At 68.0% G+C, this 52,075-nt stretch carries 77 protein-coding genes and 2 tRNA genes (2 of these 79 running past the window's edge); 4 read left to right on the forward strand and 75 right to left on the reverse strand.

Annotation, left to right across the window (positions count from 1 at the left end; genetic code table 11):
- From GV792_RS04630 to GV792_RS04750, 26 genes are all read right to left on the reverse strand, one after another.
- Positions 1–760, reverse strand: the 5' portion of a protein-coding gene (locus tag GV792_RS04630) for a hypothetical protein (RefSeq protein WP_163822371.1). 299 nt of this gene lie to the left of the window's left edge; only the first 760 of its 1,059 coding nucleotides appear in the window; its start codon is at positions 758–760; its stop codon lies beyond the left edge, outside the window.
- A gap of 9 nt (positions 761–769) precedes the next feature.
- Positions 770–2,407, reverse strand: a complete 1,638-nt coding sequence (locus GV792_RS04635) for a Gp37-like protein (protein WP_256673758.1) — start codon at positions 2,405–2,407, stop codon at positions 770–772.
- Complete coding sequence (locus GV792_RS04640; protein WP_218581185.1) at positions 2,407–3,279, reverse strand: phage tail protein; 873 nt, start codon at positions 3,277–3,279, stop codon at positions 2,407–2,409. Before GV792_RS04640 ends, GV792_RS04635 begins: the two co-directional genes overlap by 1 nt.
- Complete coding sequence (locus GV792_RS04645; protein ID WP_163822372.1) at positions 3,276–7,442, reverse strand: hypothetical protein; 4,167 nt, start codon at positions 7,440–7,442, stop codon at positions 3,276–3,278. Before GV792_RS04645 ends, GV792_RS04640 begins: the two co-directional genes overlap by 4 nt.
- Before the next feature lie 4 nt (positions 7,443–7,446).
- Positions 7,447–7,863 carry a DUF5361 domain-containing protein gene (locus GV792_RS29500; protein WP_163822373.1) on the reverse strand — a complete coding sequence of 139 codons (417 nt, stop codon included), beginning with the start codon at positions 7,861–7,863 and terminating at the stop codon, positions 7,447–7,449.
- Positions 7,809–8,114, reverse strand: coding sequence for a hypothetical protein (locus tag GV792_RS04655; RefSeq protein WP_163822374.1), 306 nt, complete (start codon positions 8,112–8,114; stop codon positions 7,809–7,811). Before GV792_RS04655 ends, GV792_RS29500 begins: the two co-directional genes overlap by 55 nt.
- Positions 8,115–8,236: 122 nt before the next feature.
- Positions 8,237–8,821: a phage tail tube protein gene (locus GV792_RS04660; RefSeq protein ID WP_163822375.1), complete on the reverse strand. Its 585-nt coding sequence runs from the start codon at positions 8,819–8,821 to the stop codon at positions 8,237–8,239.
- A 58-nt stretch (positions 8,822–8,879) separates the two neighbouring features.
- Positions 8,880–9,293, reverse strand: coding sequence for a hypothetical protein (locus tag GV792_RS04665; protein ID WP_163822376.1), 414 nt, complete (start codon positions 9,291–9,293; stop codon positions 8,880–8,882).
- Positions 9,290–9,547, reverse strand: a complete 258-nt coding sequence (locus GV792_RS04670; RefSeq protein WP_163822377.1) for a hypothetical protein — start codon at positions 9,545–9,547, stop codon at positions 9,290–9,292. Before GV792_RS04670 ends, GV792_RS04665 begins: the two co-directional genes overlap by 4 nt.
- Entirely contained in the window at positions 9,547–9,918 is a 372-nt protein-coding gene (locus tag GV792_RS04675) for a hypothetical protein (protein ID WP_163822378.1), read from the reverse strand. The genes GV792_RS04670 and GV792_RS04675 overlap by 1 nt, the downstream gene beginning before the upstream one ends.
- A gap of 1 nt (position 9,919) precedes the next feature.
- A complete protein-coding gene (locus GV792_RS04680) occupies positions 9,920–10,306 on the reverse strand; it encodes a hypothetical protein (RefSeq protein ID WP_163822379.1) in 387 nt (128 codons plus the stop codon).
- Positions 10,307–10,309: 3 nt separating this feature from the next.
- The gene (locus tag GV792_RS04685) at positions 10,310–10,543 is read right to left on the reverse strand and encodes a hypothetical protein (RefSeq protein ID WP_163822380.1); all 234 of its coding nucleotides are present in this window, start codon (positions 10,541–10,543) and stop codon (positions 10,310–10,312) included.
- Positions 10,543–11,580: a major capsid protein gene (locus GV792_RS04690; RefSeq protein WP_163822381.1), complete on the reverse strand. Its 1,038-nt coding sequence runs from the start codon at positions 11,578–11,580 to the stop codon at positions 10,543–10,545. Before GV792_RS04690 ends, GV792_RS04685 begins: the two co-directional genes overlap by 1 nt.
- Before the next feature lie 13 nt (positions 11,581–11,593).
- The gene (locus GV792_RS04695) at positions 11,594–11,962 is read right to left on the reverse strand and encodes a potassium transporter (RefSeq protein WP_163822382.1); all 369 of its coding nucleotides are present in this window, start codon (positions 11,960–11,962) and stop codon (positions 11,594–11,596) included.
- Positions 11,963–12,004: 42 nt separating this feature from the next.
- Entirely contained in the window at positions 12,005–12,622 is a 618-nt protein-coding gene (locus GV792_RS04700) for a capsid assembly scaffolding protein Gp46 family protein (RefSeq protein WP_163822383.1), read from the reverse strand.
- 144 nt (positions 12,623–12,766) lie between these two features.
- Positions 12,767–12,934, reverse strand: a complete 168-nt coding sequence (locus tag GV792_RS04705) for a hypothetical protein (RefSeq protein WP_163822384.1) — start codon at positions 12,932–12,934, stop codon at positions 12,767–12,769.
- Complete coding sequence (locus GV792_RS04710; RefSeq protein ID WP_163822385.1) at positions 12,918–14,507, reverse strand: VG15 protein; 1,590 nt, start codon at positions 14,505–14,507, stop codon at positions 12,918–12,920. The genes GV792_RS04705 and GV792_RS04710 overlap by 17 nt, the downstream gene beginning before the upstream one ends.
- On the reverse strand, positions 14,497–15,936 hold the full coding sequence (locus GV792_RS04715) for a phage portal protein (RefSeq protein WP_163822386.1): 1,440 nt from the start codon (positions 15,934–15,936) through the stop codon (positions 14,497–14,499). The genes GV792_RS04710 and GV792_RS04715 overlap by 11 nt, the downstream gene beginning before the upstream one ends.
- Positions 15,933–17,585, reverse strand: coding sequence for a hypothetical protein (locus GV792_RS04720; protein WP_163822387.1), 1,653 nt, complete (start codon positions 17,583–17,585; stop codon positions 15,933–15,935). Before GV792_RS04720 ends, GV792_RS04715 begins: the two co-directional genes overlap by 4 nt.
- Positions 17,586–18,062 (reverse strand): phage terminase small subunit, encoded by a 477-nt coding sequence (locus GV792_RS04725; protein WP_445738776.1) that lies wholly within the window; start codon positions 18,060–18,062, stop codon positions 17,586–17,588.
- Between the two features lie 31 nt (positions 18,063–18,093).
- Entirely contained in the window at positions 18,094–18,675 is a 582-nt protein-coding gene (locus GV792_RS04730; protein WP_163822389.1) for a bifunctional DNA primase/polymerase, read from the reverse strand.
- A 195-nt stretch (positions 18,676–18,870) separates the two neighbouring features.
- Positions 18,871–19,167 (reverse strand): HNH endonuclease, encoded by a 297-nt coding sequence (locus GV792_RS30305; protein ID WP_163822390.1) that lies wholly within the window; start codon positions 19,165–19,167, stop codon positions 18,871–18,873.
- Positions 19,168–19,259: 92 nt separating this feature from the next.
- Positions 19,260–19,463, reverse strand: coding sequence for a hypothetical protein (locus tag GV792_RS04740; protein ID WP_163822391.1), 204 nt, complete (start codon positions 19,461–19,463; stop codon positions 19,260–19,262).
- Between the two features lie 97 nt (positions 19,464–19,560).
- Entirely contained in the window at positions 19,561–19,713 is a 153-nt protein-coding gene (locus GV792_RS04745) for a hypothetical protein (protein ID WP_163822392.1), read from the reverse strand.
- The gene (locus tag GV792_RS29505; RefSeq protein ID WP_256673759.1) at positions 19,713–19,838 is read right to left on the reverse strand and encodes a hypothetical protein; all 126 of its coding nucleotides are present in this window, start codon (positions 19,836–19,838) and stop codon (positions 19,713–19,715) included. The genes GV792_RS04745 and GV792_RS29505 overlap by 1 nt, the downstream gene beginning before the upstream one ends.
- 1,085 nt (positions 19,839–20,923) lie before the next feature.
- On the reverse strand, positions 20,924–21,334 hold the full coding sequence (locus GV792_RS04750) for a DUF6221 family protein (RefSeq protein ID WP_163822393.1): 411 nt from the start codon (positions 21,332–21,334) through the stop codon (positions 20,924–20,926).
- 209 nt (positions 21,335–21,543) lie between these two features.
- On the opposite strand from GV792_RS04750, the gene GV792_RS04755 reads away from it, so the two are divergent.
- A complete protein-coding gene (locus GV792_RS04755; RefSeq protein WP_163822394.1) occupies positions 21,544–21,858 on the forward strand; it encodes a hypothetical protein in 315 nt (104 codons plus the stop codon).
- Between the two features lie 125 nt (positions 21,859–21,983).
- Here the strand turns inward: GV792_RS04755 and GV792_RS04760 are convergent, their stop codons facing one another.
- The 37 genes from GV792_RS04760 to GV792_RS04940 form a co-directional block, all read right to left on the reverse strand.
- Positions 21,984–22,937: a hypothetical protein gene (locus GV792_RS04760; protein WP_163822395.1), complete on the reverse strand. Its 954-nt coding sequence runs from the start codon at positions 22,935–22,937 to the stop codon at positions 21,984–21,986.
- Positions 22,938–23,381 (reverse strand): hypothetical protein, encoded by a 444-nt coding sequence (locus GV792_RS04765; protein WP_163822396.1) that lies wholly within the window; start codon positions 23,379–23,381, stop codon positions 22,938–22,940.
- Entirely contained in the window at positions 23,378–23,596 is a 219-nt protein-coding gene (locus GV792_RS04770; protein WP_163822397.1) for a hypothetical protein, read from the reverse strand. The genes GV792_RS04765 and GV792_RS04770 overlap by 4 nt, the downstream gene beginning before the upstream one ends.
- Positions 23,593–23,964, reverse strand: a complete 372-nt coding sequence (locus tag GV792_RS04775) for a flagellar FlbD family protein (RefSeq protein ID WP_163822398.1) — start codon at positions 23,962–23,964, stop codon at positions 23,593–23,595. Before GV792_RS04775 ends, GV792_RS04770 begins: the two co-directional genes overlap by 4 nt.
- Positions 23,961–24,383 (reverse strand): SLOG family protein, encoded by a 423-nt coding sequence (locus GV792_RS04780; RefSeq protein ID WP_163822399.1) that lies wholly within the window; start codon positions 24,381–24,383, stop codon positions 23,961–23,963. Before GV792_RS04780 ends, GV792_RS04775 begins: the two co-directional genes overlap by 4 nt.
- A 202-nt stretch (positions 24,384–24,585) precedes the next feature.
- Entirely contained in the window at positions 24,586–24,810 is a 225-nt protein-coding gene (locus GV792_RS04785; RefSeq protein ID WP_163822400.1) for a hypothetical protein, read from the reverse strand.
- Entirely contained in the window at positions 24,807–25,088 is a 282-nt protein-coding gene (locus GV792_RS04790; protein ID WP_163822401.1) for a hypothetical protein, read from the reverse strand. The genes GV792_RS04785 and GV792_RS04790 overlap by 4 nt, the downstream gene beginning before the upstream one ends.
- A complete protein-coding gene (locus GV792_RS04795; protein ID WP_163822402.1) occupies positions 25,085–25,603 on the reverse strand; it encodes a hypothetical protein in 519 nt (172 codons plus the stop codon). The genes GV792_RS04790 and GV792_RS04795 overlap by 4 nt, the downstream gene beginning before the upstream one ends.
- Complete coding sequence (locus GV792_RS04800; protein WP_163822403.1) at positions 25,596–26,306, reverse strand: hypothetical protein; 711 nt, start codon at positions 26,304–26,306, stop codon at positions 25,596–25,598. The genes GV792_RS04795 and GV792_RS04800 overlap by 8 nt, the downstream gene beginning before the upstream one ends.
- Positions 26,299–26,598, reverse strand: coding sequence for a hypothetical protein (locus GV792_RS04805; protein ID WP_163822404.1), 300 nt, complete (start codon positions 26,596–26,598; stop codon positions 26,299–26,301). The genes GV792_RS04800 and GV792_RS04805 overlap by 8 nt, the downstream gene beginning before the upstream one ends.
- A complete protein-coding gene (locus tag GV792_RS04810) occupies positions 26,591–27,181 on the reverse strand; it encodes a hypothetical protein (RefSeq protein ID WP_163822405.1) in 591 nt (196 codons plus the stop codon). The genes GV792_RS04805 and GV792_RS04810 overlap by 8 nt, the downstream gene beginning before the upstream one ends.
- Positions 27,178–27,450, reverse strand: coding sequence for a hypothetical protein (locus tag GV792_RS04815; RefSeq protein WP_163822406.1), 273 nt, complete (start codon positions 27,448–27,450; stop codon positions 27,178–27,180). Before GV792_RS04815 ends, GV792_RS04810 begins: the two co-directional genes overlap by 4 nt.
- Positions 27,447–27,671: a hypothetical protein gene (locus GV792_RS04820; protein ID WP_163822407.1), complete on the reverse strand. Its 225-nt coding sequence runs from the start codon at positions 27,669–27,671 to the stop codon at positions 27,447–27,449. The genes GV792_RS04815 and GV792_RS04820 overlap by 4 nt, the downstream gene beginning before the upstream one ends.
- The gene (locus GV792_RS04825; protein ID WP_163822408.1) at positions 27,664–27,996 is read right to left on the reverse strand and encodes a hypothetical protein; all 333 of its coding nucleotides are present in this window, start codon (positions 27,994–27,996) and stop codon (positions 27,664–27,666) included. Before GV792_RS04825 ends, GV792_RS04820 begins: the two co-directional genes overlap by 8 nt.
- Complete coding sequence (locus GV792_RS04830) at positions 27,986–28,579, reverse strand: hypothetical protein (RefSeq protein ID WP_163822409.1); 594 nt, start codon at positions 28,577–28,579, stop codon at positions 27,986–27,988. The genes GV792_RS04825 and GV792_RS04830 overlap by 11 nt, the downstream gene beginning before the upstream one ends.
- A complete protein-coding gene (locus GV792_RS04835; RefSeq protein ID WP_163822410.1) occupies positions 28,576–28,797 on the reverse strand; it encodes a hypothetical protein in 222 nt (73 codons plus the stop codon). The genes GV792_RS04830 and GV792_RS04835 overlap by 4 nt, the downstream gene beginning before the upstream one ends.
- Positions 28,794–29,042, reverse strand: a complete 249-nt coding sequence (locus GV792_RS04840; RefSeq protein ID WP_163822411.1) for a hypothetical protein — start codon at positions 29,040–29,042, stop codon at positions 28,794–28,796. The genes GV792_RS04835 and GV792_RS04840 overlap by 4 nt, the downstream gene beginning before the upstream one ends.
- Before the next feature lie 100 nt (positions 29,043–29,142).
- A complete protein-coding gene (locus GV792_RS04845) occupies positions 29,143–29,559 on the reverse strand; it encodes a hypothetical protein (protein WP_163822412.1) in 417 nt (138 codons plus the stop codon).
- Positions 29,556–29,819: a hypothetical protein gene (locus GV792_RS04850; RefSeq protein WP_163822413.1), complete on the reverse strand. Its 264-nt coding sequence runs from the start codon at positions 29,817–29,819 to the stop codon at positions 29,556–29,558. Before GV792_RS04850 ends, GV792_RS04845 begins: the two co-directional genes overlap by 4 nt.
- Positions 29,819–30,043, reverse strand: a complete 225-nt coding sequence (locus GV792_RS04855) for a zinc finger domain-containing protein (RefSeq protein WP_163822414.1) — start codon at positions 30,041–30,043, stop codon at positions 29,819–29,821. Before GV792_RS04855 ends, GV792_RS04850 begins: the two co-directional genes overlap by 1 nt.
- Positions 30,043–30,384, reverse strand: a complete 342-nt coding sequence (locus GV792_RS04860; protein ID WP_163822415.1) for a hypothetical protein — start codon at positions 30,382–30,384, stop codon at positions 30,043–30,045. Before GV792_RS04860 ends, GV792_RS04855 begins: the two co-directional genes overlap by 1 nt.
- Positions 30,381–31,196, reverse strand: a complete 816-nt coding sequence (locus GV792_RS04865) for a hypothetical protein (RefSeq protein ID WP_163822416.1) — start codon at positions 31,194–31,196, stop codon at positions 30,381–30,383. The genes GV792_RS04860 and GV792_RS04865 overlap by 4 nt, the downstream gene beginning before the upstream one ends.
- Before the next feature lie 65 nt (positions 31,197–31,261).
- Positions 31,262–31,597, reverse strand: coding sequence for a hypothetical protein (locus tag GV792_RS04870; protein WP_163822417.1), 336 nt, complete (start codon positions 31,595–31,597; stop codon positions 31,262–31,264).
- Complete coding sequence (locus GV792_RS04875) at positions 31,594–32,220, reverse strand: hypothetical protein (RefSeq protein ID WP_163822418.1); 627 nt, start codon at positions 32,218–32,220, stop codon at positions 31,594–31,596. The genes GV792_RS04870 and GV792_RS04875 overlap by 4 nt, the downstream gene beginning before the upstream one ends.
- Positions 32,217–33,176: a hypothetical protein gene (locus tag GV792_RS04880; protein ID WP_163822419.1), complete on the reverse strand. Its 960-nt coding sequence runs from the start codon at positions 33,174–33,176 to the stop codon at positions 32,217–32,219. The genes GV792_RS04875 and GV792_RS04880 overlap by 4 nt, the downstream gene beginning before the upstream one ends.
- Positions 33,173–34,003: a PD-(D/E)XK nuclease-like domain-containing protein gene (locus GV792_RS04885; RefSeq protein ID WP_163822420.1), complete on the reverse strand. Its 831-nt coding sequence runs from the start codon at positions 34,001–34,003 to the stop codon at positions 33,173–33,175. Before GV792_RS04885 ends, GV792_RS04880 begins: the two co-directional genes overlap by 4 nt.
- Positions 34,003–34,290, reverse strand: a complete 288-nt coding sequence (locus GV792_RS04890; RefSeq protein ID WP_163822421.1) for a hypothetical protein — start codon at positions 34,288–34,290, stop codon at positions 34,003–34,005. Before GV792_RS04890 ends, GV792_RS04885 begins: the two co-directional genes overlap by 1 nt.
- On the reverse strand, positions 34,287–34,475 hold the full coding sequence (locus GV792_RS04895) for a hypothetical protein (protein WP_163822422.1): 189 nt from the start codon (positions 34,473–34,475) through the stop codon (positions 34,287–34,289). Before GV792_RS04895 ends, GV792_RS04890 begins: the two co-directional genes overlap by 4 nt.
- Positions 34,468–34,845: a hypothetical protein gene (locus GV792_RS04900; protein WP_163822423.1), complete on the reverse strand. Its 378-nt coding sequence runs from the start codon at positions 34,843–34,845 to the stop codon at positions 34,468–34,470. Before GV792_RS04900 ends, GV792_RS04895 begins: the two co-directional genes overlap by 8 nt.
- On the reverse strand, positions 34,845–35,051 hold the full coding sequence (locus GV792_RS04905) for a hypothetical protein (RefSeq protein WP_163822424.1): 207 nt from the start codon (positions 35,049–35,051) through the stop codon (positions 34,845–34,847). The genes GV792_RS04900 and GV792_RS04905 overlap by 1 nt, the downstream gene beginning before the upstream one ends.
- Complete coding sequence (locus GV792_RS04910; RefSeq protein WP_163822425.1) at positions 35,048–35,443, reverse strand: hypothetical protein; 396 nt, start codon at positions 35,441–35,443, stop codon at positions 35,048–35,050. The genes GV792_RS04905 and GV792_RS04910 overlap by 4 nt, the downstream gene beginning before the upstream one ends.
- A complete protein-coding gene (locus GV792_RS04915) occupies positions 35,440–35,700 on the reverse strand; it encodes a hypothetical protein (RefSeq protein ID WP_163822426.1) in 261 nt (86 codons plus the stop codon). The genes GV792_RS04910 and GV792_RS04915 overlap by 4 nt, the downstream gene beginning before the upstream one ends.
- Complete coding sequence (locus GV792_RS04920) at positions 35,697–35,879, reverse strand: hypothetical protein (protein WP_163822427.1); 183 nt, start codon at positions 35,877–35,879, stop codon at positions 35,697–35,699. Before GV792_RS04920 ends, GV792_RS04915 begins: the two co-directional genes overlap by 4 nt.
- Positions 35,880–35,986: 107 nt before the next feature.
- On the reverse strand, positions 35,987–36,172 hold the full coding sequence (locus GV792_RS04925) for a hypothetical protein (protein ID WP_163822428.1): 186 nt from the start codon (positions 36,170–36,172) through the stop codon (positions 35,987–35,989).
- Positions 36,169–36,351, reverse strand: a complete 183-nt coding sequence (locus tag GV792_RS04930) for a hypothetical protein (RefSeq protein WP_163822429.1) — start codon at positions 36,349–36,351, stop codon at positions 36,169–36,171. The genes GV792_RS04925 and GV792_RS04930 overlap by 4 nt, the downstream gene beginning before the upstream one ends.
- Before the next feature lie 151 nt (positions 36,352–36,502).
- A complete protein-coding gene (locus tag GV792_RS04935) occupies positions 36,503–36,961 on the reverse strand; it encodes a hypothetical protein (RefSeq protein WP_163822430.1) in 459 nt (152 codons plus the stop codon).
- Positions 36,958–37,185, reverse strand: a complete 228-nt coding sequence (locus GV792_RS04940; protein WP_163822431.1) for a hypothetical protein — start codon at positions 37,183–37,185, stop codon at positions 36,958–36,960. The genes GV792_RS04935 and GV792_RS04940 overlap by 4 nt, the downstream gene beginning before the upstream one ends.
- A 161-nt stretch (positions 37,186–37,346) precedes the next feature.
- Between GV792_RS04940 and GV792_RS04945 the strand changes: the two genes are divergently transcribed.
- The 3 genes from GV792_RS04945 to GV792_RS04955 all read left to right on the forward strand — a co-directional run bounded on the left by GV792_RS04945 (position 37,347) and on the right by GV792_RS04955 (position 39,074).
- Positions 37,347–37,664, forward strand: coding sequence for a helix-turn-helix transcriptional regulator (locus GV792_RS04945; protein WP_163822432.1), 318 nt, complete (start codon positions 37,347–37,349; stop codon positions 37,662–37,664).
- 327 nt (positions 37,665–37,991) lie between these two features.
- Positions 37,992–38,285 (forward strand): helix-turn-helix domain-containing protein, encoded by a 294-nt coding sequence (locus tag GV792_RS04950; RefSeq protein ID WP_163822433.1) that lies wholly within the window; start codon positions 37,992–37,994, stop codon positions 38,283–38,285.
- 126 nt (positions 38,286–38,411) lie between these two features.
- Entirely contained in the window at positions 38,412–39,074 is a 663-nt protein-coding gene (locus GV792_RS04955; RefSeq protein WP_163822434.1) for a hypothetical protein, read from the forward strand.
- On the opposite strand, the gene GV792_RS04960 is transcribed toward GV792_RS04955, so the two are convergent.
- The 12 genes from GV792_RS04960 to dnaN all read right to left on the reverse strand — a co-directional run.
- On the reverse strand, positions 39,071–39,484 hold the full coding sequence (locus GV792_RS04960; protein WP_163822435.1) for a hypothetical protein: 414 nt from the start codon (positions 39,482–39,484) through the stop codon (positions 39,071–39,073). The genes GV792_RS04955 and GV792_RS04960 overlap by 4 nt on opposite strands.
- Positions 39,485–39,540: 56 nt before the next feature.
- Positions 39,541–40,980, reverse strand: coding sequence for a tyrosine-type recombinase/integrase (locus GV792_RS04965; protein WP_163822436.1), 1,440 nt, complete (start codon positions 40,978–40,980; stop codon positions 39,541–39,543).
- A 123-nt stretch (positions 40,981–41,103) separates the two neighbouring features.
- Positions 41,104–41,176 (reverse strand) — tRNA-Ala (locus GV792_RS04970).
- A gap of 18 nt (positions 41,177–41,194) precedes the next feature.
- On the reverse strand, positions 41,195–41,302 hold the full coding sequence (locus GV792_RS29230) for a DLW-39 family protein (protein ID WP_218579846.1): 108 nt from the start codon (positions 41,300–41,302) through the stop codon (positions 41,195–41,197).
- A gap of 29 nt (positions 41,303–41,331) precedes the next feature.
- Positions 41,332–41,405 (reverse strand) — tRNA-Ile (locus GV792_RS04975).
- Positions 41,406–41,640: 235 nt separating this feature from the next.
- Positions 41,641–42,705, reverse strand: a complete 1,065-nt coding sequence (locus tag GV792_RS04980; protein WP_163822437.1) for a DUF3566 domain-containing protein — start codon at positions 42,703–42,705, stop codon at positions 41,641–41,643.
- Positions 42,706–42,741: 36 nt separating this feature from the next.
- Positions 42,742–45,252, reverse strand: coding sequence for a DNA gyrase subunit A (gyrA, locus tag GV792_RS04985; protein WP_163822438.1), 2,511 nt, complete (start codon positions 45,250–45,252; stop codon positions 42,742–42,744).
- 50 nt (positions 45,253–45,302) lie between these two features.
- Positions 45,303–47,360: a DNA topoisomerase (ATP-hydrolyzing) subunit B gene (gene gyrB / locus GV792_RS04990; protein ID WP_163822439.1), complete on the reverse strand. Its 2,058-nt coding sequence runs from the start codon at positions 47,358–47,360 to the stop codon at positions 45,303–45,305.
- 307 nt (positions 47,361–47,667) lie between these two features.
- Positions 47,668–48,579 (reverse strand): alpha/beta fold hydrolase, encoded by a 912-nt coding sequence (locus GV792_RS04995; protein WP_163822440.1) that lies wholly within the window; start codon positions 48,577–48,579, stop codon positions 47,668–47,670.
- 150 nt (positions 48,580–48,729) lie between these two features.
- On the reverse strand, positions 48,730–49,296 hold the full coding sequence (locus GV792_RS05000; protein WP_163822441.1) for a DUF721 family protein: 567 nt from the start codon (positions 49,294–49,296) through the stop codon (positions 48,730–48,732).
- A gap of 353 nt (positions 49,297–49,649) precedes the next feature.
- On the reverse strand, positions 49,650–50,837 hold the full coding sequence (gene recF / locus GV792_RS05005; RefSeq protein WP_163822442.1) for a DNA replication/repair protein RecF: 1,188 nt from the start codon (positions 50,835–50,837) through the stop codon (positions 49,650–49,652).
- A gap of 162 nt (positions 50,838–50,999) precedes the next feature.
- On the reverse strand, positions 51,000–52,075 hold the 3' portion of the coding sequence (gene dnaN / locus GV792_RS05010; RefSeq protein ID WP_163822443.1) for a DNA polymerase III subunit beta. The gene runs 100 nt beyond the window's last position; 1,076 of the gene's 1,176 nt are visible here — the last part of the coding sequence; the start codon falls outside the window, past its right edge; the stop codon is at positions 51,000–51,002.

The raw sequence follows: 52,075 nt of genomic DNA on the forward strand, positions 1-52,075 counted from the left end.
GCGCCTCGCTGCCCTGCTCCATGAAGATCCTGAGCTGGCCATAGACCATCGGCCGCCACTGGTACGGCAGCGCGGGCACGGTGAATGTGCCGGCCACGTAGGCGGGTACCGATTCCTCGCGGGCGGCGGCGAACTCGCTCTCGTACCAGCCCCACGGTCCGTGGCCCTGGGGTGGCTGTGTGGCCTGCCACCGGCGACCGCTCGACGTCAGTGCGAAGGCGGAGCGGTGCACCGGTCCGACCGTGTCGTCGTAGTCGGTGGCATCGGTGATCGCGCCGGAGGTGCCCGCCGGTCCGGGCGGTCCCTGCACACCGGCGGGGACGGTGGCCTGCAGTGTCTGCGCTGCGGTCGTGCCCGAGATCTGCAGCGCCGCGCCGATCAGCGCCGGGTCGTGCGTCGTCGACACCGCGATGGTGTTGCCCGGGGCGACGGGGCCCTGCACGCCGACGGCGCCGGGCGAGTGCACCCACGCGGCACCGTCCCAGAAGTCCAGGCCGTCGTCGTCGAGCCGATGCCACCACTTCCCGCGGTCGTCGGCGGTGAGCCCGGTTGGCCGCGCGGCCGCGTCGACGATGGCGCCCTGCTTCGCGAAGGTAGTGCGCGCGACGCCGCGCGGGCCGGGCTCGCCGGTGGGCCCGGCGGGCAGCGGCATCGAGGCGGCGTCGGGCGATGGGGTGATAGTGGCGGTGAGGATCGGCAGGCCGTCCAGGTCGGTCGCCTCGGTGGCGACCAGCCGGGCGGTGATCTGGGTATCGGACACGCAGGCCTCCTAGAAGATGATCAGGTCGAGGTCAGCGCCGACGTCGGTCGCGATGGACTGCACCGCGGTGGCCAGCTGCGACAGGCGATTCCACGCCTTCGTGACCGTGTCCTGGTCGTCGCTGCCGTCGCCGATCGTGAGCTCCCATCGGGCACCGGCGTCGCGGGTGTCGGAGAATCCCAGCTGGTTGACGTGGTCGGTGAAGATCTGGTCGCCCAGCTGGAACCCGATTTGGTCGCCGAGGGTGAAGTCCTTGCCCAGCAGGTACGGCGCACCGTCGCCCACCGACACCTTCTTCGAGGTGTAGCCGCGGGTCTGGTAGAGCCCGGCCCGCCCGGCCATCACGCCGTCAAGGGTGAAGGCCTTCGTGCTGTTCGCGACGACGTGTTCCTTGAAAGCGAACGGGCCGGCCTCGCGGGTGCGCTCGCTGTTGCTGTAGGACATCCACGCCAGGAACACATCGTCGAGCTGGCCCTGATACAGGCTGTCGAGGCCGGGCAGACCGATGAGCAGGCCAACCCAGGCGAGAAGATTTTTCATCGCGATCTCGATGCCCGCATTGACCCAGCCGGGAGACTTGCCGCCGACGATCACGCTGGTCGCCAGCGGCTTGTGCACCGCGACCTCGGACGCGCCAATGCCGGAGTACTCGCCCTCGAGGTACCAGACGTGCGGCAGTCGACGGGTCGTGCCGAACGGACCACTGTTCGCGTAGACGGCTTCGTACTCGCTCTGCGCGTTGAAGTTCGGGTACCGCACCGGCGTGGTGTCGTCGATGAAGTCCTCGAACCAGGACACGAGCCCGTCGATCAGCGTGCCGGTCGGGCCGGTGACGCCGGACTTGTCGGTGGTCCACAGCACGACGGTCGGTTTGTCGAGGTGGAACCACTCCGGTGCGGGCTGCTCATCCTCGCCGGGAATGTGAAACTTCGCCTCGAGGATGACGCCGGAGTCGTCGAGCCACTGCGCGAAGAAGGCGTCGGCCATGTCGAATCGCGCGGTGCCCGCCGCCCATTTCGAGGTGTCGGTGAGGATCCACACCGGGACCATCGCGATCGGCCACAGCGAGTCTCCCGCGCGCACCCACTCAGGCGCGTCCGACCACTGGCCCGGGTAGGCGCTGCTCTGCTGCCGAATCAGGTTGCAGGACATGTAGATCCCGATCAGGGACTCGGTCGGGCCGAAGAGGACCATGTGCCGGGGCCACTGCGCGAGGATCGGCGCGAACGGCGAGGCCCACAGCGCGGTGGTGGCGATGTGCTGCCAGCAGTGGATCGCCTCGATGTCGATGTACTCGGTGCCGTCGTCCTCGCGCACGATCGCGCACCGCGTGATGTAGCCGTCCCACCGGAAAGCCTTCGTGTTCACGGTGATCGGGGCCGTGCGGTTCTCCGGGCCGACACCGTCGGCGTCGACGCGGAAAAGGTGATCGAAGTAGAGGGTGTCGCGCTGCACCCGCATCTTGAGGCCGCCCGCGGCGTTGCGGGTGTAGGTGAATTCGAGGTCGATGTATCGGCCCTCTTCACCGACCTCCTGCATGTACTTGTCCCAGTACCGGACCATGACGGTCTGGTCGGCGCGGTCGGCGTCCTCCTGGCGCTGGGCCAGGTCCATGCGCCGGATCTCGAGCTCGCGATTCCACGTCATCAGAACGGCCTGCTGCTGCGTGGGGTCACGGTCACGGTGATCTCCGATTCGGTTGTGCCGCCCTCAGTCACCGCGACCGCGATCGGCAGCGACGACCACGCGTCCACGCTGCGGAACCAGCGGCGGCCCGCGAGCTGGCCCCACACGTTGCGGCCGGACGGCGCCGCGGCGGAGTAGACGCGGGCGGTGCGGTGGCGGGGGTGGCTGTCGATGCGCAGGGTCTCCCCCGCCGCGATCACCGGGGTTTCGACGATGCGGGTCGGGTCGTCGTCGAGCGGGTCCCCGATCCTCCACCTCCCCGGGCCGTTCATCGTGTAGCGGGGCCAGGCAGGCTGGTCGGCGGCGTTGCGCGCCATCACCACGCCCTCGCCGAACGCGTTGGAATTGATCCAGGTGGTCGATTCTTCGAGGTGGTGCTCGAGAGGGTCCATCGCGACCGCCGACATCTGGTATTCGAGGGTGCAGTTCGTCGTCGGATCGATGTCGCCGATCGGCTGTGGGGGCCCGTCGAGCTGGAACAGCTGGAATCGCCACCCCTGGTGCCGGGTGAACCATCCCAACTTCCAGGGCTTGTCGGTGGACCAGCCGCGGAACCACGCGTCGTGCACCGCATGGAATCCGCGCACCGTCGGGCCCTGCAGGAGGACGTTGAAGTCCCATTCCTTCTTCGACCGGACCGACCGCAAGAACGTCGCACCGTCCTGGCGGGCGCCCTCGCTGATGAGCAGCGAGGTAGGCGCGAACATGTGCCCGGTCTGGGCGGTGATCCGGGCGCCCTCACGCCCGGCGCCGACACCGTGCAGGTGCCAGCACCGGCCGTGAATGTCCCAGCCCACGATCTTCGAGGTTTCGCGCTGGAGCAGCGGATTCATCGACCGAAACCTCCCTGCCGCATGGTCGCGAGATTCGTGCGGCGGATCTGGCGCTCGACCGCGGCCGCCGCACCTTCCGGACTCATGCCGTTGTTGGTGACGTTGACCGTGGTTCCGCCGCTCATCGCGCCCATACCCAGCAGGCCCGCGCCGGTTTCGAACATTTCCTGCCAGTTGTCCTGGAAGAACCCCTGCACGTCGGAAACGGTGGACTCCAGCTGTGTGCTGGCCTGGCTGGCCAGGTTCACCGCAGCCTGCTCGGGCGAGCTCGCCAGGTACCAGGGAGAGCTGCCGTTGAACAGCTCGCCGGTCAATGGCGCGCCGGCGAGGGGGTGTGTGCTCGTGTCGGCGGTGAGCGTGTTGTGGGTCGTGGTCGCCGGGACTTGGGTCGTGTCGACACCGGTGGTCGTGCTCGGGCTGGTGGTGCTCGGGGTGGCGCTCGACATTCCGGTTGCCGATGACACGGTGGCGCCGAGGCCGGCGGGCCAGTTCGTGATGAACGCGTTGATGGTGTCGCCGCTGCCGGATCCGCCGGTGTTCGACCCGCCACCGGATCCACCGGAACCGCCGGTGCCGCCGGTGCCGCCGGTGCCGCCGGTGCCGCCGGTGCCGCCGGTGCCGCCGGTGCCGCCCGATCCGCCGGTGCCGCCGCCGGTGCCGCCGAGTTTCGGTGAGCGGCCGCCGCTGATCGCGCCCTTCGTGCCGCCGTCGCCGCCCTGGAGCAGCGCTTCTGGCAGGTGCATGAAGTTGGTGAACATCGGGTCGGCCGCGCCGCGGGCATTCGCGCCGATCACCACGCCGTCACTGCCGCGGCTTTCGACGTTGGTGCCGTCGCCGAGGGTCATGGCGGTGTGGCCGTTGGCGCCGCCGCCCTGGTCGTACCAGCCGATGCTGATGTCGCCTTCACCACCGAGGCCGGATTTAGCGCCCTTCGCCTTGAGCCAGGCGCCTTCGTTGACCGTGGACATGCGGCCCGCGAACGGATCGAGACCGAGGGCATCGTTGACGACGGCGGCGACCATGCCGGAGCAGTCGATCGAGCTGCGCGAGAATCCGCCCATCAGGTAGGACGCGGGGTCCATCGACTCAGCGAAGGCCTTGCCTGGGACGCCGCCCTTGGCGAAGCCCGGGATCCCGCCGACCATGGCGGACAGGAACTCCGGCGACGGCACCCAGCCCGAATTCAGCGCCCACAGCAGCGGTGCACCGTTCTCGTATGCCTGCTCGGTGCTGATGAACTCGCCGTTACTCAGCGCGATCGGCTTGCCGCCGAGCATCGCCAGCACCGAGTCCGAGGTGCCGGTGCCCGGGCCGACGACGCGGCGGCCGCCGCTCTCTGGGCGTGCGATTCCCGATCCGGTCGCGAAGCCTCCCTTCGCCGCACCGTTGGCGGTCGCCCACCGGACCAGTTCCTTGCCGGTGTCGGCGACTCCGGCGCTGATGCCCGGGATCGATGGCACCTTCTCTAGGAGTTGGCCGATCTTCTTGACCGCGATGGCGATCGTCTTGACGATCGAGTTCCACCGCTCGGACACGGTCTGCGAAAGGTCGCCGAAGAAGTTCTTCATCCGATCGATCGCAGTGCCGATCTTCTCTCTCACCGTGGTGATTACGGTGGCGACGGTTTCTAGACCGGTCTTGATGCTGTCCGTCATCTGCTTGATGTACGGAATGACCAGCGGGATAACGACTTTCTCGATCAGCCAGGTCAAGACCTCGATGAACTTCTGGACCTGCGGCAGGATCGCGATGACGACGTCGAGGAATGGCGGCAGCAGGCTGAGCGCGATCTCGGTGAGCTGCGGCAGCATCGGCGCGATCGCCAGCACCAGGTCGCCGAAGGTCTGAGCGAGCTGGGGAATGTACGGGGCGATCTGCTCCAGCGCATTGGCCAGGGCGTTGCCGATCTTGGTCGCGACGTCGGCGAGGATCGGCTGCAGCTTCTTGAACACCGGCATGAAGGAGTTGGCCAGCGACTTGATCACCGGTGTCAGTGCCTCGAAGATGGTGGTCAGCGCGGGTGCGAGCGCCTGCACCAGGCCCGAGATCACCTCGGCAAGCACGGGGATGATCGGCGCGACGGCTGAGACGAGCGACGCGAACGCGGTCGCGAGCGGGCCCATCGCGGGCGCGAGCGCGGTGATGGCGTCAGCGAGGGCCTGGCCCACGATCTGCGCGATCTGCGACAGCGGCCCGATCAGCGGGGTGAGGGCGGTCATCACCGACGACAGCAGGTTTCCGATCACCGGGAGCACCGGCGCCAGCCCGGTCAGCAGCGCGTCGATGAACTTGGTCAGGTCCGGCATCAGCGCGGTCAGCGTGGTCGCGAATGCAGCGCCGATCGTGCCGAGTGATGGCGCCAGCTGCTGGATCGACTGTCCGAGCGCGGTGAACAGGGGTCCGATCGTCGGTCCGACGATGTTGCCGATCTCGATCAGGCCCTGGATCAAGGGGTTCAGGCCGGTGCCGAGTCCGGCGAGCACATCGCCGAAGGTGGCAAACAGCTGGGTGAGCTGCCCGTTCTGCATGGTGTCGGTGAAGGCCTGGCCGATCTGGCCGAGCATGCCGGCGAACTGGGCGCCCACCTGGTTGGCAACCGGTGCGAAGGCGGTGCCGATCGACAGGAATCCCTGGGTCAGCTGCTGCAGGCCGGGGCCCAAGCCGTCGATGAAGTCGGCGGTGCCCTTGAAGATCGCCTGGACACCGGACAGGTTCTGCGGTGCGGACCAGAAAGCAGCGAACTGCTTCGTCAGCCCGTTCATGCTGCCCGCGACGTCGACCAGGCCGGTCTTGAGCGTAGGCAGCGCAGCCGTCGCGAGGTCCTTGATACCGGCAGCGGAGTCGGCGAACAGCGCGTCCTGGGTCGCGGTGCGCACGTCTTTCCACGCGGGCGCCAGGTCCTTGACGGCCAGGACCCACGCGCGCGCTTCGGGCGCGAGCTCGGCGAGGGCCTTGGCGGCCTTGTCCTGCGCGGCGCTGGTCTTGTTCGTCGCGTCCTGGAGCGCCTTCTGGGCTTCGGTGACGGTCGCCTGGGCGTCGCTGAGCCGCTGCTCGGCGGCTGACACCTTGTCGGTCGCGTTGGCTACCTTCTCCTTGGCCGAGGTCACGGCGTCGGAGTTCTCGATGCCCTTCTCTTCGGCCTCGCGGCTGGCGTCCTGGGCATCGCGGTTAGCCTCCTGCGCCTTGGCCAGGTTCAGCTGTGCGCGTTCGACCCGCAGAAGCGCCTTCTCGCGCTCCTTCGGTGTCTTCGCGTCGGCCAGGTCCTGGTTGGCTTCCTTGAGCGCCTGCGCCGCTTCCTTCTCCGACAGCGCCGCGTCGGCGGCCGCCATCTTGAGGTCTTCGAGGTTGTCGGCCGCGTCCTTGTATGCGGAGTTCAGGTCCTTCTGGCTGTCCTCCAGATCCTTGTTCGCGTCCTCCAGGTCCTTGTTCGCCGACTCGACGCCCTTGACCGCGGACTGGACCTGCTTCTGCGCTGAGGCGATCGCGCTGGCTTGTGCCGTGGCGTCGGCGCCGGCGGAATCCTTCGCCGACTTGAGCGCCGAGAACGTGTCGACAATCCCGGAAAGGCCCACTGCGACGGTGGCACCGGCGGCCGCCGCCGCGGGTCCGAGCGCGGTGATGCCCACACCCAAGACGCCGATCGCGCCAGCAGCGGCGCCAGCAGCGCCCCCGATCGCCGCGATCCCGGCCGCGGCGGCGCTCAACCCTGCTGCGCCCCGCCCGATGCCGAGCACACCGTCGCGAACCGAGGTGATCGAGCGTGCCGAGTTCTGGTCGACGTCAAGTTCCACGCGCTGGGTGATCGGCGTCGCCTGCGCCTCGAGCGCGGCACGCAGCGCGGCAAACGCTGCTGCGGCACCGGCGGCGTCGATGTCGACACCGACACCGACCCGCCAGTTGTGGCGGGCCTGCTCCATCGCCAGGCCGAGCGCCATCCGGTCGCCGAAGTGCTCGAAGTCGGGGACGACGTCGACCGTGACGGTATGCCCGGTCAGGTTCTCGATGTTGACGCGGGCGTCGATCTCGATCGGGTTGGCGGTGACCCAGGTCTGGGCCTCCCGCATCCCGGCCTTGACCTTCTTGGCGATGCCCTTGTCCTCGCCGATGATCGAGATGTAGGCGACGCCGAGTTCGATCGCTTCGCCTGGCCCTGGTTCTGCCACAGGATCACCCCCATCCGAGGAATCTGTTCATCGCGGCGATGGAGACCGGCTGATTGCCGATGCGCTCCCTGCGCGGCTTCACGCCGGGGCGTGGAATGCGGTCCGGCATGCCGGTGCCGCGTGCTGCGGCCTTGGTTTTCGACCAGACGAGCCAGGCCAGCGAGTCGGCCATCGAGGCCATCAGCAGCTCGGGTAGCTGCCAGCTCCACTCGGTCGGGCGGAACTCGCGGTCGAGGACGGAGCCGGGGGCGACGTGGGTGATGATCGCGTGCAGGTCGTCCCAGGTGAGGGCGTCGGTGCCCAGGTGCCGAAGCCGCAGACCGTGTTCGATCAGGTGTGCGGCGACGGCGGTCCGGTATGCCTCGATCAGCTGGTCGAGGCCGAAGATTCCCCCAGGGAAACTCCCGAGTGCGCGCGCCACTCGTCGAGCAGCGTTTCGTACTCGTCGGGATCCATCTCGTCGACGACCGCGAGCTGTTCCTCTGACAGCGCGATTTCGAACAGGGTGTACATCGCGTCGACGTCGCCCATGCGCCGGATTCGACGCACCAGACCGGGCTTGAGGTAGGACAGCGACGGCAGGACGATGTCGACGTCGCCGACCATCTTGTGGAAGTCGTCCTTGACCTTGGTCACGGCGGGCTGGGTGGATGCGGGGGCCTTGGGAGGCATGCGCAGACCTCTTTCTGGTGAATTGGGTGGGTGCGCAGGCCTTTTCTGGAATGCCCGAGGGGCCCGACGGTGACCGGCGGGCCTGCGCGAAAGGGGGAACCGGCCACCGCCGGGGTCTGGGACTACGGCGCGAAGACACCGTCGTCGTAGTAGCGGTACGCCTTGACGCCGGTCGCGTCCTTGAAGGCTTCGATGGTGACGCCGAAGCCCATCAGTTCGCCTGCGACGTACGCGTTTTCGCTGACTTCGCTGATCTTCGCGTTGGGCAGCACGATGCGCAGCTTCCGCGCGTCGGACAGCATGTCGAAGATGTAGGACCGCGAGGGCAGCACCGTGCCGGTCTCAGTGACGTTGATCAGCGTTCCGGTCGACGAAGTCGGTGCGGTGACCGTGACATTGCCGGCGCCGAAGACTTCGGCGAGGGTGTCGGCGTCGTAGGCCGCGTACAGGGTGAGGGCGAAGCGCACGGAGTGCTCGGTCTGGAGCTGGGCGATGATGTCGCCGTTCCAGTCCTTGATCGCGTTCACTGACCGCTCGCCCTGGGCCTCCAGTCCGTCTTCGGAGACGTAGCCGAGGGCCTTGAAGGCGGCGCCGATGGTGCCCGCAGCGGTCGTGGGCAGCGTGGTGCCCAGCGGCGCGGCGAGGACGCCGCCGGTGGCGGCGTTGAAGGTGCCCGCGCTGATCTTGAGGGTGGATGGCAGAGCCATGGTGTTGTCTCCCTTGGGATTTGCGCAGGCCCTGGGGAGGTATGAAGTTGTCGCCCGGCTAGGCGGGCAGCTCGTCGCCGCGCGTGTACAGCTCGCTGGTCACGAGATAGCGCGGCAGGTTGGTGCCGGGATCCGGGATGAACGCGAGGCCGACGTCGACGGCCCGTTCCACCCACACCGGCCCGACCTTGCCGGGCGCGGCCGCGGTGATCTCGGCGCGCACCAGGCGCGCGAGGTCAGCTGCTGCGGCGCCGGTGGCCGCCCAGCATTCGGCGATGATGCGTGCGCGGTCGGTCACCGCGGTGATCTGGCTGCCGCCGACGCGGACCAGGCGGACAAACTGCGGCGGCCGCTGTCCTGGGACGGCGAGCACGACCGGCACGGTGAGACCGTGGGTGGTCAGTTTCGCTGCGAGGTGGTCGGCCAGGTGGATCTCGACGGGGTCGAACGCGACCGGCTTGTTGAACTTCACGGCGCTCGCATCGCGTCGATGACCGGGCCCATCAGGGTGTGGTCGCGGGCGTTGCGGCGCCGGGCCCGGATGGTGGCCGCGATGACAGCCGCGCGGGCGCGGGTCGGGCGGTCACCGGCGCGGGCGAGGAACCCGTCCCCGGCGGCGTTGGCGCCCTTCTTCGCATAGTCGTACTCGAGCTGCTTGAGCGATTCCAGGCGACGGATCTCCCGGAATCCCCGCAGCTTCCAGTTGATCCGCGGTGTTGCGACCATCAGCCGTCCACCTTTCTGAGGTTGATCACCACTCCGGCCGCCCATTCCCACGGGCCGGTGCCATATCCCTCGGTCTCGCCGATGACCTCGTACTGCCCGGTGGGCAGGTCGACCAGGTCGTGCGGGCCGGGCTGGAAGACAACCGGCGCGAACAGCTCCACGTCGACGACGACGCGTTCGGGGTGGCCGGCCATCTTCGGTTCGGCGTTGGCGGCCGTGGATGGGACGTGCCAGCCGTGCACAGGCACCGCGGTGCCGGGCTGGTCCCTCGGCGGGGTGTAGGTCGGCGGATCCCGGAACGGATCCGCGCCACCGGGGGTGTAGGCGTGCCAGCCGACGGTGTGCGGTGTCGGGAACGGTGAGGCTGCCATGTCACGCCGTCGGCACGTTGATCGCCTTGCGGCGGGGGCCGCCGCAGTACCGGGCCAGCAGGGCCTTGTCGTTCTTCGAGATCCACAGCCCGCCCTGGGTCGTGCCCGGGGTGTAGGCGTTGGTCTGCGAGTACGGGCCCGCGGTCATCGTCGAGGTCTCCAGGCCGGGCGTGACAGTCCCGGCCTGGAGTCCCCGCGCGATGATCCGGGAGGCGACGAGCACGACGCCGGAGGGCGCCGGGTCGGGGACAGTGCATCCCCGATCGGCGAACCACGCGTCGACGAGCTCGTCGGCTTCCTCCTGCATGCCCGACAGCCAGGTGATTTCGTCGTCTTCGAGGCTACGACGTAGCCGATTCTCGACGTCGTCCTGCTGCGCGTAGGGCACTGGCTACTTCTCCAGACCCTCGCCCTCCGGCGACCCGTCGTCGGGGTCGCCGGAGGGGGCATCCTCGCCCTGGTCGCCCGAGGGCACCGGGGCGGGCTTGCGAGTGAGCAGGTGCTCGCCGATCTCCGCGCCTGCGGGGACGCGGTCACCCGCCCACAGGGTGAGCAGCTTTCCTTTGTGGGTGAGGTAGACCGCGCCCTCGAGGTCGTCGCGGATCCGTGCTGCCGCGGCTGCCATCACAGCACCGTGCCGACGAACGACAGGTCGGCGTTGGCCAGGACCGGCAGCGCGATCGCGGCCGAGCGGATCCACGCGGCGATCGGGTCGTCGGTCTTGGTCGCACCGATCACGATGCCGGGCCGATCGGACTCGGCGATGCCCCAGCCGGGCTCGGACGATTCCAGGGTCTCGCCCCAGTAGGTGCCGCCCAGATCGGTGCCCTCCGCGTCGGTCGGGTCGACCGGCGCGGGCAGCATGAAGATCTTGTTGTCCGACAGGACCTTCGTCGGGGTACCGGCCACGTTGACCTTGCGGTCGTAGATGTGGATGGGCGGCAGACTGTGTGCAGCCAGCACCTGCTGGACGGCTTCGGCGCTGACGATGCTGGGGGTGCCCGCCACGGTGGCCGCCAGAGCGCGGAACTCCGCGGTGCGCTGCAGGGCCGCGACGACGCGCGAGCTCAGCGCGATCGCGCCGGGCTCTTCACCGGTGGTGTCGACGTAAGTGGCGCGGAACGCCAGCAGGTCGTCGAGCGGCTTCGCGGTGGCAGACGTCGACCACAGGATCGGCGCGGTGGCGGTGTGGCCGGCGTTGCGGGCCCAGGTGCCGGTCTGCACGAAACCGTTCTCCGAGATCGACAGAGCCGCGGTCTCGATGGCCTGGCCGCGCGCGATCTCGACGCGATTGGCGACGGCCTTGACGGCCCGGTCGGTGACCCGCTCCAGCGCGAGCACCATCTGCTCGTCGCTGTTGGCGCGGATGCGCAGCTGCTCGTATTCGCCGATGCGGAACTTGCGACCGAGCGGCGGGAGCTCGACGGTCTTGCGCTGCCCGCCGGGCAGGTCCCCGATCGGGGTCTCGGCGTCGTAGCTGCGGTACTCGGCGGTCGGCACCAGGCCGTCCTGGCCGACGACCAGGCGCACGACGATGTCGGGCACTGTGCGGTTGGGCAGCCAGCGTGCCAGCGTGCCCTTCTGCTGCTCGTATGCCTCCAGCGATGCGCGGGCGTAGCCGGTGAGCTCGGCGGGGGTGAGCAGATCAGTCCAGAGAGCCATGATTCATCTCCTCTCAGACGAACACGAACTGGCCGCTGGTCGTCGCGTTCGCTGCGACGGCCGACGGGAGCTTGGTCAGGATGACGCGGCCGTGATCCAGCAGCGGGGCAACGACATTGCCCGCGCCGGTGACCACTGCGACGTCGGTGAGCAGGAAGCCCGCGAGGATCTGCGAGCCGTCCGAGGCGCCGGACGCGTACGGCACGGCGAGGCCGGACACGATGGCCAGCGGCTCGCCGGACTTGATCACGCCGTTGGTGATCTTCGCGGCGGCCGCGGTGATGTTGATGGTGACGGTGCGCGCGGAGTTCGTGCCGTGGGCACTGCCGAGCCAGGACAGGTTGCCTGCGCTCCACGATTCGACACGCGGCGAGAGCTGCATGACGGTTCCTTTCGGTTGGCGCGCAGGCGGTTACCTGCGCTGCTACTTCTTGTTGTGCTTCGCGTCCCAGCGGGCGCGGCCCTTCTCGACCGACGAGACCTTCCCGCCGCCGCCGCGGCCCTGCTGGCCGTCGGGCTGGGGAATGCGCATGCCGGTCGCGTCGGCAGCGTCCTGGAGCTCCTTGAGCTCCTTGACGTCGGCGAGGATTTCCTCGGCGGTCGACCCGGAGATCCGCTTGATGAGCTTCGGATCGGTCAGGCCCTGCTCAGCGGCGGTGTCGCGCCGCTGCAGCTCGACAGCGAGCTTGTCGCGTTCCTGCTCGACCGTCTGCAGGCCGGTGGTCTTCTCCTGGAGCTGGCCGGTGAGACGTTCCAGATCGGACTTCTCGCCGTCCTTGAGCTTGGCGAGCTCATCGGCGGCGGCCTTGTAGGTGTCGAAGTCCTTGTACTGGTCGGCCAGCGTGTCCTTCTGCCGGTTCAGCCGTTCACCCACGATCCGATCGAGCTCGGCCTGGGTGAAGGTCTTCCCGGACTCTCCCGACGGCGGCTGTTCGCCTTCGCCGGATCCGCCCAGCACCGGCCAGATCGGCCCGCGCCGTGTGTATCCGATCGCCTGCAGCCCGGTGATGGGGTGGACAGGCAGCATCGTCTTGTCATGCATATGGTTTCTCCCGTAAGCCCGTCGGCATCCGTCCATTGAGCGCCGGACGTGAGCGCGACCCGTCACTGTGTGGACGGGACGATCAGTGCCCAGATACGACGAAACCCCAAGTCGTGGACTTGGGGTTTCGGTATTGGTCTGGGTCTATTCGGTCGGCGGTTCCAGGCCGGCGGCCCGGTACGCCTCGATCTCTTTCGCCGAGGGCGGTATCGCGACGCCTGCCAGGCGGGCGGCTTCGCGGCGGCCTTCGGTCATTTCTTGGGGCGGGACAGGGGTGCGCGCCATCTGCACACCGTCACGTAGTGCGCCCATCGTCGTCACCACCCTCGCTGTCGTCGGCGTTCCGCACGATCGCGGCCAGGCGCCACGCATTGACGCCGTCGGAGTCATCATATCGAACTTGCAGGACCTGTAACCGGGTCCCGGGTGGTAGGAGCAGTTCGCGTTCCTGTTCGAACACCGGCGAGAGGCCTTCGTTCATCAGGATTGCGTGCGAGCCCTCGGGCACGATGATGTCGAGGACGACGGGGTCGCTGCGGAGCGCGATGAACGGTGGCGTGCGGAACGCGCTGGTGGACAGGAATGCCCGGTCTTCCAGGTACTCCTGCAGCAGGCTTTCCGCGTCCGCCGATGAGGCCAGTCCGAGGTCTGATGCTTCCACCGACCGGGTTACCCGGTAGGTCTGCGGCAGCGTGTACCGCTGCATCGCCGATTCGATCAGGCCGATGTGCTCTTCGATGTTGTCGGCGGTCTCCAGGTTTCCGCGCATCACCTCGTTGGTCCGGCGATGCCCGCCAGATGCGTAGCTCCACAGCGCCCGCTGCTCTGCCTCGGGCAGCAGTGAGTTGTCCTGGCTGGGGAAGTAGTAGATGTTCGGGAACACCAGTCCGTCGAACAGGTCGGCCTGCGTTTCGGCGGGCGCCTCATCGGGCTCGGTCTCGGTCGTCGACTCGTCGGTGGTCGACTCGTCGTCGGCCGGTTCGTCGGTGTCCTCATCGGCGGCGCTGGTGGTGCGCTCGATGTCGTTGCGACGCATCTCGCGCAGGATCGCCGCGGTGCTGCCGTCGGTCGCGGCCGAGGCCTGCTCGTACTCGTCGATCCAGCCGTCGACGTATTCCGGTGGCTCGTACGGGCTGTCGGGACGGTCCGGCATCGGCAGACAGTGGCAGTTGTCGTGGTAGGCGTCCTCGAGGCTCTGGTTGCCGCGCGTGCGCCCTCGCCTGCCGACGACCTGCGCAGCGTTCTCGCGGGACAGGTAGACCGCGCCGCGCGTGGCCAGCATCCGACAGAACGCGCACGCGTCCGGTGCGGCGTGCCGGGCCCATCGGACGCCTTCCTCGTCAGCGTTGTCGGTGATGGTGTCGCGGGCGCCGTTCTGGATGTGCCGGGCCGCGGCGCCGACGAGTCGTGCGATCGGCGACCCGGGCCCGGTATCACCTGGCACGAACGCGGGCACGAAGTCGCTGGTGTCGGTCCCGTCGTCGTCCTGGCGGTCGCCGACTGCGGTGCTCGGCTCCGACGTGGCCGACGTGGTGGTGTCGGTGTCGACTTCGCGTTCGGTCGCGGGCGGGGGTACGCGCGCGAACAGCGGCGCCACCGCCCAGTGCGCGCTGCTGCGCAGCTGGTTCTCGGTGGTGCGCACGACAGGCTCGGCCCGGTACTCCGACTCCGGGGCCAGGTCGGTGTACCAGACCGACGCGACGTCCGCGGCGGTCTGCATGAACGCGCCGACGATCTGCGCGAACGCGTCGACCATCAGCGCGGCCGCGTCGGTCGGGGTCATTCCCACCGTCAGCCGCCAGATCGCCGACAGGTCGCCTTCGGCCGCAGCGAGCAGATCCGACAGGATCGACCGCAGCGCATCCGATTCGCGCTTACTGGGCAACCGGGGCCGCCGTGGTCACGCCCTGGCCGCCGCCGACGGGAAGCCGTGCGATCAGGTCGGACATGCCGCCGCGGCGCTTGTCCTCGGTGACCTGGTCGATCTCGGCGCGCGACATGCCCAGCCGCTTGTAGGTGACCGGGGAGTCGGGCGGAAGGACCTTCGCAGCGACCAGCTTCGAGGTGTAGTCGGCGTCGGACGCGCGGGTCGGTGTCGCCGGGTTCATCCAGTCGACGCTGATCTCGCGGAGGACGGCGCGGTCGACGGGCCGGGCATCGCGCCACAGCAGCACGACGTGGGCGAGCTCCATCATGTCGCGCGTCCACTGCCGGTTGCGGTGCTCGGCCTGCTTGATCAGCCGGGTTTCCTCGCGCGCGATCGCATCGGAGCTGGCCGGGTTGTCGGTGTGCACACCCAGGCTCGCCGCCGGGATCGCCGTCGCGGTGGACAGCATCAGCGCATAGGCCCGGATCTGCTCGATGTAGGGCGTCGGCGGCGCCGGCGCGAACTGATGCATCTGCGGGACATGGCCGTCCTCGTCGAACGGCAGGATGTTGAGCCGTCCCATGGTGGCCGACCAGCCCGCGCGCCGGATCTCTTCCGGCGTCATGTCCTCTTCGATGCCGAACATCTCCGGGTCGGCGCCGAGTGCCGCGCGCTGTGGCGCGGTGTAGAACTCGCGGTTGATCTCCATGCCGAGCAAGGTGCGCAGGGCGGCGTCGGTGAGGTAGCGGACCGCGCGGGTGATCGCGCTGCGCCCGCGGGTGTCGCTCGGGCGCGAATAGTTCGGGAACCGGATGATCGGCACGCGGTCGAGGTTGTGCTGATCGCGGTTCGCTACCCGCAGCCGCCCGAAGCTGTCGCGCTCCAGGGTGATCGAGACGTTGCCGAAGTAGAAGCCCTCGGAGACGATCCGGCCGTGCTCGTCCACGGTCTGCGACAGGCCAGAGCGCGCGCGGCGCTTGCGCCGGTCCCAGATCGCTGTGGTCGATGACGCCGATTCGGCGGTCACCAACACCTCGGGCTCGTCCTTGCCGCCGCGGCCGACCTGCATCCAGCCGACACCGGTCAGCAGAGACTCGACCGCCGTCATCGACTGTTCGGCGCCGAGGTCGTTGTCCTCGAAGACCTCGTCCAGGCCGAGCAGCCCGGTCTTGCTGGCGGTGGTCCAGCCCAGCAGGCCGTGCCGCTCGGCGTTGGTGTCGACGACGACGGCGGGCCAGCCATTGACGGTGTCGAGGTCCTTGAGCTGCGGCGGCACGGCGATGTCGAGCTGCTTGGGCTGGTACTCGCCGTCGTAGTACTTCGATTTCAGCTCGTTGGCACGCTGGGCGCGGTAGAGCTGGCCACGCAGCTCGAGCAGTTCCTTCGTCTCTGCGTCGGACAGTTCCAGTTCGGTCGATGCCAGACCGTCGGTCAGGGCGCTGGTCACGCCACCACCCCCCTTCGTTTCGGCTTCGACACCCGGTCAAGGCCTGCGGCGACGGCGTCGCTGCGGGCCTTCCACGCGAGCGTCGCCGCGTAGGCGGAATCGATCTTGTCGGGCGAGTCCGGGTACTTCTTGTAGAGCAGGTATCCGGTGTTCGTCGGGCGCCGGCGGGCGTTGAGCACGTGCCGAGTCAGCGCGCCGGATCCGTCGTGCGACATCTCGCCGGTGGCGATCGCTTGGCGCAGCTGCTCCACGTAGTGCTCGATCCGGGCGTCCTTGCCGCGCGGCCAGGCGTGGACCGGGTTGGTGCCGGTGCCCTTCACCTTCAACCGGCGCCGGTACCGCGCCGCCCAGCGCGTGGTCCATTCCTGCCAGCCGGTCGGGTCCGCATAGAACCCGACCACCTTGTACAGCGCGAAGGCCTGGTGCACCGCGGCGTCGAAGTCCATCGGGTTGGGCACCCAGTTCTGTTCGCCCTGGCCAGCTTCGCGGACCATCACTTCGAACAGGTGCCCGTCGCGAAGTCGGCACCCGATCAGTGCGGTCGCGTCGGCCTTGCCCTTCGTCCGGCCCATCGAGCCGTCGAACCCGAGGGTGACGACGTCGCCGGGCTGGATCGGGGACTTGAGGTTCTTGCGGGCTTCCCACACCGGCGCCGACACCCAGCTGTCGGAAGCGTGGGTGATCTGGTTCAGCAGGTCCGACCGCAGCTGCTGGACATCGGATGCCGGGTCGTAAACCTGCTCGACGAGCGCGTCCAGGTCGACGTGTCCGGGCGGGCAGGGCGGATCGTGGATCACGCAACCGCCGGGGTGCCCGGAGCTGTCGCCGTAGGCGACACGGAACCCCGCGATCAGCGAATCCCGATCGGACATGTCGGTTTCCGGCGGTGCTTCCCGGTGATCCCACAGCAGGCCCTTGGTGCGCGCGCGGCCCTCACGGATGCTCGCGGCGTAAGCCGCCGAGGACTCGGCCACCGACTGCTCGCCGGGAATGTAGGCGTTCGGCGATTCCAGGGTGCGGCCGCCGTTCTTGGCGGCGTTGGTCCGGATCGCCTGCGCGAGCTTGGGCCCGCCGTTCGACGGAACCCATTCCTCAGTCTGGTCGAGCGTCGCGAACACGATCGGCGCGCCCTTCGTGGTCCTGGCCGACGACGTGATCTGTTCGATCGCGCCGCGCGGCAGGAACACCTTCGTCTCCAGCGGATCGACACCTGGGTAGTTGTCGAGCACCGGGCCCTCGCGCAGCATTTCCAGCAGCGGCTGCCAGGTGTTGCGGGTCTGTTCCTCGCTGACCGCGGCGATGTGCACCAGTGGCGTCCGGATCGTCGACCAGGGGCGGCCGACCGGCTGCCCGTCGGCGTCCCAGCCGTCCGGCAAGCAGTCTCCGAGCGCTTCGAAGGCGGCCAGCGCGGCGAGCAGCGGGGACTTTCCCCAGCCGCGAGGACGCCCGAGCAGACCGCGGTGACGAAGAAACCGGCCGGTGGTCGGGTCGATCTCGTACCAGCGCAGGATGAAGTCTTCCTGCTCCAGATACGGGGTGAACGGCTCGTATTCGCCCTTCGCCGGGGCGGCCAGGTTCTCGACCATCCAGTCGATCGCCTGATACCCCAGCGTCGGTACCTCACCCGGGGCGCTGGGCTTCCAGGGCAACTAGATCGCCTTGAGCGGCCCGCGCCGATCGCGCGCCGATCCGCCGGGCGGACGACCGCGCCGCTCGTCGGCCTCATCCGCCGCCGCGAACTGGATCCGCAGGCGCGCGCGGTCTTCCGGCGTCGCGCCGAACTTCGCAGTCCGCAGCCGGATCTCGGCGGCCAGCTTGATGTCGCCCAGCCAGTACCGCGCGTGCAGGACCGCGGTGTCGAGCAGTTCGGACCAGTCCGTGCTGGTGAACTCGGCCGACAGGGGGCTGTCGGCCCACATGCTCCACCACTCGCGGGTGCGCGCCGGCCATTCGAAACGCTGGGCGATCATCTTGCCGTCGACGTTGACCTGCAAGTCGAACTCCGGCAGCTCCGGCTGTGGCACCGGCGCGGCGGTGATCACGCGCAACCCGATGGGGTCCTTGTTCGTGCGCGCCCGCCTGGACGGGTCCTTCGGCGCGGGTCCGCGTCCGGCCACGGTGATCACCTCCTCCGACGGCCCGCCGGAGGATCGGAGGTCAGGCCGTGAACTCGCTCAGGTCCGCCAGGCGCGCAACGGCGCCGGGGAACGGCTTGCCGGTCACGGTGATGTACCGCTCGCGGCTGTAGGTCTCCACCGACAACTCGCCCACCATCCGGCAACGACCGCGCACCTCGGGCATCAGGCCCCACACGTGCAGGCCATCACCCGAGGGCGACACCTCGATGTAGGTCGCGGGCAGCTGGGCCAGGAAGGCAGCCGCAGCAGCCGTCGGGACGCCGTCGACCAGGCAGTGGTCAAGGTCGATGCAGCCGATGCCCTCGCCGACGACGAAGCCGCGGCGCTGCAGGGCCGACACGGACTTCCAGGACGACCAGGTCGACGGATCGGTGCTCGATGCGGCATCGCCGGTCAGCTGCACGGGCATCTTCGTGGTCCGGCCGGCGCGGCGGACCAGCCGCCACGACACCCAGCGATCGCGCTCGCGCAGCTGGGCGGGCACCTGCGGCTTACGCGCGCGGCACGCGGCCGTACGGCACGCGCCTGAGCAGTACTTCGCCGGACGCTTCGACGCCGTCGGGTCGAGTCGCGCGCCGCAGCGCAGGCAGGTCGGGGACATAGCCCCATCCTACCTGAGATGTAACGTTATCCGGGCTCTAACTGGGCGTTCCGATGTGCCCGTGATGGGCATCCGGGAGGCGGCCAGCGGCCGGGGCGCTGACCTGGGCGTTCACGAGCCCAGACCCGTAGCCAGCCTGAGCGCGTATGCCCCTGGGTGGGGCCGCAGGCCCCGGGGAGGGGGCTCCCCCCAGGGTCAGACCAGGCCGGGGTGCTTTTCGGGCTCTATGCGGCCTCTGGCGGCCCTTGCGCGCAGTGCGTCGGCTGACTCTTGGGCGCTCTTGGCTCGATGGCATGGGACGCAGAGGGTTTGGCCGTTCTCGATCACGGTCTGGCCGCCGAGGTAGAGCGGTTTGATGTGGTCGGCTTGGACTTGCTTGGCCCCTGGTGTGCCTTGGAAGCCGCATTGGACGCATTGGTGGCCATCGCGTTTGAGCACTGCGCGTGCCCATGCGCGGTGTCCTGGCCCTCGATCAGTGCCCCATGCAGGCATTGGGCTCCCTTGTGGGTCATGGCCAGTGTTGGCCTATGCCGGTCTTGTCGATGGCCCAGTGGATGGCCCAGACGATCAGACGGTCGAGCCAGTCAGGCACCGTCCGATGCCTTGGTCAGTTCGTCAGCTATCGCCTTGCCCGCGTCGGCGATTGGGCTGTAGTCGGGGATGCGCTGGATGTGCGTGGTGGTGGTCTTATGCACGACGGGCAGCTCTACTGTGGCCACGTTGACCGGTTCGCTGCCGTGGACCTGGATCAGGATGTCGGCCTTGATGGTCTCAGGTGTGGATGCCATCACCAGGTCCAGACGCCGAGGGGTGCGACGTAGTGCATGGGCTGCTCCAGGGTCCGGATGGGTGGGTGGAGCAGGCAGGCGATGAGGTCGGCGAGGGTCATGGGTGGATCACCGACTGTGCGTAGCCGAGTGCGATGTCCTCGGCGAGCGGCGCGAAGAGTTCTTCGCAGACGCTGGCGGGCACGCCGAGCAGGGTTCCGACGGTGCTCATGGTGTCGAGGACAGCGCCGCGGAGTTCGCCGACGGTCATCAGAAGATGGCCCGGATGATGGCGCTGCCGATGGCGCTGGCGATGTCGAGGGCGGCGAGGCCGGCCTGTTCCCAATCGATGTCGCGGGCGGCTGCGGAGAGGGTGTCGAGGATGGCCGTGACCATGGTGGCTCCTTCGAGTTATCCCCAACTTTGGTTGAGTTTGGGGATGGTTTGGGGATAGACGCAGCGCGCAGCATCACTCCCCCGGTCCGCGCTGACCACGTGAGCGCGCGGGTCGGGATCTTGGCTGGCTTGCCGGGGTTCGCGCCGGTTTGACGCGCTGCGAGTTTGTGGGGGCGACATGGCCCGTGACATGCGAAAACCGCCACTGGCGCCGGATTTGGGGTCGGCTCGTCAGTAGCGGTTGGTATTCCCACCATACACCGACCAGGCGGTTTGTCGACGCACGTGGGCCGGCGTCGCGCGTCCGGTATCGACCCCTGGAAACGCGAATGGCCCACCGGTTTCCGGCGGGCCACTGCGGCGGTGACAGGTCAACGGTCTGCAATTTGCTGATTGTCGAGTCCGACGATAGCGGACGAAGCGGTCGGCGGCGCGCCGCGCGCGGGCGCGCGTTACTTACGTGGGCTGCCCTACCTACGCGCCCCGCGTATATCTCTTCTTCTCCTTCTTGTTCGCGGTTTGCTTCGGCATTTGCTTGAGCATTTGCTACAGCAAACGGTGAATCATTTGCTTCGCGCTCGCGGAGGGGTTCGGGGTGCCTTGCCGTGCCAGCGATGCGATATCTGTGCAGCTCACAGCGTTTCAGTCTGCCAGCGGGCCCGCGGCGGGACCGCTCGCAGGGCCTCGAAAACCGGTCGAAAATCGTGCCGTTTTCGCGCACTGGATTCGCGCGGAACAGCGCACTGGATTCGTTCGAAATTTCGCCAGAATCCGAGCAGAATCGTGCAGGCCCGGAGCCTTGTTTGACATGGGCGCGACACTCGATCTGTGAGCAACCACATGTGTCCACGGTGTTGGAAATCAGTCCCCACGATCCCTTCCACGAAGCGCGGCTACGAGCCCTGGTACTTCGCCGAGCACAACCGCGAGGACCCGACCGGGCTCGACTTGCCGGACCAGTGGTGCCCGGGTTCCGGGAAGTCGATGGCCACCTTGAAGGTCGGCGGCTGACATGAAAATGGCCGCCCCGCACGATGCGGAGCGGCCATCAGACCCGGAAGGCCAACCCTGAGAAAGTTGTGCCGTCAGGATACCCCGGACCATTCAGGGCGGAAGTCGGGGTGGTTCGACCAGATCGCCGCGATCGGCGCCAGGTCGGCCACCACCAGGTGTTCGATGTCCTGGTGTCCCCAGCCCTCTTCGATCCGGCGCCTGGTCGAGGCGACAATTGCCCGGAAGGCCTTGATCTGGCGGGCAACTCGTGCAGGGTCATGTCGTTCGATGTGCCCGGTCTCGCACTCCCGAATGCGCGTGACGTGGCTGTAAGGCTGGGCATCGCGGGCGAACACGAAGATGCCGGCAGCGAGTTCGTCGTCGCCGCGAGGGATCTTGTAGACACTCCACTCGTCTCCACGGTCCTCGCCGTCCAGCCAGGCGCCGGTGGCGGCATGGTGGTCGTCCCAGAGGCGCGCATCGATGAATTCTTCGATGGTCACGCGGTTCTCCAATCAGGCTTGCCCAGGTGGGCAGGTGTGGGTGCGTGGCTGTCCGGCCCCACAGGGGTGACAACGTGCACACGGCCAGCTTTGTGCCCGCGGGCGCGGAAGGTACGCGAGCGGGGTGCAGTGAGGTGGGTGCGCGTTGGATGTCGGCTCGGTGGCCTATGTTGTGCGACGGGTCGGGTCAACAAACAGGGAGGTATGTCGTGACAATGCAATTCGTTCGACCCACCGAGGTAGTGACCCGAACCGGGCGTGCGCGAGACCTGTTGACACCGAACAGCCCAGGCGACGAGGGCTATAACCAGCCGGTGCTGTTCCAGCTGCCCGCCGAGGCCGATGGCAGAAGTGTCCAGCGGTCTCGAAGTGTGCTGGTGGAGAAGTGCGTCATCGTGAGCCCGGATCGGCCGCGGGATGACGAGAGGATCGAAGTGTTCTTCGTGGATCGGTCGGTGCCGTCGGTGTTCGTCGGCTACGACGAGGAAGTCACCGTTCACCTGGTGAAGGTCCAGGTCAGCTGACAGCCGTGCCCGCCCCGTCACAGTTCGGGGCGGGCACAGTTGTGTTCAGCGCCGCGGGGAAGCGCGCCGGGGCAGTTGCTGCCCGGCGACATGGTAGGCCGGTGGTCTGACACCGAGCTGGACGGTCACGCTGTCGATCCTTCCTTCTCGCGGCGCATCTCGTCAGCGACCGCGGTGATGTCACCGAGGCGGTAGACGGGTCGGTCGTCGGCGTGGATTCGGTGGTCGGTGATCCGGATGCCGGTGTCGGTGCGGTGCTGGTATCCGCCGGGCAGGATCCGGCCTTCGGCTGCCCACCGATAGAGGGTGGATTTCGTGATCGGGGTGCCGAGCTCGGCGGTGACCCGCACGGCTTCGTACAGGGTGTATCGCATGTCCTGGGCGCCCGCTTTCGCGGCCTGCTCGATGTCGTGGACGTTGTGCTGGCTGCGGCACTTCGGGCAGCGGATCCAGGTGCTGTCGCCGCTGGCGTGGAGCTCGGCCGCGCACACGACGCCGTCGATCTCGGCGGTGCAGGATCCGGCGGGCCGCCGCGGGCCCGGGTCGACGATAGCGCGGATCTGTGCAAGCGCGGTGTCGAGCTCGTCGAGCAGTTCGCCGACGGCGGCGTGCGCGTGCAGGTGTTGGCGGTGCTGTGCGAGCCAGGCCGCGCACTGCTCGCCGATGCTGGCGGGCGTCCCAAGCATCGCCGGGTCGTTCGGCGGTGCCTGTCGGTAGTCCTGGACCAGCTGCACCAGGTGCGGGCCGTGCACCGCTGGGGACACGGCGAGGTCTTCGGCGAGCACCCGCGCCCATCCGACCAGCACGACGTCGAGGGCGGACAGGGCCCTGTCCCCCGCGATCTGGATGCCGGTGCCGCGGCGGTTGGCGCGCACCGGGATCGGTGTCTCGCTGGAGCGGCCGCCGGTGCGCGCGCTGCCGGAGCGGGAAAGGCCGGCGCGGGTGACGCCGAGTTCGGCGACCATCGCGGGCACGGATTCGAGGGTGGCGATGAGCTGGGCGAAGCAGTCGGTGCACAGCGCGAGTCCGTCGGGGACGGGCCGGGCGCATCGGGTGCAGGGTGTGGTGGGCACGGCCATCTAGTCCTCCCAGGTGATTTCGAGCCACATCGAGCCGGGCAGGCCCTTTTCGGCGGGGTGGATGATCGGTTCGGGTTTCGCCATGTACTGCGGGGTGTCGTCGGGCACCAGGCCGTAACCGATGAGCGCGGGCACCGGTTTGCCGGTGCGGCCGATCCGTGCCGGGCGTCCGGCGGCGAGCCCGTCAGCGATCGGCTTGAGGGTGGCGATCAGGTTGTCGGTGTCACGGCGGCCGTTGTCGCGCGGCCGGTAGTGCAGCTGCACGGTGGCGTGGGTGACGTTCTTCGGAAGGCGGGCGGCGTGCGCGAGGGACACGGTCAGCGCACGGATCTCGCGGATCTTCCGGCCGCGCGCGAACGCTGCCCCTCGGGATGCGCCGCGCTCGTTCATGCTCAGGGGCGGGCAGGACCAGGGCAGCGGCAGGACAGCACGTTTCGGGATCACTCCGGTGTTCCTTCCGGGTAGTAGACGCGCTCGGCGTCGAGCAGCGCGGAGGCTGCGGCGAAGGCGTGGTCGTCGGCTTCGAGGAGTGGCAGCACGTCGGCGGCGTGGAACATCGGAAGGACGTCGGGGAAGTGGCGGCCGTAGGCGGCGACCACATTGACGATTTCGCGGCCGAGCATTCTCGGCGGTGGAACGGCGGTGTTGGTGCTGGTCACGCCTTCTCGGCGCGTCGGCGCCAGCCGGTCCAGGTCCGCTTCGGTATCTCGCGGCGCGCGCACGGCAGATCCTGATGGGATGCGTTCAGGCATCCATCCTTGGCGCTGGACATCACGCACCACTCGGACCGGTTCGTGGTGGCCTCTACGACGGGTTCGAGGACCGGCCTGATGAGCGCGTAGACGGCGTCCTGGTCCTCCTTGACGACGATGGCGCGCCCGGCGGCGAGGGTGACGATCGCGCCCGCGACTTTCACTTCGGGCGGCATGGCGAGGAAAGCGACGTCGCCGTCGGCGGGTTCGATGACGGCGATCTCGTGGGGGTCGATGTAGATGCTCTTGTCGTTCCAGGCGGTGAGGGCGATCATTTCGGCTCCGTATCGACGTTGAGGCTGGTGGGGTGGATCGTTCGCAGCTGGATGCGGGCGCGGGCGGCCGCCGATACGCAGCCGCGGGTGCCGGGGGTGTCGCCGTTGGCGAAGGCCAGGCAGATGTCGGCGCCGAGCGCGACCATCTCGGCGTTGCGGATGTGGCCGGCGGCGCGGCCGTGCTGGTCCCAGTCGGCGGGGTGGCGCTCTTCGACGATGTCGGCGCCGGGGGTGTCCGCGCGGTTCTTGCACCAGGTGGCGGCGGCGGTGTCGGCGCCGCGAGCCCCGCCGTGCACCACGGTGATGGTGTCGCCGGGGTGGAGCAGTCCGCGGATCTCGTCGAGCTCGGCCCACACCTGGCTGGGGGTGGGCCACGAACGGGAGCCGGTGACGAGCACGCGGCGAGCGATTCCGGTCATGGTTTCCGCTTTCGGATGAGCGAGATGATCAGGGCGAGTAGACCCGGCACTGGCGGGGTGATCGGCTCGGGCGGCAGCATCGGCGCGGGTGCTGGCCGTGTGGGGCGCGGCGGCTCCGGCCGGGGCGGAGGCGGGTTATCGCGCAGGCGGGCCGCGCGGCGCTCGGCCGCGGCCTCACCGGCGAGGTAGAACGGCTGGCGGGTCACTCGGTCACCGCCTTCGGTTCGGCCGTCTTGTACCGCGCGTTCATCACGTCGTTCAGGTCAGCGCCGTAGGGCACGAACCAGGCCCTGTAGTACTCGGTTTCGTTCGCAGCTCGCAGGGCTTCGACTTCGGTCGCGTACGGGATGACGCAGCCGGGTCCTTCGTAGATCCAGCTGGTACCTGCCACGACCCACACACCCGCGGGCTGGTCCTCGGTGCTCATCCCTGCATCTCCTTCCAGTCGGTGACATAGCGGTGCATCGCCCCGTCGTCGGCCGCGGGCTCGTCCGGGAAGCTGGTCGAGATCTCCTCGCCGGTGGGCAGCAGGTCGCCGAGCGCGTCGACCATGCGTGCTGCCCACCGGCGGTAGGTGTCCCGAAAAGCGGGACGTTCCGACGCCCATGCCCGCTTGTCCATCACGGTCTCGGCCCTGTGGTGCTCGGCCCATTCAGCACGGGCGATGCGCTCGATCGCCTCGGCGCGGATCTCCTCGGCGGTCATTCGGTCACCGCCCGCAACTCGACGACCGCGACCCGGTACCCGCCGTCGGACATCCAGGCGTGGCTCCGGCAGTCGGCGGCGTGGTGGGTGCCGTCCAGGTTCACCGTGTCGACGAACCAGTCGCCGCCGTCGCCCACTGCGACTGCGTGCGCGACGAGCGGACCGGCCGAGGCCGGCGCGCCCTGTGCCCACACGGCCACGCCGCCGGAGATCGATGACTGGACCGGCGAGATGTGCTCGCTCGGCACCAGGGTGCGGCCGGGTTTGGTGATCGGAGGGAGGTAGCCGAGCAGCTTGGGCTCCGGATCTCGGTGCTTGGCCTCCTGCTCGGCGACGCGGGCGCGAAGCCGGTCGATCTCGTCCAGCAGCACGGGCAGTCCGTTGGCGGCGATCACCGCCAGGTCGAACAGGACGTCGGCGCCGCTGGTCTCGGTGACCTTGGCGAGCTGGGCACGGCAGGCCGCGATCAAGGCGTCGAGAGCCTCGTCGGGCGGGCAGTTCCGGGTGTCAGGCACGGTCGGCCACCTCCCGCAGCTCGACCACGCGCCACTGTGCCGACGGCGATCCCGCCTGTGCCATGACCAGCTCACCGCTCGCCGTCTCCGGGCGCCGGTGCAGCAGATCGGACGCAAGGCAGAGGTAGTCGTCTTGGCCAGCGGTCGAGACCACCGCGTACCCGATCAGCTCCCGGGCCGGAGCCGCCTCCAGCTCGGCGGCCCGATCGCGTGCGGCGTCCCGCTCGTCGCGGGCTTCCTCGATCGCGCGCTCGTCGGCTTGAGCCTCGGCCTCCAGCTCGGCGATGCGGGCTTCCGCCCGTTCGGCGCGCGCTTCCGCGTCGCGGCGCAGCGTGTGCGGGGACCGGCCTTCGGCGCGGCGGACATGCACGACGTAGCCCGCCTGTCCAGCCGGGGACACCTCAAACTCCACGTAGTTCGGCGCCTGGTCCTCGTCGAGCATCCGCCCACAGGCCAGGCTCATCGCGAGCACGAGCTGGCGGGCTCGCTCGGTGGTCGGCTTCGTGGTCAGGGTGGACTCCCCGGGCGCGATGGACATCGCCTGGATACCGAAGTCGCGATCGATGGTGTCGGCCTCCAGCTCGGTGATGCGGGCGCGGGCGGCCAGCAGCTCGGCGGCCATCGACTGACGCTCGGACTGCGACAGCCAATCCTTGCCCGCCTCGATCCGCCGCAGCTGTTCGTCGGTCAGGCGGTCAGGCATCGGTGGCTCCGTTCGTGAAATCGATGTAGAGCCAGTCCTCGTGCCCATCGATCGGCGTGAACGCGGCGGTGAAGCCGTGCTTCATCGCGATCAGGTCGGCTTGCGGCCGGTTGTCTGCGTGGATCGAGGTTGTGGTCGGGATGGCGCGGGCGAGGGCGGCGAGTTCGAGGCGGGCATCGAGGGCGCCCATCTCGAACCCGGCGACGTAGGCGGCGTCATCGTGTGGCCCGTTCGCGCTGACCACGGTCACGAACGGCATCAGCAGGCCGTACTCGGCGTCGGGATCAGGCACCGTACTGCTCCTGCCACTCGCGGAAGTCGTCGTGCTCGCGGTCGATCTCGATCCCGTGCGCGTGGTGCAGGTACTCGATGACCTGGGCGTGCTCCCGCGCTTCGCCCTCCAGTGCGGTGATGCGGGCGCGGGCGGCCAGCAGCTCGGCGGCCAAGGCCGTGATGCCGAAGTGGTGGTAGTCGGCATGAGGATCGGCGAGCAGCTGCCGCAGCTGGTCGTCGGACATGCGTGTTCCTGCCGCCGCGGTGCCGACGAGCTCCACCTCAAGCTCGCGCCAGTGGGCGGGGCAGCGGTCGGTGGGCCAGTTCTCGTCTGACAGGTGCCATCCGGCGGACTCGGCGAGGTTGTGGTGTGCGGCCGTCCGGAAGGCGACCGGGACGCCAGGGAGCACGGCCGGGCAGTCAGGGTGATCGCAGGGCAGGCCCGGGCTGATGTTGATGGTGTGCCCGCCGTGGCAGGTACCCAGGCACCCGCATTCGAGCTCAGGCAGCACCGGAGGCGGTGATGGCTCCCCGCACACCGAGCACGGGCCGTGGCCCTGCTCGGTCCAGGAGTGGTGGCCGTTGCGACAGTCCTCGGTCATCGGGTGGTCTCCCATTCGCAGACAGCGGCCTCGATGTCGGCCGTGGACAGACAGGATTCGGGGGACTCGATGGCCCACTGGTACGCCCACAGAGCCCGCGTCAGTCGTTGGGCATTGGTCGGTGGCAGTCCGTTGGGCAGCGCCGCGCGCGACAACCAAGCCGTAGTGGCCACGGACTTCGCGCGAAGGTCCAGCACGATCGGCATTCCCGTGTTGATGGTGTGCCCGCCGTGGCAGTCGCCGGGCGCGCAGGTGCAGGTGTCGGTCATCGGGACTCCTCAGGATCGATGCGCAGGTCGTAGACCGGCTGCTCGCCGTGCAGCGGGCCCGCGGTGAACGTGGCGTCGTAGCTGACGAGGTCACCGTCGGTGGTTGGCTCCCCGAGGGTGAGGTGCCCGAGGATGACCGTGTGCGGGTTCGGCCAGTACCGCACGGGGATTCGCCGCCCTGGCTGCTCTGTGGGCAGGTGCAATGTCAGGCGCTCAGCCACGGCCGCCGGCCTCCTCGGTGGGGACGTACAGGACGGTGACGGGCCCGAAGGTGATCACGTCATCGGCCTCGCGGCCATCGAGGAGGCTGGTGCAGAGCCACCGGCCGACGCCTCCGATCTTGTGGAGCAATCTCCAGGCGTCACCCTGGCGGTCTCGCACGATCGATCCCACGGGCAGATCGGCCAGCTTGGCGGCCGTGGTGATCTCGCGGGCGGGTGGACGCCAGCCGCGCGCGATTGCTGAATCGGCACCGACCGCAGCCGATGCGTACTCAATCCCGGAGATTTCGAGAATGCTGGTCAGGATGTCGCGGTCACTCGCCATCGGACTGCTCCTCGGTGGGGACGTACAGGACGACGAGCGCAGTGCCTGACTCGGCGGCCCGCTGGAGGAGCCACGCGCTGTGGACGCGAGGGTGACCGCCCGGCATGAGCCACTGGCCGTAGCCGCAGTGCTGGTACACCGCGGCGCGCCAGCGGATGACGGCGGCGTACGGCAGGGCATCCATCTGTGCGAGCGTGGTGATCTCGGGGGCGGGTGGACGCCAGCCAGCGTCGGCGACCGCGACGGCGTACTTGCCGAGCGCTTCGTCCCGTTCGGCGATCACCTTGGCCAGGGCGGTGGCCTGGTCGTCGGTGAGCGCCTGCTCGTCGGCCAGCTGCGCGACGGTGGCTGGGTCGAGGGCGCGGGTACCGGCCTCGTCGTCCGGACCGATCGGAATCAGGTCGTAACCCACGGCGAGCAGGCGGTCGATGCGCTCGCGATCCCACTCCGGGACCACCAGGGCGTTTCGCTCATCCCACTCCGGCCGGTCGGCGTGCGGGCTGTGCAGTCGCCACACCGCGACGTAGGCGTGCGGGGCCCCGTCGGCGGGCAGCGGGTCGACGTGGTTCGGGTCCTGGCTCATCGTGCAACCTCCGGCGCGGGGATGTAGGCGACCGGCTCGGCGGTCGTGCGTGTGCAGGCAGGGCAGGCGTCGGGCCCGCTGTCGACGGACCAGCCTTCGGCGGCGAGCTCGGCGCGCAGGGCGCGCTCGGCGGCGGCCTCGTCAGCACCGGCGGCGAGGTACCGGCGGGTGATGGCGCCGCAGTGGTCGCAGGTGAGGGTGAGGGTGCGGCGGGTCATGCGCTGCCGTACCTAAACGAGGTGAAGCACTCGCCGTCCTCGTCGGGGAAGAACCCCCACTCGTCGAGCTGGGTCAGCTCCTCCGGGGTGAACTTCTCCGGATCGGCCATCACGGTGAGGGTGTCGTGCTCGCAGTGGAACGGGCTGATCTCGTTGGCCTGGTGCTTGGCCAGCAGCGCGAGGGCAACGATCAGTTCGGTCCAAGCCGCGGGCGGGGTGGTGTCTTCGAGGGTGGTGTCGCTCATCGGCCGGTCTCCTTGCTGGGGCGGGTGGGGATCTGGTGGGCGGGAAGGCCGCAGACGGTGCAGCGGCCGCCGTGGATGGTCCAGTGCTGGCAGGGAGTGGTCATGCCTGGCCGCCTTCGGGGAGCAGGTACACGGCGGCCAGGCGGGTGTCGGGTGCGCCGTAGGTGCGCGCGTTGTCGAGCCCATCCGCCATCCAGGTGCGGTCGGCCTGCGGATACCACTGGCGGGTCTCGGCGTTCTTGACGTAGAGGTACCCGAGCAACTTGCCGGGGTCGGTGGTGATGCGCAGGCCGTGGGCATCGGCCAGCGATGTCAGCAGGTGGTGAATGGTGTCGACCTGCAGCGCGGACAGCTGGTCAGGATCCGTGCGCTGGATGCGGTTTCGGAGGTCGAACGCCATCCGCCGCAACGGAGACACCCGATTCGCGATCGCATCGAGGGTGTCATCCCCTTCGGCGCCGGACGCGCGCAGGACGGCCAGGGCGGCGGTGATCTCGTCGGGGGTGGGGGTGGTCATCGGGCGCTCTCCGTGATCAGGTTGAAGTCTCGGCCGGTGAGGTGGTGCGCGGTCATCGAGTTCGTGCGCATCGGGGTCGTGACCTTGTCGCCGGTCTTCGCTTCGATGACGGTGAAATGGATGTCGGCGCCGAGGCTGTCGGGATCGGGATCGATCCGGTCGACCCGCAGGGTCCGGATGGTCGCGCCCTTGGCGTCGCGGTAGAGCTGGCCGACGACGATGCGGTCGCCGCGCTGGGTGGTGTAGGCGTTCACGGACATCAGTGGCCTTCCAGTTGCTTTCGTGCGGTGGTGATTCGGCATTGGTGGAGCAGTCGGGTTTCGTGCCGGGCGCCGAGCGCATCGGTGCGGGTGCAGGGTTCACCGGGCTGGGCTTCGCACCAGACGCACTCGACGGCGGCGAGGGCATGCGTGCGGACCGCGGTGTCGTCCTGGCTGAGCCGGACCGGCCGCTCGCCGTGCAGCGGGATCACGTCAGCGGCCATCAGACGGCCTTCTTGTCGGCGAGCTTGCGCACCATCTCCATCACCGCGGCGCGCTTGGCCTCGCTCGCCGGCGGCGCGGCGTTGAGCTCGCGCACTTCGGCGATCGGTGGAGCGTGGCGGCGGGCCGCGCGGATCCGCTCGGTGATGTGGCCGGGCATCAGGTATTCGCCCGCGGTGAAGGCGAAGTGATCGTGCACCGCGTCGACCGCGGCGGCTGCGGTCCAACCGGCGCGGTGCGCGGACTCGGACCAGGCGGCGACCATGACGCCGTCGATCCGGCGGTTGTCGTACGCGGCGGCGGCCTGGAGCACGGTGATGATTTCGTCGCGGGTCATGGTCACGGTGCGCCTCCTGTGATTGCTCGTAGGTGTGGTGTGTGCTCGACGCCAGCGCGCCGGAGGATTTCGGGGTTCGGGTCGTCTTTCAGCAGCTCGGCGTCGACCAGTCGCTGCTCGCGGGGCGACAACTGTCCGGGATTTCCGGATGGTTGGGTGGGGCGGGCGCGGGCCTTGACCACGTCGCTGACGAGCGACGGCAGCAGTCCGGGCCCGACACCGCCCTTGCCGACCCACAGCGCGAGGGCCTGACGAACGTCGTCCTCTGGGGTGCCGGACTTGAGCAAACCGTTCGCGCGCATCGCGAGGTCGGCGCGGATCGGCTGGGGGTGCTCGCCGGAAACCTGTTCGCGCACCAGCCGCCAGCCGTCGGTCACCGGCGGGCTGAGGGGGCCCTCCGGCATCGGGCCCGGTGCCGTCGGATCTGGTGTCGGTGGTTCACCTTTCGCGGCGCGGGCCGCGGCCGCCGCCCGGCGGGACTCGCCGGACTTCTTGCCGCCGAGCCGCCCGGCTTCTGCCTTCGCTTCCCGCTTGCTGGCGAGCGCGGCCGCGGTCGGCTGGTAGTCCTCCCAGTCGTGCACCACGATGTTCTCGCCGTCGAGGTGGACCAGCCCGGCAGCGAGCAGTTCGGCGCGCGGCTTCGCCGTCCACGTCTTCTTCCAGTAGCGCACCGGGATGATGCCGTCGGAGCCAGCGCGACGGCAGTAGCACCAGGCCTCAATCAGGCACCGAAATGCCTTGTCGCCCAGCTTCGCCACCTTGGTGTGCTCCGGCATGCTGGCCTTCACACGGATGTGCAGGCCCAGGTCCGATGACATGCGTCGCTCCTACTTCGGTGGTCAGGTGAGGTGGGCGCTAGCGGAGCGCCCACCTCGGTCGAACGTCAGGACTTCGGGGTTTCGGGGGTGAGGTTGAGCAGGTTGTGGACGATGTCGCGGGCGGCGAGCCATTCGGCATGGTCGCGGGTAGCGCCGGTGGTGCCGAGCGCGGCGACAGCGAGGGCCTGGCGCTGGAGGTCGGCCATTTCGGCCAGGTGCTTCTCGATGCCGATCAGCGCTTGCGACTGGGCTGCGATGAACAGGCCGGTGGCCTTCTCGGCAGCCTCGGCGCGATCGCGGAACGACTGGTCGACGCGGCCGGAATCGATGAGGTACGCGAATCCGGTCTCCCACAGGGACGCCGCCGCGCGGATCGCTTCGTTGTCAATCGGCCCGGTCATGAAGCACCCCCGACGATCGCGTCGTACACCCGCATTGCCCACCGTGCGTCGCCCAGCGCGGTGTGCCGCTCGGCTTCCGGTGTCGGTTCGACACCGATGGCGGCCGTCAGGTCGTCGGACTTCCAGGGCAGGCCCAATACCTCGCGCACCGACTGCGGCATCACGGCTTTCGCCGGTGCCGCTGCGCCATGCAGCCAGCCGACCATCAGTGCCTCGATGTCGATGAGGTGGTAGTGCCAGGCGGGTGTCAGGCCGTGCTCGCGCAACATCGCGGCGAGCACCTCGGTGTCGAAGTTCGGCACCGCGCCGACGATGTGCGCTCCGTGGGTCCAGCGGGCAACAACGTCGGCCGCATAGCCGGGATCGACCGCACCGCCTGGATGCCACGGGTCGACGTGTGCCGAGTCGGTCGCTCCAGCCAGGTACTGGCCGAACGGGTGCCGGTCGTAGAACCGGCCGACCTTGAGGCCGAACGGATCGGCGGTTGACAGGTTGATGTCGAGGAACATCGACAGCTCCCGCTCGCCGTGCTCGTCGCGGCGGATCATGGCGATCTCCCAGACCTTGCGGCCGGGGTGGACGCCGTCGGTCTCGGTGTCCAGGAAGACGATCGGCGCGCTCATTCGGCACCGCCGGCGGTCTCGTCGGTGTTGACCAGGTCGACCGGCTGGCCCTCGTCGGCGGGCTGCTGCAGGAACTCGATCAGCCCCTGCGCCTCCTCGGCGGTCAGCTGCCCCCAGGCGGTCACGGAGCGCCCGAACTGCTCGGACAGGTAGGCCAGGCGCCGCGGCCGGTCGTCCACGCCCGCCGCCTCGAGCAGCTTCGCCAGCTCGACGTGCTGCGCCTTGGTCGACATCGCCTCGGCAGGTTCCCCGGCAGGCGCCGGGTTGTCGCGCTTCTCCCCCGCCGCCTCGGTGTCGATCGGGGTGTCGAGCACCTCGGCCGCGCTCACCCGCTCGGACTCGACGCGCACCGGCGCCGGGTCCAGTTCCAGATCCTCGCGGGTGTACGGCATGCCGAGCAGCACGTCAGGCGCGAGCTTCCGCGCCACCTCGGCGACGGCCTTGGCGTAGAGCATCGCCTGCGGGTCGGTCTGGTACTTGGAGTTCTTGGTGTACCCGGCACGCTCGGCCCGCTCGATGTCCCAGGTGCTCTGCTCGGTCTCGCCGTCCGGTGCGGTGCCGAGCACCGTCACCCGGTCGGCGTTCGACTCGACGGTCTGGAACCGGAACCCCTTGCCGCGCAGCAGGGCGGCCATGGTGCGCGAGTAGATAGCCGGGTTGCCGTGCACCACGAACACCTGCTGCAGGGACTGGATCGGGTTCAGGCCGAGCTCGGCGCCGTACAGGATCGCGGCCGCGGCGTCGCCGGTCTTGTCCTCGCTCCTGGTGGACCGGTAGGCGGCCGGGACGAGGGACGTGTTGGTGAGCGCCTTCGCCAGCTGGTGGGCGGCGTTCATCATCTCGGTGTGGGCGCGCAGCATGTCGAGCGCGCCACGGGCCGGGTTCATGGCGGGCAGCATGCCGCCGGTCGCAAACGCTGCCGTGTCGGTCAGCGCAATCACGTTGTTGTCGGTCACTGGTATGCCTCCTGCTTGTACGTCCATGGGGGAAGGTCGATCTGGTGAATGTCGGCGCCGTAGGTCGGCCACTGCCCGGAGGCACGGCATCGCGCCCACAGGTCGATGGCGCGGCGGTTGCGGATGCGGCCGAGGTCGACGGCCTCGGGCCGGATCTCCATCACGGAGACCAGGTGCGGGCAGGTCTTGGCGACGACGACGAACAGGAACGCGTCGAGCGGCTCGCCCGCAGTGTCGAAAACGTCCTCGTACCAGGGCTGCTGGCAGAAGTAGCCGAACTTCGCGACCTCCTTGGCGAACAGGACCGGGTTCGCCGAGTCCGCCGTCTTGAGGTCCACGCCCACCCGGCGGCCGGTCGGCGCGGTGTGGATCCAGTCGGCGCGGGCGCGCAGCATCTCGCCCGTCTGCTCGTCGCGGGCGTACGCTGACACCTCCGGTCGTCCGGTCGAGAACAGTCGCCCGGCGACCGGATGGTCGTAGACGGCCTGCGCCATGTCCTCGGCACGCAAAACGTCTTCGGTCAGTAGCGGGATACGGCCCGCCTTGATCGCGTCCGCCTTCCGTTTGCGCGCCTTCGCCGTCCGCCAGTCGTCGGCCGCCACCTCGGAGATGTCCGCGCCGGCGCCAAGCACCAGCGTGTGCACCGCGCTACCGAGCAGGTAGTGATCCGGCACGGTGGTGCGCGGGTTCTGCCGGGCGAACATCCACTCCGCCGGGGACACCTCGAGCAGCTCGCGCGCTGCCGACGAGGACAGCGAATCCAGGTCGGCGTGGTAGACGGCCTCGTCGATGTCGTCGTAGACGCCCTCTTCGGTAGGCGCGCTCATCAGGCGACCGCCGATCCAGTGATGACACCGCGCCGCGCCTGCGCCTGGATGCGGCTCTCGGCGATCGCGGCGGCCCGGCCGGTGAGGGCGGACATCGGGCCTTCGATGTCGACCCAGGTCGCCAACGCCATGATCAGGTGAGCGGCGCGCTGAGGATTGCGGGTGCAGACCGCGGTCAGGTGGTCCGCGGTACGTTTCGGGTCGTCGTCGCGCATCGCGGCGGCGATCTGGATGGCCTCCCCCGCGATGCTGTCGACGTAGTCCTGGTGATTCAGATCAGGCATCATGCGGCCTCGCGATCGGCGCGGCCGAGCTGCACCAGCGGCAGCTCGTCGACGGTGGCGTCGTGGACTTCGAGGGACCGGGTACCGACCAGGTCATGGACCCAGTGCGCCGCCATGACGAACAGGACGGCGCCGACCAGCCCCAGCAGCACAGCGATGGTGGCCAGGTGGCCCAGCAGCTCACCCACGGTCGGCGCCGTCCGCAGCGACGACCGGCATCGGCATCGTCGGGTGGTCGGTGGGGTCGCCGGCGGGCAGCGGGTGCCCGGTGCCTTTGCAGGTCGGGCATGGCGCATCGACGGCGAAGGCCAGGCCGCTGCCATCGCAGTCCGCGCACAGCCGCGGCCCGTCGATGATGACCGGTTTCGTTTCGCGGACCTCTGCGGTGAGGCGCAGCCGGTTGTTGTCCATGGTGGCGCTCACCAGGGCCGCGCCGGGCATGCCCTCGCACACCGATACGAACGCGCGCAGAGCGTCCAGGCTGAGGTGTTCGTCGTGGGTCAGCATCATCGCGCGGGATTCCGTCCCGATGACCTGTCCGTAGTAGTCCCAGGGCATCACGCACCTGCCTTTCCGAAGAGTTGTGCGCGGAGGTCGTCGCGGTCTCGTTTGATCCGCTCGGCCCGTTCGCGGGCGCTGCGGGTGGCGGCCTCAGCGGCCAGCAGCTTCCGGTTCGTGGTTTCCAGCTCGTCGCGCAGGCGGGCGATCTCGTCGGCCTGGCGCTGGCACTCGACGAACATCGGCGACGGAATGGTGCTGGTCATTGCGCACCGCCGTAGATGGTGTGGATGTGTCCGGCGTAGAACGTGACGGTCACCAGTGCCGCGCCGCCATCGAGCAGACGGACTCGCGGCCCGGACGATCCGACGTAGTACGGCACCGGCCCGGCGCCGAGGACGATGGTCTGGTCCCGGTAGTCGATCGTCAGGTTGGCGATATCGGGCCCGGTCGGCTGCGGCGCCGAGTCGACGAGCGTCATCCGCTTCGAGACCTTGGCGACGTCCATGCTGACGGCCCGCATCGGCGCCATCACCCGGTCGCCGACGAGCTGCGCGACGACGACCATGACGGCTTGACCCTGGTCGGTGATCTCGTCGACGCGGAGGTAGCGGCCGCGGGTGTCCAGCCAGATCTGGCCTGGCTCGATGGCGGTCATCGCGCACCGCCCAGCGGCTCGCGCTCGGACTTCGAGAGTTCGGCGACAGGAGCTGAGCTGGCGGCCGCCAGCTGGGCGAGCTCAATTGCGGCGGTGAGTTGGTCGCGCAGCACTTCCGCCTGTTTGGGGTCGAACTGCCAGCTCACGAGAGCGCTGTGGGTGTCCTCCGTGCGGACCTCGATCGCGATCGTCCCGACGTGAGCGAGAAATGTGGCCTGCGGAGATCCGTCGAGCCAGGTGGTGATGTAGCTACTCATCGCGCACCGCCGATCATGGTGGCGGCCAGCTCAAGCTCGGACGCGATCTCGGTGAGCTCGGCGGCGAGGGCGGTATCTCCGGTCCACGTCCGCACGCCAGCGATCTCGTGCAGGCGGGCAATGGACTCGTCGCGGATCTGGGCGCCTGCCATCGCCCTGTGGTCTGTCTGGCGGTACATGGGTATGCTGTCCTCCGTTGTCTCTTGAGCGGGTTCACGGCCTGCTCGGGGATGGCGGTTTGGCAAGACGCCCGGCGCGACCTCGGTCCGTCGGGCGTCGACGGTTTTCAGGCCGGTGCACCGCTGGTCAGGGCGATGCCAGTCAAGATCGCGGCGAAGATGCACAGCCCGATCAGCGCGAAGTCGCCGACCACGTCGAGCGCTTCGATGTCACGCCCGAAGAACCGGACGATGTAGGGCAGCGCGATCAGCTGCGCGCAGGCCCAGCCGCCAGCCAGGACGAGGGCGATCACGCGACGGCCTTAGCGGCGCGGGCACGGTCAGCGGCCTGGCGGTCGCGCTTGGCCTCGGCGGCGCGCATCGTCTGCTCCATCGCCAGCCACGACATGAAGCCGAAGCCCTTCGCGATGCAGTCGAGTTCACGTTCGGTGACGACGGATCCGTCGCGGTAGCGGGGTACTGCGGGTGCCATGGTGTTCTCCCTGGTGTGACGTCTGGGCGGTTTGGTGACGGGTGCGCTGCCGGTTGGGATCTGAGGTGTGAGGGGGTCACCTCGGCGGTCCATCCCTGCGCAGCGGCGCGGTCCTCGGTCGGGCGTCGGTGCGCGCCCAGCCGAGGGGGTCTCAGCTGGCGCGCAACATTCGGCGCCGGGTGGTGGGGGTCATGTCGGCGACGAGCGAATCGGCCTCGGTGCCGGGGCCTTTCGCCATCCACGCGACGAGCGCAGCGATGTCGCTGTCGGTCATGCGCCACGTCCGACCGACCAGGCGGCCGCGGATCTTGCCCGCGTTGAGCCGACGGCGCAGCCAGTCCTCGGATGCCACGCCGGTCTCGGCGACGACATGGGCGAGGGGGTGGGTCCTGGTCTCGTCGACCGGGCAGCGGTCAGCGCCGGGGCCTTTCGCCATCCACGCGACGAGCGCAGCGATGTCGCTGTCGGTCATGCGCCAGGTGTGGCCAGCACTCCTGCCGCGAATCTCGCCAGCGTTGAGCCGACGGCGCAGCCAATCTTCGGACGGCGCACCGGTTTCGGCGATCACGTAGGCGAGGGTGCGGGTCCGGGTGTCGATGTCGGTGCTCATGCGGCACGCTCCAGGATCTCGGTGACCAGGCTGCTGCTGGGCAGGCCGAGGTGCTGCGCGATGCGCGCCAGCTCGACGAGGGTGAAAGGCCTGTCACCACGCATCCGGTGACGCCAGGTAGTGGGGGCGATGGCGGCGCCTCGCAGGACGCTGCTCTGTGTAGTGCGGGCTTCGTGGATTGCGTCCCGGACCACCTGGGCAGCTACCGCGTTGATCGGGTCCATGGGATGGACATTAGACCCATTTCGGTCCCCAAGCAACCTGTTTCGGTCCCTATTGAACCCGTTTCGGTCATCAGCTAGCTATCCTCGAACAACTGTTCGAGTGACCAAAACAGACCCCGAAAAGGTTGCATTAGGCCCCAATCTGCCCCCAAACTGGCAGCATGAACCCCACAGCGGACCCGGGCACCGGACAGCCCGAAGACGCCTCCGGGCAGGTCAGACCTGCCGATGGCGATGGCCCCGATCGGGTCGAGCAAGAGATGATGGAAGCGGTCGGCGAGGAAATCGTGATCCAGCGGACCCGCAAGAAGTGGAGCCAGGAGAGACTGGCGAAGGAAACCGGTTACGACAAGAAAACGATTGGCCGGCTAGAACGTGGCGAACGCGCCCCGACGATCATCCAGCTACACCGGATTTCGAAGGCGCTCGGCATCATGCCGGCAGTCCTGACGCGCCCGATAGACAAGATCGCGGACTAGCTCGCCCCGTTGGCGAGGTAGTCCGCGTCGAGAAGTGCATGCCCATCGAGGCCGCGTCTGCGCGCCTCGATGAGCACATCGATCACCGATAGGTCGCCTAGGTCGTGCCCCCGCGTGCCTATGCGTTCGAACCAGTCCTTGCCATATGAAACCCCTGCTGCCTGCAACACGCATTCCCCTCACGCGACACCCGCGCTGTACTTCTTTGTACAACTCTCCGGCAAATTTCCGGGTACCCATAATGTAGGTCCCAAATTTGGGTCCCGCAGGGCCCGTTAGGTCACGATATGGACACGGCGCTGTAATGCGGGGAAGTAGCCTGTGGGTATGGATCGGGGCGCATTGAACGCAGCTTTCGGCGAGGAGCTGCTAGTTCGCCGAAGACTCGCCGGACTACGTCAAGAATCGATGTGGTCACTACTCCTCTGGAAACGAAACACCTACAAACGCACGGAAGGCGGACTGCGCGAGCCATACCTGGCCGATCTGATCGAGGTCGCGCTCGTACTGGACACCACCCCCCGAGAACTTTTCGATGCTGTACTAAACCGCCTGGAAGAGGGCAACTTCCACCGGCCGACCAGCAGCGACGAGTGGAGGGGAATCCTCGGTATGGACTGAATTTGCTGCAAGTTGTCAGAGCAACCTTTTACGATGCCGAGCATGCTCATCGCGTTACCCGTGTTCGCGTTCGTCTCACTGATCAGGCTCGCCGCCTGGCCTCGGAGTCGGCTACTCACGGTCGCGATGCTCATCACCTCGGTCGCCTATCTGTTCGGCGCGCCGGACGTCGACCAGGCAATCGATCAGCGACAACTATTCGGCTTCGCGAATGTTTCGGATCTGACACACGTGGTACTCGTGATGACCGCATGGTGGGCAGCCGGGATTGCGTGGCTGCGAGTCATCCGCCGACACCGCTACGTGAAAGGCCCGTACGACCCGTATCGAGCGCCCCGGAAGGGGCGCTACGCACGGGCCGTACGGGCCTGGTCTCTCTTCGCCGCGTCCGCTCTCGCCACCGCGCTGGTGGCCTGGCTATCGGGCAACATGTCGCGCACCGAAGTGATGCACATGTTCCAGCTGCACGACACGCCCACGCTGGTCTACGGCACGGCCTACCTGTCGATGCTCGCGATGACGTCGCTGCTCGGCCTGACCGCGTGCGCGGCCGCATGGGGCGAGGATGACGCGCCGCGGTTCTGGCTGGGCGTGATGGCGTCCTCGGCAATGTGTGGAGCCGCGCTCGCCCTGCTCAGTGCAACGATGCTGTTGTTGAACCCAGAATGGCTCCGCGACCGGTTCTTCGACCTCGTCGAGGCCCTGACCGCCCCAGCTCTAATACTGCTGGCGGTGGGGGCAGCCGTGATCCTCTGGCACCCCCGCCCCGACGACAGCGTCGACGGCTAAGCCACCACCCTCCCCCACCGGTCTCTGGCCATCGCTGCGCGCAGATCGCGCGCCTCCTCTACCGCGAGGTCCCGCAGGGCCAGCGCGGCGTCACGCTCGCGCCTAGCGGCCATCGCGTCCACCTCGGCGGCCAGGGCCCGCTGCTCGGCCGCCCAGACGACCGCGCGCGCCTCGCGCCGGATCATCGCCGCCGCGGCATAGGCCCGGTCGATCAGCGCGAGCGCACGCGCCAGCGGCGACTCGGTCACGCCCGGCGCACGTTCGGCGCGCAGCCGGGCAGTTGCGTTGTGGGTCGGGTCGTCGCAGTAGACGCGGGGACGGCCCGGCCCACGGCGGGCGGGTACCGGTGCACCGCACACGGCTTCGCCAACAGGCATCGGGCACACGGATTTTGCTACAGCTGTGGTCATGTAATTCGTCCTGTTCACGGCAGGGGTGAATTGAAAATCAGTGCAGGTCAGGTAGGTCAGGCGGCGTCGGCGGCGATCGGTTCGCCCGCTTCGTTGAGCGCGACGTGCTCGACGGCGTCGTCGTAGGAATCGAAAACCGCGGAGCAGATGACGCCGCGCCGGTCGAGCCAGACCGCTTCGTACTGGCCGCCGCCGATGTCGTCGATCTCGCCGAGCAGCCCCGCGCGCACCAGCCGCCGGCGCTTGGCGCCTTCCAGGCTGACGACGGCGCCACGCAGGCTGCCGAGGCGGCCGGACACGGTGTCGGCGGCCGCGCGCGAGGCCTCGGCGGCGATGTGGCCGTACTGCTTGTCGGTGGTCGTGATCGACTCGTGCCCAGCATCGCGACTGACCACCCAGATCGGCGTGCCGTCCTGGAGGCGCCACGAGATCCCGGTGTGGCGGCTCAAGTACGGGCTGAGCTGGAGCAGGGCCAGGCCGCCGACGAGCTCGCCGTGGCGCTCCAGGATCGTCCACGGGTCGAGACCTTCCCAGCGAGCCATCGGGCCGAACTTGGTGAAATCGCCCGCCAGAAGGGCATCCAGGCGGCCCATTGCCGGTGCCCAGATCCGCTTGTACTGGGTGACGACGTCGAGCACGCCGCCGGAGTCCGTCGCGAAAAGCTGCTCGATCGGGCTGCGGCCGTCGAGTCCGAGCCGGTCGACGGTGCTCAGTGGGACGTAGACCGTGCGGACGCCGCGGCGCGACTTCGGGCTGCCGAGCTTCAACCGACCGTTCGCGTACTTGTAGGCCTTGGTGATCCGGACCGCGCCGGTCTCGCGATCGATATCGCCGACGAGCAGCGCGGCGAGCTCGGACGGCCGGGCCATCGACATCACCGCGAACTCCAGGAATGCCTGCCACTGCGGCGCCACGATGTCGGCGAGCAATTCGTACTCGGCGGTGCTGAGATGATCGTGTTCTGCTCCGTAGGCCTTCGGCAGACGGATGCCCGCGCACGGGTTGTAGTCGATGATCGGCTTCGGCCGCTTCGCTGCGGCCGCGCCCATTGCCGCCGACAGCACGGAGTGCTTGTTCGCGATCGTCTTCGGGGCGGCGCCGGCCTCTTGCATTGAGTTGACCCACGCGGCGTCGACGTCGGGCGTCAGTGCGTTGGCGGGTAGAGGGCCCATGAACGGGTCAATGTCGAGATCGACGATCCGGTAGTACTTTCGGCGGGTTTCATCCTCGATGCCGGTCAGTCCGGCGATGTGGGCGCGAACTACTTCGGCGACCGTCGGGACGGCAGTTTCCTTGGCGGCGACCTGGAGCCCATGGATCCGCTCGGCCTCGGCTGCACCGACCTTGTTGATCAGCTTCTGGAATCGGTCAGCGCCGTTGTAGGACTTGAAGCTCTTCGACGACTCGGTCGGCGCGTCAGCGTTGTCGCGGACGATGCGGTAGCAGACCTGGAAGTAGGGAGTGCCGTCTTTGTAGGCACGGGTACGGATGGACATTGCGCAACCTCTGAATATGGAATGGTTGCACCGAATCCCCTCAGATTCGTGTCAATGTGGACCGCTAGGTGTGGACGGCGGGCCATCGGGTTGAAAAATACCCTTTGACCAGCACGTATCGTGTGGAGCCTAGGGGAATCGAACCCCTAACCCCTGCCTTGCAAAGGCAGTGCTCTGCCAATTGAGCTAAGGCCCCGGGTGGCTGCCCGAGCGGTCAGCGGGTGGTGACCTCGTGCCACAGATCCGCGTCGTTACGTTGGCGCAGTTTGGTGATACCGATGAGAACCGCGACCACGACACCGAGTGTGAGGAGAAGTTTCATGATTCCCACCCTACTGTGATGTTCGGGAGTGGGCCTAGGAGGACTTGAACCTCCGACCTCTTCGTTATCAGCGAAGCGCTCTAACCGCCTGAGCTATAGGCCCGTGTGTTTGCCTGTTGTGTTCCGCTATCGACTACACGCAACGCAACAACCGAGAACAGAGATTACCCGACGCACCGACAACGACCAAAACGGCTGGTAGAAGCACTACAGACAACCTAAAACAGTGGCGTAGCGATGACACTGTTCGCAAGTTCCAACCAACCCACATGTCGCCGGAGACCAGAACGGCCGGTACCGGCCCTCGATGGGGTCGGTACCGGCCGCTCAGGAGATCGCTAGTCCGGGTCGGCCAGGGTGACCTGGATGCCGCCCACCAAATCGCAGCACTGGTTGTAGATGAACGTGCCGATGGTGGCCAGCGCGGTGAACAGCACCACGTTGATCAGTCCGATGACGCCGGCGTAGCCGAAGACCGTGCCCGCATCGATCAAGCCGGTGGAACTGCCGTTGTCCTGCGACACCATCTCGATGACGGTGTCGTTGAGCCGCTCCCACACGCCCATGCCCTCGAGCACGATGTAGAGCAACCCGACCGCGAGCATCCACACGAAGAACAGCGCCACGCTGATGACGAGGGTGATCTTCAGTGTCGACCATGGGTCGATGCGGCGAATCTGCACCGTGGCACGCAGCGGCTCACCCGCCACCGCCTGCGCGACCGCGACCGGAACCGCGGGCGAGACGGCCGCGGGGCCGGCCTTCGGTGCGGCCGAGTGCTCCGGCGGCAGCGGATGCCGGATCTCGGAAAGATCCGGCATGTCCTTGGTCAGCTCGGGGCGGGAGATGCTGCGGGTCGGCCCGTCGAGGCCGACCGACTTCACCATTGCCGCTTCCTTGCGGGCCGCCTTGGCGGCGAGATCGGCGGTGGTGCGGGCATTGCCCATACCGCCACCGAGTCCACCGCCTGGAGCGGGCGCGGGGCGACCGGAGGCCACCGGCGAGTGGCCGGGCCGGGACAGGTTGGACTGTGGCTCACGCTGCGGTAGCTGCGACCACCCGTCCTGGTAGCGCGACTGACCGCCGCCGTTGCTGCCCGGCGCACCCGAATCGCCTTGCGGCGCTTCACCGGAGCCGTTCATCCGCACGGTCTGGTCGAAGGAGTTGCCGCCCTCGGCCGGTGCGGGCTTCGCGGCACCTTCGGAACCGAATTCGCCCTGCTTGTCAGCATTTTCGCGCGACTGAGCAGCGGCTTCCTGCGGATTCGCGCCCGCGGGAGCGCCCGCGGGGGATTCGGACTCCGGTCGCTGGATCGGCCGGGGCGGAATCGGTGACGGTGCGATCCGTTCGGTCACACCGTTCGTCTGCTGCCGCTCGTCATTCGGCTGATTCGGAGTGGTCAATGCAATCCTCAGATCCGTTCGTTGCCGCCGCTGTGTTTACTGCTCGGAAGAATCGCTGGTGTCGTCGCCGATCTGATCGGGCTCGTCGGCGTTGCGCGCGATCGCAAGCAAGGTATCGCCCTCGCCGAGGTTCATCAATCGCACGCCCTTGGTCTGGCGGCCTGCCTTGCGAACTTGCTTCGCCGCCGTCCGGATGACACCACCCCCGGAGGTGATCGCGTACAGCTCGTCGTCGTCGTCGACGATGAGCGCACCGACCAGCGTGCCACGTCGGGTGTCGTACTGGATGGTCAACACACCCTTACCGCCGCGGCCCTGGGCGGTGTACTCCTCGATCGCGGTCCGCTTCGCATAGCCTCCGGACGTCGCGACCAGCAGATACGTACCCTCACGGACGACATTGAGCGAGAGCAGCTCGTCGTCGGCGTTGAACCGCATACCCTGCACGCCCGAGGTGGCGCGGCCCATCGGGCGCAGCGCCTCATCGGTGGCCGAGAAGCGGATCGACTGGCCCTGCGCCGATACCAGCAGCAGGTCGTCGTCCGCCGAGCACAGCACGGCACCGACCAATTCGTCGTTGTCGCGAAGGTTCACCGCGACGATGCCTCCGCTGCGGTTGGAGTCGAAATCCGACAGCCGCGACTTCTTCACGAGGCCATTCTTGGTGGCCAGCACCAGATACGGGGCGTCTTCGTAGGATTTGATCCGAATGATCTGGGCGATCTTCTCGTCCGGCTGGAAGGCGAGCAGGTTCGCCACATGCTGACCGCGCGCGGTGCGGCTGGCCTCTGGCAGCTCGTAGGCCTTGGCGCGATACACCCGGCCCTTGTTGGTGAAGAACAGCAACCAGTCATGGGTCGAGCTGATGAAGAAGTGCTTGACCAGGTCGTCCTGCTTGAGCCCCGCGCCCTGCACACCCTTACCGCCGCGTTTCTGGCTGCGGTACAGATCGGTCTTGGTGCGCTTGGCGTAGCCGGTTTCGGTGATGGTGACCACCACGTCCTCGCGGGCGATCAGATCCTCGTCGGCCACGTCGCCGTCGGCGGCGATGATCTTGGTACGCCGTTCGTCGCCGTACTTCTCGACGATCTCGGCCAGCTCGTCGCGCACGATCGCGCGCTGACGCTCCGGCTTTTCCAGGATGTCCTTGAGGTCGGCGATCTCGGCCTCGATCTTGGCCAGTTCGTCGACGATCTTCTGCCGCTCCAGCGCCGAGAGCCTGCGCAACTGCATATCGAGGATGGCGGTCGCTTGGATCTCATCGATCTCGAGCAGGTCCATCAGGCCGGTGCGCGCGGTGTCGGTGTTGGCCGAGCGCCGAATCAGCGCGATGACCTCGTCGAGCGCATCGAGCGCCTTGACCAGGCCACGCAGGATGTGGGCGCGTTCCTCGGCCTTGCGCAGCAGATAGCGGGTACGCCGGACGATGACTTCCAACTGGTGCTCGACGTAGAACCGGATCATCTGATCCAGGCGCAGGGTGCGCGGCACACCATCGACGATGGAGAGCATGTTGGCGCCGAAGCTGGTCTGTAGCTGCGTGTGCTTGTACAGGTTGTTCAGCACGACCTTGGCGACGGCGTCACGCTTGACCGTCACCACGATCCGCATACCCGCGCGGTCGGAGGACTCGTCGTGGATATCGGAGATGCCGGCGATCTTGCCGTCCTTCACCTGCTCGGCGATCGAGTTGATGAAGTTGTCGGTGTTGACCTGGTAGGGCAGTTCGGTGATGACGATCGTGGTGCGGCCGCGGCTGTCTTCCTCGATCTCCACCACACCGCGCATGCGGATCGACCCGCGGCCGGTGGTGTAGGCGTCGTGGATGCCCTGGCCGCCAACGATCAGGCCCGCGGTCGGGAAGTCGGGGCCCTTGACCCGCTCCATACAGGCGGCAAGCGTCGACTCTTCATCGGCTTCGTAATTGTCCAGCGCCCAGTAGATCGCCTCGGCCAGCTCGTTGAGGTTGTGCGGCGGGATATTCGTCGCCATACCGACCGCGATGCCGTTGCTGCCGTTCATCAGCAGCGCGGGGACCCGGGAGGGCAGCACGGTCGGCTCCTGCGAGCGACCGTCGTAGTTGGGTACGAAATCGACCGTCTCGTGGTCGATCTCGCGCAGCATCTCCATCGCCAGCGGCGTGAGGCGGCACTCGGTGTATCGCATGGCGGCCGCGCCGTCGTTGCCGCGCGAACCGAAGTTGCCCTGCCCGTCGACCAGTGGATAGCGCAGCGACCACGGCTGAGCCATGCGCACGAGGGTGTCGTAGATCGACGAGTCACCGTGCGGGTGGTAGTTACCCATGGTCTCGGCGACCGGACGAGCCGACTTCACGTAGCCACGGTCGGGCCGGTAGCCGTTGTCGTACATCGCGTAGAGCACGCGCCGGTGTACCGGCTTGAGGCCGTCGCGCACATCGGGCAGCGCGCGGCCGACGATCACGCTCATCGCGTAATCGATATAGCTGCTCTGCATCTCGTTCTGGATGTCGACCGGTTCGATCCGGTCGCCCGCCCCACCGTTCGGGGGCAGCGTTGTCTCAGTCATGCGGTCTCCTTCAGAGGGCCTGGCGTGGAGGGGCAGCGATCACACGCCGGCTACACGTCGAGGAAGCGAACGTCCTTGGCATTGCGGGTGATGAAACTGCGACGCGCCTCGACGTCCTCGCCCATCAGAATGGAGAACAGCTCGTCGGCCGCGGCGGCATCGTCGAGGGTCACCTGGCGCAGCACCCGGACCGCGGGGTCCATGGTGGTCTCCCACAGTTCCTTGGCGTTCATTTCGCCCAGACCCTTGTAGCGCTGGACACCGTCGTCCTTGTTGATCTTCTTGCCCGCGGCCAGACCTGCCTCGAGCAGTCCGTCGCGCTCGCGGTCGGAGTAGGCGAATTCTGGATCGGCACGCTGCCACTTCAGCTTGTACAGCGGCGGCTGCGCCAGGTAGACGTGCCCGTGCTCGATCAGCGGTCGCATGAACCGGAACAGCAGCGTGAGCAGCAGGGTTGAGATGTGCTGGCCGTCGACGTCGGCGTCGGCCATCAGCACGATCTTGTGATAGCGCAGCTTGGCGATATCGAACTCGTCGTGGATGCCGGTACCGAACGCGGTGATGATCGCCTGGACCTCGTTGTTCTTGAGGACCTTGTCGATACGCGCCTTCTCGACATTGATGATCTTGCCGCGCAGCGGCAGGATCGCCTGGTACATCGAGTCGCGGCCGGACTTGGCCGAGCCGCCTGCGGAGTCACCCTCGACGATGTAGATCTCGGACTTGCTCGGATCCTTGGATCGGCAGTCGGCCAGCTTGCCCGGCAGACCGCCCAGGTCGGTGGCGCTCTTGCGGCGCACCAGTTCCCTGGCCTTACGCGCGGCGACACGCGCCTGCGCCGAGGAGACCGCCTTGTTCACGATGGTCTTCGCATCGGCCGGATTGGCCTCGAACCAATGCGCGAGGTGCTCATTGCAAGTGCGCTGCACGAACGACTTGACCTCGGTATTGCCCAGCTTGGTCTTGGTCTGGCCCTCGAACTGCGGTTCGCCGACCTTCACGCTCACGATGGCGGCCAGGCCCTCACGGATGTCGTCACCGGTGAGGTTGCCGTCCTTCTCCTTGAGGAGCTTCTTCTCCTTGGCGTACCGGTTGACCACGGTGGTCAGGGCCGCGCGGAAACCTTCCTCATGGGTGCCACCCTCATGGGTGTTGATGGTGTTGGCGAAGGTGTGCACCGACTCCGAGTAGCCGGAGTTCCACTGCATCGCCACCTCGAGCTCATGCCCGGTGCCCTTACCGGTGAACGCGACGACCGAGTTGTGGATCGCCTGCTTGGTCCGGTTGATGTGGCGGACGAAGTCCTCCAGACCACCCGGGTAGTGGTAGGTCCGCGACTTCACCTTGTGTTCGGTCTTCGACGACTCGTCGTCGGCGTGCTTGGGCGCCTCGGCGGTCTCGCTGACGACCTCGTCGGTGACCTCGGTGTCGGTGACCCGCTCGTCGGTCAGGGTGATGGTGAGGCCCTTGTTCAGGAACGCCATCTCCTGCAGACGCCTGGCCACCGTCTCGAAGTTGAACGAGGTGGTCTCGAAGATGTTGGGGTCCGGCCAGAACCGAATAGTGGTACCGGTGCGCTTGGTCGGCTCGCCCTGGATCAGCTTGCCCGGGGTGGCGTCCTTGTACTCCTGGGTCCAGTGGAAGCCCGCGTGGTCGATCTCCGCCTCGAGCCGGGTGGACAGCGCGTTCACCACGGAGATACCGACGCCGTGCAGACCGCCGGAGACCGCATAGGAGTCGGAGTCGAACTTGCCGCCGGCGTGCAGCTGGGTCATGACCACCTCGATGGTGGGCACGCCCTGGGCATGCATGCCGGTGGGGATGCCACGGCCGTCGTCGATGACCTCGACACCACCGTCGGCGAGCAGCGTGACGTCGACCCGGCTGGCGTAGCCTGCCATCGCCTCGTCGACGGAGTTGTCGACCACCTCCCAGATCAGGTGGTGCAGACCGCGCTCACCGGTGGAGCCGATGTACATGCCCGGACGTTTACGGACGGCCTCGAGCCCCTCGAGAACCGTGATGGAGGAGGCACCGTAGTCCTTGTTGCCCGCCTTACCCGAAGACGCCTTGGTCGAGCCCGATGCATTGGAGTCGTTGGCAGCCACTGGTCGGTAGCTCTCCTTACTTGCTGATCCTCGGCGCGGCGTCGCCAAGCACACGTTGGGGCCGGATTCTGAGCTGGTCGAGATTCACGGTCCACCGCGCGGGCTGTGCGGAACGCGCCGAAGGTATCGCCGCTAGTTACGTCACCATCCTACTGGTACGCCCAAACTACAGCGCACCTACGACACCCCTGACGGCTACGAGAATGCAAGAAATCGGATCACGGCGGGTCCGATCCGCCGCCCGACGGTTTCGAGCCATCAGGGTTGGCGTGAGAGTTGTGTTGCGGTCTGCCCCGTTCCGGGCGCCTCAGCCCTGCGCGGGCGCACCCACCCGATCGACGAACTCGGCGGTGAGCCGAGCCAGATCGGCCGGATGCGACAGCGGCGACCAGTGCCGGGCGGCGATCTCGCGCCTTGTCAGGTCCGACACCCAATTATCCGCCTCGGCATGCACCACAGGGCGCACCGCGCGGTCGCCTGTCGCGACGATCACCTGGACCGGGAGGTCGATCGGGCGCGGGCGAGGATTGCCGAGACGTGGCCGGATATTGGCGCGATAGAGCTTCAGGTTGTTGATCATGTCGGCGCGCAGGGTTGGCGCGGGATGGACCAGGGCTGGATCGATGCCGTCGAAGAAGGCGAGGAAGCGCGGCCACCGGCCAGACAGACCGCGCAACACCGGATTCGGCAGGCCCGGGATCTGGAAGGCGACGGTATAGGCCGAGGCCACACCCTGTGCGAGCGAATTACGCAGGCGAGCGAGGGAGAACGGTCCACGCAGATAGGCGCCGAGGAAATCGAGATTCGGGCCGGACACCGAGGTGAACGACGCGATCGACGCGCCCGCCTCTGGCATCGAGGCCAGTTCCCAACCGATCACCGAACCCCAGTCGTGGCCGAGCACATGCACCTGTTCACCAGGGGCGACCGCGGCCGCAACAGCGCGCACGTCGGCGGCCAACTCCTCGATCCGGTAGGCGTCGACCTCGGCCGGGACCGTACTCGCGCCCGCACCACGGTTATCGAAGGAAATCACTCGGTAGCGTTCGGCCAGCCCGGTGGCGACGCCGTTCCACAGGGTGTGGGTATCAGGCCAGCCGTGGACCAGGATGATCGCGGGGCCCGCGGGATTTCCGCATTCGAACACCGCAAGTTCGATATCGCCGCGGCGGACGGTCCGGGTCGGCCGGGCGGGGAATGGCTCGGTGGCGGCGATCATCGACTTCACCTTTCGACAGTGACGGTCCGGAGGATCCGGATCGGCGCGCTGTTCCACGTGAAACCGCTGTTCGTGGCGGTGTTGCGAACTTCGGCGGCCGACAGCGGAATCAACGTAACACCGAGTACCACATACTGGCCAGGTATCGGCTCAGCCGTAGGTGTCGCGCGGCCCTCGACCCTTGATATGGCGTTCCCCCTTACGCCAGCTCGGCGCCGCCGGGCCGGAGATCCGCAACGACGTCACCACGCCCTGCCCCACCGCAGCATTGATCTTGGCCAGAATCTGCGCCTGCAGCATGCGCAGCTGGGTCGCCCAGGCCGTCGATTCGGCGGTAATGCTGAGCACACCGTTCTCCAGCTTGACCGGCGTGGCGTGACTTGCGATGTCCTCACCCACCACCCCGGACCAGCGGCCGAGCACCATGCCCTCGGCGACCTTGGTCGACCAGCCTCGGCTCTTGGCAATCGAACCGGTCAGCTTGGACAGCATCTGTGGATCACGCTCATCGGGTCTCGGCCCGGACCATCCGGTGCGGCGTCTGGCGCCGGTCCGCAGCCCGCGACGCGGTGAGGAACGCCCCTGACCGACCGACTTTCCGCTGGCCTTGGCCGCGGCACGGGCCTCTTCCAGCGCCCGGCGGGCCAGATCGATACCGCGCAACTCCGGTTCCGGGTTCGAGCTCGAGGGGCCCGATGGCTCCGGTTGATCGGTCATCGTCGCTCCGTTCGCCTCGTCGAGTTGTCCCCAACTGTGGTGAGTTGTCCCCAGGCTCCGACACGCACTGCGCAACAAGCTGTTCCGTTGCGGTACCGGGACGACATTCTCACCGCAACCTTGGCATAACCCCAGGTAGAACCTATTTTTTCGACGTTTTCACACTCAGCGGTTGCGGCTGCTGTCGAGTTGCGGACGTCCGGCGTGTCACCTGGCGAGCCCAAGTTATCCACAGGCTGTTGACAACATGGGATCGATGCGTGCGACCAGGCACGAAGGTCGGAGCGCATGGAAAAACTGTACGGCAGCGATCCCGAAGCGGAGCCGACGATGGACGGTGTGCGGCGCATCGGTCAGCCTGCGGCGGACGAGTCGACGGCATGGATGATCCGGGAGGTGCGGCGGTCGGCGTCGCCGGTGGTCTCGACCCGCAGCGTGGTCGCCGACAACTCCGCCGGGACGTCCTCGGGAACGGCCGCGGTGATGAGCACCTGCTCGGCGGCGGCCGCCACCGAGGCAAGCGCGGTACGTCGACGGCGGTCGAGCTCGGCGAAGACGTCATCGAGCAGCAGTACCGGATCGGTGCCACCCTCGCGCAGCAGCTCGAACGAGGCGAGCCGCAGGGCGAGGGCGAACGACCAGGACTCGCCATGGCTGGCGAAACCCTTCGCGGGCGCGTCACCGAGCATCAGTTCGAGATCATCCCGGTGCGGGCCCACCAGACACACCCCGCGCTCCAATTCACGCGGCCGAGCAGCGGTGAGTTCGCGCAGCAGGATCGCCTCCAGTTCCGCGATATCACCGGGAGCAGGTGGACGGGTCGGGTCGAGGTAATCCTCCGGCAGCGCGGCACTGCGGTAGCCGATGGCGGCAGGACGCGACTCCGGAGCGATCGAGGCATAGGAGTCGGTCAGATGTGGGGACAGCTCATGTACCAGGCGTAGCCGCTCGGCCAGCAGCTGCGATGCGTGCGCGGCCAGATGCCCGTCCCACACATCGAGGGTGCCGAGATCGGCGCGCGAGCGGGCCTGCCTACCCGCGCTCTTCAGCAGTGCCGATCGTTGCCGCAGCACCCGGTCGTAATCGGCGCGGACCGCAGCCAGGCGCGGGAGTCGGGCTGTGCACAACTCGTCGAGGAACCGGCGCCGCTCCCCCGGATCGCCGCGGACCAACGCCAGATCCTCGGGTGCGAACAACACGGTGTGCAGAATCCCCAGGATCTCCCGGGGCCTGCGCACCGGCGACCGGTTGATCTGCGCACGGTTGGGTGAGCCCTGATTGAGTTCGATATCGATGCGCAGTTCACGGCCGGTATTCACCACGGTGGCACCGATCCTGGCTCGCTCGGTCCCCATCCGCAGCAGCGGCGCGTCACCGGAGACCCTATGGGAGCCCAGAGTGGACAGGTAGCCGGCCGCCTCCAGCAGATTGGTCTTCCCGTTGCCATTCGCGCCGAGGAAAACCGTTCCGCCTGTGGATAACTCGATATCCGCGTGCTCCCAGGAACGGAAGTCACGAACCGTCAGAGCTCGGATGAACATGCGCTCAGCTCGCCAGATGGTATGTCACAGCTGTATCCACAACTGTGGACAAGTGTGCTTGTGCCGCACCACTTTCCATTGCCGATCGGTTCCGGTAACCCGAAACGTCGTACCGCACAGCCGGTTTCGGATCCTGCTCGCACCCGACGGTCACACTCGCACTCAGCCCGGGAGCCGGACCGGCATCAACAGATAGGTGTAGGTGCTGTCCAGGGCGGCGAACGCACCGGAGTCCAGTGCCTGCGGCTCCTCCTCGGACGCGGGCAGCAACACCGCGGGACGGCTCGGCGTGGTGAACCCGAAGGTGACCCGATCCGAATGCAGAGCCGACAGACCGTCGATGAGGTAGCCGGGGTTGAACGCGATGGTCAGTGGCTCGCCGCGGAAGTCGGCCTCCAGCCACTCCTCGGCCCGACCAGCGTCGTCGCCACCCGCTGACAACAGCAGGCCGTCACCGGAGAACTCCAGCCGCACCTGGGCACCACGCTCGGCAACGAGGGCCACACGCTTGATGGCATCGGTGAGGGTGGCGACCTGCAGAGTCGCGAGTGAGGTGTGCTCCTTGGGGAGCAACTGACGGAACTTGGGGAATTCCGCATCGAGCAGGCGGGTGGTAGTGCGCCGGCCCGCATTGACGATGCCGAGCAGCCCGTCGGCGCCCGATCCAGTGCCGAGCGACAGCTGCACCGGCGCGTCGGTGGCGCCGAGGGTCTTCGCCGACTCCGACAGTGTGCGCGCCGGGATCAACACGGCGGTCTCGATATCGGTACGAGCCGGCTGCCATTCGATGTGGCGCACCGCGAGGCGGAAGCGGTCGGTGGCCGCGAGAACCACCTGGGGACCTTCGATCTCGACCCGGATGCCGGTGAGCATCGGAAGCGTGTCGTCCCGGCCTGCGGCGACGGCGACCTGGCCGACTGCCTCGGCGAAGACATCGGCATTGAGTTCACCGCTCTGCTGCGGCACCTCGGGAAGCTGGGGATAGTCCTCGACCGGCATGGTGGGCAGGGAGAACTTGGCGCTACCGCAGCTGATCAGCACGCGGGTGCCGTCGACGGAGACATCGACCGGCTTATTGGACAGCGCCTTGGTGATATCGGCCAACAGCCGCCCGGAGACGAGCACCTGGCCAGGGCCTGCGACCTCGGCCGCGACCCGCATCTGTGCGGAGACCTCGTAGTCGAAGCCGGAGACGGTCAGCCCGTCTTCATCGGCAACGAGCAGCACTCCACCGAGCA

Source organism: Nocardia cyriacigeorgica, assembly GCF_010868145.1.
Classification (GTDB): Bacteria; Actinomycetota; Actinomycetes; order Mycobacteriales; family Mycobacteriaceae; genus Nocardia; species Nocardia cyriacigeorgica_D.

What these genes read in the sequence shown, in the direction of transcription:
- GV792_RS04900 (WP_163822423.1), bottom strand. Translation starts at nt 34,845, where the DNA reads ATGCCCTGGGACTACTACGGACAGGTCATCGGGACGGAATCCCGCGCG.
- GV792_RS04700 (WP_163822383.1), bottom strand. Translation starts at nt 12,622, where the DNA reads ATGCATGACAAGACGATGCTGCCTGTCCACCCCATCACCGGGCTGCAG.
- GV792_RS04960 (WP_163822435.1), bottom strand. Translation starts at nt 39,484, where the DNA reads ATGACCACAGCTGTAGCAAAATCCGTGTGCCCGATGCCTGTTGGCGAA.
- GV792_RS04660 (WP_163822375.1), bottom strand. Translation starts at nt 8,821, where the DNA reads ATGGCTCTGCCATCCACCCTCAAGATCAGCGCGGGCACCTTCAACGCC.
- GV792_RS29505 (WP_256673759.1), bottom strand. Translation starts at nt 19,838, where the DNA reads ATGGTCACGGCCATCCTCGACACCCTCTCCGCAGCCGCCCGCGACATC.
- GV792_RS04905 (WP_163822424.1), bottom strand. Translation starts at nt 35,051, where the DNA reads ATGACCAGCACCATTCCGTCGCCGATGTTCGTCGAGTGCCAGCGCCAG.
- GV792_RS04815 (WP_163822406.1), bottom strand. Translation starts at nt 27,450, where the DNA reads ATGACCGACACCTGCACCTGCGCGCCCGGCGACTGCCACGGCGGGCAC.
- GV792_RS04690 (WP_163822381.1), bottom strand. Translation starts at nt 11,580, where the DNA reads ATGGCTCTCTGGACTGATCTGCTCACCCCCGCCGAGCTCACCGGCTAC.
- GV792_RS04685 (WP_163822380.1), bottom strand. Translation starts at nt 10,543, where the DNA reads ATGGCAGCCGCGGCAGCACGGATCCGCGACGACCTCGAGGGCGCGGTC.
- GV792_RS04825 (WP_163822408.1), bottom strand. Translation starts at nt 27,996, where the DNA reads ATGGCGAGTGACCGCGACATCCTGACCAGCATTCTCGAAATCTCCGGG.
- GV792_RS04865 (WP_163822416.1), bottom strand. Translation starts at nt 31,196, where the DNA reads ATGTCATCGGACCTGGGCCTGCACATCCGTGTGAAGGCCAGCATGCCG.
- GV792_RS04950 (WP_163822433.1), top strand. Translation starts at nt 37,992, where the DNA reads ATGGATCGGGGCGCATTGAACGCAGCTTTCGGCGAGGAGCTGCTAGTT.
- GV792_RS04945 (WP_163822432.1), top strand. Translation starts at nt 37,347, where the DNA reads ATGAACCCCACAGCGGACCCGGGCACCGGACAGCCCGAAGACGCCTCC.
- GV792_RS04730 (WP_163822389.1), bottom strand. Translation starts at nt 18,675, where the DNA reads ATGTCCCCGACCTGCCTGCGCTGCGGCGCGCGACTCGACCCGACGGCG.
- GV792_RS04935 (WP_163822430.1), bottom strand. Translation starts at nt 36,961, where the DNA reads ATGAGCACCGACATCGACACCCGGACCCGCACCCTCGCCTACGTGATC.
- GV792_RS04840 (WP_163822411.1), bottom strand. Translation starts at nt 29,042, where the DNA reads ATGAGCGACACCACCCTCGAAGACACCACCCCGCCCGCGGCTTGGACC.
- GV792_RS04635 (WP_256673758.1), bottom strand. Translation starts at nt 2,407, where the DNA reads ATGACGTGGAATCGCGAGCTCGAGATCCGGCGCATGGACCTGGCCCAG.
- GV792_RS04965 (WP_163822436.1), bottom strand. Translation starts at nt 40,980, where the DNA reads ATGTCCATCCGTACCCGTGCCTACAAAGACGGCACTCCCTACTTCCAG.
- GV792_RS04915 (WP_163822426.1), bottom strand. Translation starts at nt 35,700, where the DNA reads ATGAGTAGCTACATCACCACCTGGCTCGACGGATCTCCGCAGGCCACA.
- GV792_RS04920 (WP_163822427.1), bottom strand. Translation starts at nt 35,879, where the DNA reads ATGTACCGCCAGACAGACCACAGGGCGATGGCAGGCGCCCAGATCCGC.
- GV792_RS04695 (WP_163822382.1), bottom strand. Translation starts at nt 11,962, where the DNA reads ATGCAGCTCTCGCCGCGTGTCGAATCGTGGAGCGCAGGCAACCTGTCC.
- GV792_RS04640 (WP_218581185.1), bottom strand. Translation starts at nt 3,279, where the DNA reads ATGAATCCGCTGCTCCAGCGCGAAACCTCGAAGATCGTGGGCTGGGAC.
- GV792_RS05000 (WP_163822441.1), bottom strand. Translation starts at nt 49,296, where the DNA reads ATGACCGATCAACCGGAGCCATCGGGCCCCTCGAGCTCGAACCCGGAA.
- GV792_RS04780 (WP_163822399.1), bottom strand. Translation starts at nt 24,383, where the DNA reads ATGACCGGAATCGCTCGCCGCGTGCTCGTCACCGGCTCCCGTTCGTGG.
- GV792_RS04940 (WP_163822431.1), bottom strand. Translation starts at nt 37,185, where the DNA reads ATGGACCCGATCAACGCGGTAGCTGCCCAGGTGGTCCGGGACGCAATC.
- GV792_RS04930 (WP_163822429.1), bottom strand. Translation starts at nt 36,351, where the DNA reads ATGGCACCCGCAGTACCCCGCTACCGCGACGGATCCGTCGTCACCGAA.
- GV792_RS04850 (WP_163822413.1), bottom strand. Translation starts at nt 29,819, where the DNA reads ATGTCCGTGAACGCCTACACCACCCAGCGCGGCGACCGCATCGTCGTC.
- GV792_RS30305 (WP_163822390.1), bottom strand. Translation starts at nt 19,167, where the DNA reads ATGCCTGCATGGGGCACTGATCGAGGGCCAGGACACCGCGCATGGGCA.
- GV792_RS04855 (WP_163822414.1), bottom strand. Translation starts at nt 30,043, where the DNA reads ATGGCCGCTGACGTGATCCCGCTGCACGGCGAGCGGCCGGTCCGGCTC.
- GV792_RS04870 (WP_163822417.1), bottom strand. Translation starts at nt 31,597, where the DNA reads ATGACCGGGCCGATTGACAACGAAGCGATCCGCGCGGCGGCGTCCCTG.
- GV792_RS04885 (WP_163822420.1), bottom strand. Translation starts at nt 34,003, where the DNA reads ATGAGCGCGCCTACCGAAGAGGGCGTCTACGACGACATCGACGAGGCC.
- GV792_RS04740 (WP_163822391.1), bottom strand. Translation starts at nt 19,463, where the DNA reads ATGGCATCCACACCTGAGACCATCAAGGCCGACATCCTGATCCAGGTC.
- GV792_RS04705 (WP_163822384.1), bottom strand. Translation starts at nt 12,934, where the DNA reads ATGGGCGCACTACGTGACGGTGTGCAGATGGCGCGCACCCCTGTCCCG.
- GV792_RS04775 (WP_163822398.1), bottom strand. Translation starts at nt 23,964, where the DNA reads ATGATCGCCCTCACCGCCTGGAACGACAAGAGCATCTACATCGACCCC.
- GV792_RS04875 (WP_163822418.1), bottom strand. Translation starts at nt 32,220, where the DNA reads ATGAGCGCGCCGATCGTCTTCCTGGACACCGAGACCGACGGCGTCCAC.
- GV792_RS04655 (WP_163822374.1), bottom strand. Translation starts at nt 8,114, where the DNA reads ATGCCTCCCAAGGCCCCCGCATCCACCCAGCCCGCCGTGACCAAGGTC.
- GV792_RS04995 (WP_163822440.1), bottom strand. Translation starts at nt 48,579, where the DNA reads ATGATCGCCGCCACCGAGCCATTCCCCGCCCGGCCGACCCGGACCGTC.
- GV792_RS04830 (WP_163822409.1), bottom strand. Translation starts at nt 28,579, where the DNA reads ATGAGCCAGGACCCGAACCACGTCGACCCGCTGCCCGCCGACGGGGCC.
- GV792_RS04890 (WP_163822421.1), bottom strand. Translation starts at nt 34,290, where the DNA reads ATGATGCCTGATCTGAATCACCAGGACTACGTCGACAGCATCGCGGGG.
- GV792_RS04790 (WP_163822401.1), bottom strand. Translation starts at nt 25,088, where the DNA reads ATGACCGCCGAGGAGATCCGCGCCGAGGCGATCGAGCGCATCGCCCGT.
- GV792_RS04785 (WP_163822400.1), bottom strand. Translation starts at nt 24,810, where the DNA reads ATGAGCACCGAGGACCAGCCCGCGGGTGTGTGGGTCGTGGCAGGTACC.
- GV792_RS29230 (WP_218579846.1), bottom strand. Translation starts at nt 41,302, where the DNA reads ATGAAACTTCTCCTCACACTCGGTGTCGTGGTCGCGGTTCTCATCGGT.
- GV792_RS04760 (WP_163822395.1), bottom strand. Translation starts at nt 22,937, where the DNA reads ATGGCCGTGCCCACCACACCCTGCACCCGATGCGCCCGGCCCGTCCCC.
- GV792_RS04810 (WP_163822405.1), bottom strand. Translation starts at nt 27,181, where the DNA reads ATGACCGAGGACTGTCGCAACGGCCACCACTCCTGGACCGAGCAGGGC.
- GV792_RS04745 (WP_163822392.1), bottom strand. Translation starts at nt 19,713, where the DNA reads ATGACCGTCGGCGAACTCCGCGGCGCTGTCCTCGACACCATGAGCACC.
- GV792_RS04675 (WP_163822378.1), bottom strand. Translation starts at nt 9,918, where the DNA reads ATGGCAGCCTCACCGTTCCCGACACCGCACACCGTCGGCTGGCACGCC.
- GV792_RS04800 (WP_163822403.1), bottom strand. Translation starts at nt 26,306, where the DNA reads ATGCCTGACCGCCTGACCGACGAACAGCTGCGGCGGATCGAGGCGGGC.
- GV792_RS04955 (WP_163822434.1), top strand. Translation starts at nt 38,412, where the DNA reads ATGCTCATCACCTCGGTCGCCTATCTGTTCGGCGCGCCGGACGTCGAC.
- GV792_RS04835 (WP_163822410.1), bottom strand. Translation starts at nt 28,797, where the DNA reads ATGACCCGCCGCACCCTCACCCTCACCTGCGACCACTGCGGCGCCATC.
- gyrA (WP_163822438.1), bottom strand. Translation starts at nt 45,252, where the DNA reads ATGACTGAGACAACGCTGCCCCCGAACGGTGGGGCGGGCGACCGGATC.
- GV792_RS04910 (WP_163822425.1), bottom strand. Translation starts at nt 35,443, where the DNA reads ATGACCGCCATCGAGCCAGGCCAGATCTGGCTGGACACCCGCGGCCGC.
- recF (WP_163822442.1), bottom strand. Translation starts at nt 50,837, where the DNA reads ATGTTCATCCGAGCTCTGACGGTTCGTGACTTCCGTTCCTGGGAGCAC.
- GV792_RS04845 (WP_163822412.1), bottom strand. Translation starts at nt 29,559, where the DNA reads ATGACCACCCCCACCCCCGACGAGATCACCGCCGCCCTGGCCGTCCTG.
- GV792_RS04670 (WP_163822377.1), bottom strand. Translation starts at nt 9,547, where the DNA reads ATGGTCGCAACACCGCGGATCAACTGGAAGCTGCGGGGATTCCGGGAG.